52 protein-coding genes and 1 pseudogene (1 of these 53 cut by a window edge) are annotated in these 56,413 nt (G+C 63.5%); 24 read left to right on the top strand and 29 right to left on the bottom strand.

Annotated elements, in window-relative coordinates; all coding sequences use genetic code 11:
* Window positions 1–230 carry the start of a DUF1028 domain-containing protein gene (locus CF68_RS18400; RefSeq protein WP_035821384.1) on the bottom strand. It extends 442 nt beyond the left edge of the window, so the window shows 230 of its 672 coding nt (coding positions 1–230); its start codon is at window positions 228–230; its stop codon lies beyond the left edge, outside the window.
* Between the two features lie 6 nt (window positions 231–236).
* Window positions 237–650, bottom strand: a complete 414-nt coding sequence (locus CF68_RS18395) for a RidA family protein (protein WP_010812548.1) — start codon at window positions 648–650, stop codon at window positions 237–239.
* A 390-nt stretch (window positions 651–1,040) separates the two neighbouring features.
* On the opposite strand from CF68_RS18395, the gene CF68_RS18390 reads away from it, so the two are divergent.
* The 3 genes from CF68_RS18390 (at window position 1,041) to CF68_RS18380 (ending at window position 3,831) form a co-directional block, all read left to right on the top strand.
* On the top strand, window positions 1,041–2,066 hold the full coding sequence (locus tag CF68_RS18390) for a PotD/PotF family extracellular solute-binding protein (RefSeq protein ID WP_035821383.1): 1,026 nt from the start codon (window positions 1,041–1,043) through the stop codon (window positions 2,064–2,066).
* Between the two features lie 93 nt (window positions 2,067–2,159).
* Window positions 2,160–3,008 (top strand): ABC transporter permease, encoded by an 849-nt coding sequence (locus CF68_RS18385; protein WP_035821381.1) that lies wholly within the window; start codon window positions 2,160–2,162, stop codon window positions 3,006–3,008.
* A gap of 1 nt (window position 3,009) precedes the next feature.
* A complete protein-coding gene (locus CF68_RS18380) occupies window positions 3,010–3,831 on the top strand; it encodes an ABC transporter permease (RefSeq protein WP_035821378.1) in 822 nt (273 codons plus the stop codon).
* 104 nt (window positions 3,832–3,935) lie between these two features.
* Here CF68_RS18380 and CF68_RS18375 read toward each other — a convergent pair whose 3' ends face one another.
* A complete protein-coding gene (locus CF68_RS18375) occupies window positions 3,936–5,369 on the bottom strand; it encodes a DUF1254 domain-containing protein (RefSeq protein WP_035821375.1) in 1,434 nt (477 codons plus the stop codon).
* Window positions 5,370–5,429: 60 nt separating this feature from the next.
* Window positions 5,430–5,906: a 2,4'-dihydroxyacetophenone dioxygenase family protein gene (locus CF68_RS18370; protein WP_035821368.1), complete on the bottom strand. Its 477-nt coding sequence runs from the start codon at window positions 5,904–5,906 to the stop codon at window positions 5,430–5,432.
* Here CF68_RS18370 and CF68_RS18365 point away from each other — a divergent pair.
* On the top strand, window positions 5,890–7,119 hold the full coding sequence (locus CF68_RS18365) for an AraC family transcriptional regulator (protein WP_235205810.1): 1,230 nt from the start codon (window positions 5,890–5,892) through the stop codon (window positions 7,117–7,119). The genes CF68_RS18370 and CF68_RS18365 overlap by 17 nt on opposite strands.
* 75 nt (window positions 7,120–7,194) lie before the next feature.
* On the opposite strand, the gene CF68_RS18360 is transcribed toward CF68_RS18365, so the two are convergent.
* The 8 genes from CF68_RS18360 to CF68_RS18325 all read right to left on the bottom strand — a co-directional run bounded on the left by CF68_RS18360 (window position 7,195) and on the right by CF68_RS18325 (window position 15,097).
* Window positions 7,195–8,166, bottom strand: a complete 972-nt coding sequence (locus CF68_RS18360) for a nitronate monooxygenase family protein (protein ID WP_035821364.1) — start codon at window positions 8,164–8,166, stop codon at window positions 7,195–7,197.
* A 75-nt stretch (window positions 8,167–8,241) separates the two neighbouring features.
* Entirely contained in the window at window positions 8,242–9,210 is a 969-nt protein-coding gene (locus tag CF68_RS18355; RefSeq protein WP_035821362.1) for a tripartite tricarboxylate transporter substrate binding protein, read from the bottom strand.
* Between the two features lie 33 nt (window positions 9,211–9,243).
* Window positions 9,244–10,014: a crotonase/enoyl-CoA hydratase family protein gene (locus tag CF68_RS18350; protein WP_051591579.1), complete on the bottom strand. Its 771-nt coding sequence runs from the start codon at window positions 10,012–10,014 to the stop codon at window positions 9,244–9,246.
* 10 nt (window positions 10,015–10,024) lie between these two features.
* A complete protein-coding gene (locus tag CF68_RS18345) occupies window positions 10,025–10,822 on the bottom strand; it encodes an SDR family NAD(P)-dependent oxidoreductase (RefSeq protein ID WP_035821359.1) in 798 nt (265 codons plus the stop codon).
* Window positions 10,819–12,354 carry a class I adenylate-forming enzyme family protein gene (locus tag CF68_RS18340; protein ID WP_035821357.1) on the bottom strand — a complete coding sequence of 512 codons (1,536 nt, stop codon included), beginning with the start codon at window positions 12,352–12,354 and terminating at the stop codon, window positions 10,819–10,821. Before CF68_RS18340 ends, CF68_RS18345 begins: the two co-directional genes overlap by 4 nt.
* A 15-nt stretch (window positions 12,355–12,369) precedes the next feature.
* Window positions 12,370–13,515, bottom strand: coding sequence for an acyl-CoA dehydrogenase family protein (locus CF68_RS18335; protein ID WP_051591578.1), 1,146 nt, complete (start codon window positions 13,513–13,515; stop codon window positions 12,370–12,372).
* A 29-nt stretch (window positions 13,516–13,544) separates the two neighbouring features.
* Window positions 13,545–14,690, bottom strand: coding sequence for a thiolase family protein (locus CF68_RS18330; protein ID WP_035821354.1), 1,146 nt, complete (start codon window positions 14,688–14,690; stop codon window positions 13,545–13,547).
* Window positions 14,687–15,097 carry a Zn-ribbon domain-containing OB-fold protein gene (locus CF68_RS18325; protein ID WP_200872566.1) on the bottom strand — a complete coding sequence of 137 codons (411 nt, stop codon included), beginning with the start codon at window positions 15,095–15,097 and terminating at the stop codon, window positions 14,687–14,689. The genes CF68_RS18330 and CF68_RS18325 overlap by 4 nt, the downstream gene beginning before the upstream one ends.
* A 114-nt stretch (window positions 15,098–15,211) precedes the next feature.
* On the opposite strand from CF68_RS18325, the gene CF68_RS18320 reads away from it, so the two are divergent.
* Both CF68_RS18320 and CF68_RS18315 read left to right on the top strand, forming a co-directional pair.
* Window positions 15,212–16,345, top strand: a complete 1,134-nt coding sequence (locus CF68_RS18320; RefSeq protein WP_035821348.1) for a CaiB/BaiF CoA-transferase family protein — start codon at window positions 15,212–15,214, stop codon at window positions 16,343–16,345.
* 12 nt (window positions 16,346–16,357) lie between these two features.
* Window positions 16,358–17,005 (top strand): TetR/AcrR family transcriptional regulator, encoded by a 648-nt coding sequence (locus CF68_RS18315; RefSeq protein WP_084187299.1) that lies wholly within the window; start codon window positions 16,358–16,360, stop codon window positions 17,003–17,005.
* Window positions 17,006–17,078: 73 nt separating this feature from the next.
* Here CF68_RS18315 and CF68_RS18310 read toward each other — a convergent pair whose 3' ends face one another.
* On the bottom strand, window positions 17,079–17,462 hold the full coding sequence (locus tag CF68_RS18310; RefSeq protein WP_035821343.1) for a hypothetical protein: 384 nt from the start codon (window positions 17,460–17,462) through the stop codon (window positions 17,079–17,081).
* Between the two features lie 135 nt (window positions 17,463–17,597).
* On the opposite strand from CF68_RS18310, the gene CF68_RS37115 reads away from it, so the two are divergent.
* Window positions 17,598–17,723, top strand: a complete 126-nt coding sequence (locus CF68_RS37115) for a hypothetical protein (protein WP_369798890.1) — start codon at window positions 17,598–17,600, stop codon at window positions 17,721–17,723.
* A gap of 285 nt (window positions 17,724–18,008) precedes the next feature.
* On the opposite strand, the gene CF68_RS18305 is transcribed toward CF68_RS37115, so the two are convergent.
* From CF68_RS18305 to CF68_RS18290, 4 genes are read right to left on the bottom strand one after another with little or no spacing between them, the layout of a single operon-like run.
* Window positions 18,009–19,406, bottom strand: coding sequence for an efflux transporter outer membrane subunit (locus CF68_RS18305; RefSeq protein WP_035821341.1), 1,398 nt, complete (start codon window positions 19,404–19,406; stop codon window positions 18,009–18,011).
* A 10-nt stretch (window positions 19,407–19,416) separates the two neighbouring features.
* Window positions 19,417–20,595 (bottom strand): HlyD family secretion protein, encoded by a 1,179-nt coding sequence (locus tag CF68_RS18300; protein WP_035821339.1) that lies wholly within the window; start codon window positions 20,593–20,595, stop codon window positions 19,417–19,419.
* The gene (locus tag CF68_RS18295) at window positions 20,596–21,075 is read right to left on the bottom strand and encodes a DUF3302 domain-containing protein (RefSeq protein ID WP_235205809.1); all 480 of its coding nucleotides are present in this window, start codon (window positions 21,073–21,075) and stop codon (window positions 20,596–20,598) included.
* A gap of 45 nt (window positions 21,076–21,120) precedes the next feature.
* A complete protein-coding gene (locus CF68_RS18290; protein WP_035821333.1) occupies window positions 21,121–21,546 on the bottom strand; it encodes a hypothetical protein in 426 nt (141 codons plus the stop codon).
* A gap of 269 nt (window positions 21,547–21,815) precedes the next feature.
* Between CF68_RS18290 and CF68_RS36315 the strand changes: the two genes are divergently transcribed.
* Window positions 21,816–22,292, top strand: a complete 477-nt coding sequence (locus CF68_RS36315; protein WP_084187297.1) for a hypothetical protein — start codon at window positions 21,816–21,818, stop codon at window positions 22,290–22,292.
* Between the two features lie 59 nt (window positions 22,293–22,351).
* On the opposite strand, the gene CF68_RS18285 is transcribed toward CF68_RS36315, so the two are convergent.
* The 3 genes from CF68_RS18285 to CF68_RS18275 form a co-directional block, all read right to left on the bottom strand.
* Window positions 22,352–22,846, bottom strand: a complete 495-nt coding sequence (locus CF68_RS18285; protein ID WP_035821331.1) for a glycine zipper family protein — start codon at window positions 22,844–22,846, stop codon at window positions 22,352–22,354.
* A gap of 256 nt (window positions 22,847–23,102) precedes the next feature.
* The gene (locus CF68_RS18280; RefSeq protein ID WP_035821328.1) at window positions 23,103–26,096 is read right to left on the bottom strand and encodes a hybrid sensor histidine kinase/response regulator; all 2,994 of its coding nucleotides are present in this window, start codon (window positions 26,094–26,096) and stop codon (window positions 23,103–23,105) included.
* The gene (locus CF68_RS18275) at window positions 26,096–26,746 is read right to left on the bottom strand and encodes a response regulator transcription factor (RefSeq protein ID WP_035821319.1); all 651 of its coding nucleotides are present in this window, start codon (window positions 26,744–26,746) and stop codon (window positions 26,096–26,098) included. Before CF68_RS18275 ends, CF68_RS18280 begins: the two co-directional genes overlap by 1 nt.
* 287 nt (window positions 26,747–27,033) lie before the next feature.
* On the opposite strand from CF68_RS18275, the gene CF68_RS18270 reads away from it, so the two are divergent.
* The gene (locus CF68_RS18270; protein ID WP_035821317.1) at window positions 27,034–27,561 is read left to right on the top strand and encodes a DUF3455 domain-containing protein; all 528 of its coding nucleotides are present in this window, start codon (window positions 27,034–27,036) and stop codon (window positions 27,559–27,561) included.
* Between the two features lie 199 nt (window positions 27,562–27,760).
* On the top strand, window positions 27,761–28,129 hold the full coding sequence (locus CF68_RS37730) for a hypothetical protein (protein ID WP_200872565.1): 369 nt from the start codon (window positions 27,761–27,763) through the stop codon (window positions 28,127–28,129).
* Window positions 28,130–28,223: 94 nt separating this feature from the next.
* Here CF68_RS37730 and CF68_RS18265 read toward each other — a convergent pair whose 3' ends face one another.
* Window positions 28,224–28,994, bottom strand: coding sequence for an IclR family transcriptional regulator (locus CF68_RS18265; protein ID WP_035821315.1), 771 nt, complete (start codon window positions 28,992–28,994; stop codon window positions 28,224–28,226).
* A gap of 97 nt (window positions 28,995–29,091) precedes the next feature.
* Between CF68_RS18265 and CF68_RS18260 the strand changes: the two genes are divergently transcribed.
* The 5 genes from CF68_RS18260 (at window position 29,092) to CF68_RS18240 (ending at window position 33,724) form a co-directional block, all read left to right on the top strand.
* On the top strand, window positions 29,092–30,072 hold the full coding sequence (locus tag CF68_RS18260) for a tripartite tricarboxylate transporter substrate binding protein (protein ID WP_035821313.1): 981 nt from the start codon (window positions 29,092–29,094) through the stop codon (window positions 30,070–30,072).
* A gap of 42 nt (window positions 30,073–30,114) precedes the next feature.
* The gene (locus CF68_RS18255) at window positions 30,115–30,798 is read left to right on the top strand and encodes an RraA family protein (protein ID WP_010812580.1); all 684 of its coding nucleotides are present in this window, start codon (window positions 30,115–30,117) and stop codon (window positions 30,796–30,798) included.
* Window positions 30,795–31,730, top strand: coding sequence for a hydroxyacid dehydrogenase (locus CF68_RS18250; protein ID WP_035821311.1), 936 nt, complete (start codon window positions 30,795–30,797; stop codon window positions 31,728–31,730). Before CF68_RS18255 ends, CF68_RS18250 begins: the two co-directional genes overlap by 4 nt.
* A 92-nt stretch (window positions 31,731–31,822) precedes the next feature.
* Window positions 31,823–32,788, top strand: coding sequence for a tripartite tricarboxylate transporter substrate binding protein (locus CF68_RS18245; RefSeq protein WP_035821308.1), 966 nt, complete (start codon window positions 31,823–31,825; stop codon window positions 32,786–32,788).
* 12 nt (window positions 32,789–32,800) lie between these two features.
* Window positions 32,801–33,724 (top strand): SMP-30/gluconolactonase/LRE family protein, encoded by a 924-nt coding sequence (locus CF68_RS18240; RefSeq protein WP_035821306.1) that lies wholly within the window; start codon window positions 32,801–32,803, stop codon window positions 33,722–33,724.
* Window positions 33,725–33,826: 102 nt separating this feature from the next.
* On the opposite strand, the gene CF68_RS18235 is transcribed toward CF68_RS18240, so the two are convergent.
* Entirely contained in the window at window positions 33,827–35,095 is a 1,269-nt protein-coding gene (locus tag CF68_RS18235; protein ID WP_051591580.1) for a patatin-like phospholipase family protein, read from the bottom strand.
* A 584-nt stretch (window positions 35,096–35,679) separates the two neighbouring features.
* Here CF68_RS18235 and CF68_RS18230 point away from each other — a divergent pair.
* From CF68_RS18230 to CF68_RS18220, 3 genes are all read left to right on the top strand, one after another.
* Window positions 35,680–36,378, top strand: coding sequence for a hydrolase (locus tag CF68_RS18230; protein ID WP_035821304.1), 699 nt, complete (start codon window positions 35,680–35,682; stop codon window positions 36,376–36,378).
* Between the two features lie 482 nt (window positions 36,379–36,860).
* A complete protein-coding gene (locus CF68_RS18225; RefSeq protein ID WP_200872564.1) occupies window positions 36,861–37,232 on the top strand; it encodes a phospholipase D family protein in 372 nt (123 codons plus the stop codon).
* Between the two features lie 382 nt (window positions 37,233–37,614).
* Window positions 37,615–39,279: an ABC-F family ATP-binding cassette domain-containing protein gene (locus tag CF68_RS18220; protein ID WP_035821302.1), complete on the top strand. Its 1,665-nt coding sequence runs from the start codon at window positions 37,615–37,617 to the stop codon at window positions 39,277–39,279.
* A gap of 192 nt (window positions 39,280–39,471) precedes the next feature.
* Here CF68_RS18220 and CF68_RS18215 read toward each other — a convergent pair whose 3' ends face one another.
* Window positions 39,472–40,740 (bottom strand): MFS transporter, encoded by a 1,269-nt coding sequence (locus CF68_RS18215; RefSeq protein WP_035821300.1) that lies wholly within the window; start codon window positions 40,738–40,740, stop codon window positions 39,472–39,474.
* 108 nt (window positions 40,741–40,848) lie between these two features.
* Here CF68_RS18215 and CF68_RS18210 point away from each other — a divergent pair, with 108 nt between their 5' ends.
* Both CF68_RS18210 and phaZ read left to right on the top strand, forming a co-directional pair.
* Complete coding sequence (locus CF68_RS18210) at window positions 40,849–41,739, top strand: LysR substrate-binding domain-containing protein (protein WP_035821409.1); 891 nt, start codon at window positions 40,849–40,851, stop codon at window positions 41,737–41,739.
* Between the two features lie 333 nt (window positions 41,740–42,072).
* Entirely contained in the window at window positions 42,073–43,311 is a 1,239-nt protein-coding gene (gene phaZ, locus CF68_RS18205; protein ID WP_035821298.1) for a polyhydroxyalkanoate depolymerase, read from the top strand.
* 1,159 nt (window positions 43,312–44,470) lie between these two features.
* Here phaZ and CF68_RS18200 read toward each other — a convergent pair.
* Window positions 44,471–45,355, bottom strand: coding sequence for a LysR family transcriptional regulator (locus tag CF68_RS18200; RefSeq protein WP_035821296.1), 885 nt, complete (start codon window positions 45,353–45,355; stop codon window positions 44,471–44,473).
* Between the two features lie 200 nt (window positions 45,356–45,555).
* On the opposite strand from CF68_RS18200, the gene argC reads away from it, so the two are divergent.
* On the top strand, window positions 45,556–46,509 hold the full coding sequence (argC, locus tag CF68_RS18195; protein ID WP_035821293.1) for an N-acetyl-gamma-glutamyl-phosphate reductase: 954 nt from the start codon (window positions 45,556–45,558) through the stop codon (window positions 46,507–46,509).
* 93 nt (window positions 46,510–46,602) lie between these two features.
* Here the strand turns inward: argC and CF68_RS18190 are convergent, their stop codons facing one another.
* Complete coding sequence (locus CF68_RS18190) at window positions 46,603–47,055, bottom strand: PA2169 family four-helix-bundle protein (protein WP_035821291.1); 453 nt, start codon at window positions 47,053–47,055, stop codon at window positions 46,603–46,605.
* 518 nt (window positions 47,056–47,573) lie between these two features.
* A pseudogene (locus CF68_RS38460) lies at window positions 47,574–49,865 on the bottom strand (penicillin acylase family protein).
* Between the two features lie 598 nt (window positions 49,866–50,463).
* Between CF68_RS38460 and CF68_RS38455 the strand changes: the two are divergent.
* Window positions 50,464–50,631: a DUF302 domain-containing protein gene (locus tag CF68_RS38455; RefSeq protein ID WP_235205808.1), complete on the top strand. Its 168-nt coding sequence runs from the start codon at window positions 50,464–50,466 to the stop codon at window positions 50,629–50,631.
* A 146-nt stretch (window positions 50,632–50,777) separates the two neighbouring features.
* On the opposite strand, the gene CF68_RS18175 is transcribed toward CF68_RS38455, so the two are convergent.
* From CF68_RS18175 to CF68_RS18165, 3 genes are all read right to left on the bottom strand, one after another.
* Window positions 50,778–51,914, bottom strand: a complete 1,137-nt coding sequence (locus tag CF68_RS18175) for a zinc-binding dehydrogenase (RefSeq protein WP_035821289.1) — start codon at window positions 51,912–51,914, stop codon at window positions 50,778–50,780.
* Window positions 51,915–52,228: 314 nt separating this feature from the next.
* Entirely contained in the window at window positions 52,229–53,197 is a 969-nt protein-coding gene (locus CF68_RS18170) for a Bug family tripartite tricarboxylate transporter substrate binding protein (RefSeq protein ID WP_084187291.1), read from the bottom strand.
* Between the two features lie 31 nt (window positions 53,198–53,228).
* Window positions 53,229–54,209: an amidohydrolase family protein gene (locus CF68_RS18165; protein WP_010812600.1), complete on the bottom strand. Its 981-nt coding sequence runs from the start codon at window positions 54,207–54,209 to the stop codon at window positions 53,229–53,231.
* 106 nt (window positions 54,210–54,315) lie between these two features.
* Here CF68_RS18165 and CF68_RS18160 point away from each other — a divergent pair, with 106 nt between their 5' ends.
* Together CF68_RS18160 and CF68_RS39175 are read left to right on the top strand one after the other, a co-directional pair.
* Complete coding sequence (locus CF68_RS18160) at window positions 54,316–55,281, top strand: LysR family transcriptional regulator (RefSeq protein WP_035821287.1); 966 nt, start codon at window positions 54,316–54,318, stop codon at window positions 55,279–55,281.
* 295 nt (window positions 55,282–55,576) lie between these two features.
* On the top strand, window positions 55,577–56,101 hold the full coding sequence (locus CF68_RS39175; protein WP_369798889.1) for an HNH endonuclease: 525 nt from the start codon (window positions 55,577–55,579) through the stop codon (window positions 56,099–56,101).
* Window positions 56,102–56,413 lie beyond the last annotated feature (312 nt).

Below are 56,413 nucleotides of genomic sequence, written 5' to 3'. Positions count from 1 at the left end.
ATATGGGGGCGCTTCTGCAGCTCTGCGAGGGCGCGTTCCGGCGTCAGGCCGCTGGCCATCAGGTCCAGGGCGAGGGGCCCCAGATCCGGGTCGGTAATGTTCTGGCTCGCGGCTGCGCCGACCCCTTTGCGGCCGCGGATGCAGCGCGAGGCAACCGCCGGTGACGAGGACGCCACGGCGGCGCCGAACTGGCCGGTGGCGGGGCACCGTGCAATGATGGAAAAGGTCATGGCAGCTCAGTCGGGGATGACAGCGGTGGCGTCGATCTCTACCAGCCACTCGGGGCGGGCCAGAGCCGATACGACGATGCCGGTCGAGACCGGGAAGACACCCTTCAGCCAGCGGCCCACGACGCGATAGACCGCCTCGCGGTAGCGCGGGTCGATGATGTAGATCGTGATCTTGCAGATGTCCTCGAGCTCGCCGCCGGCTTCCTTGAGCAGCATTGCGATGTTGGCCATGGCCTGCTCCGCCTGTCCGGCGACGTCCCCGATGCACACGCTCTCCGAGGTGTCGAGGTTCTGGCCGATCTGCCCTCGCAGAAAAACGGTACGGCCGCGCGCGACAACGGCCTGGCAAAGGTCGTTGTCCAGATTCTGTTCCGGGTAGGTGACTTTGGTGTTGAAGGTGCGGATGCGGGTATGCTTCATGGTCGATTCGGATCGATTCGGCAGGTGGCGGGAGATTGGGGGCGATGCACCCGACTGCATGGTCAGGTGCAGCCGCTGGCGGCGCCATTTGTATTTTCCTGCCGGCCGTTTAGGAATTTCCGAATACCACCGAGCCTCACACGGCCACTAACCTGCTCCAGACGGCGGAACCATCCACAACCCCATCGGGAAATGTGAGGCACCCCTACGAAAAAGCCGACTTGGCCGCCTGGTACGACTTTCACATCATAGGCTCCGTAATTCGAAGTCATTGCGTCAACGTCGTTGCGTCAGCAACGCGTCGCTGCTTGTGATTGCATTTCCCGGTGGCACGTTCAAGCGTATTTCCAGTTCTATCAGATGTTTATCTTTTCGATTGGGGGTTAGTAAATGACGATTCGCAAGCTTTTGGCACTTTGCGCGCTCTCCGCCACGCTTGGCAGTACGGCGGCATGGGCCCAGGAAGCCTTGGTGGTGAGCACCTGGGGCGGCAGTTTCCGCGACCTCATCGATGAAAGCATCGGCAAGGAATTCACGCGGCAAACCGGGGTGCCGGTCAAGTACATCACGGGCGGCACCATCGACCGGCTGAACAAGGCGAAGCTTGCCTCCAAGCCCGAGAGCGACGTTACCTTCACGACTTCCCACGTCGGCTGGCTCTACGCCAACGCCAATCTCTTCGAAAAGCTGGATACGAGCAAGATTCCGAATTACAAGCATCTTGTCGAGCGCGCCAGGATCAGCCCGTATCACATCGGCAGCTGGGCCTATGTCTATACCATCGGTTATCGCGCCGACCTGGTGCCGCCCAGCGTCAAGTTCGAGAGCTGGAACGACCTGTGGAGCCCGGCACTGAAAGGCAAGATCGGCGTGCCTGACTTCGATCCGAGCCATGTGGTCGCGGTTTCGGCCATGCTGTCGGGTGGCGATGCGCAAAGCTGGGAAAAGGGGCAGGACAAGCTCAAGGCGCTCAAGCCAAACTTCAAGGCGTTCTATACCAATGACGCCAATGCGCAGCAGTTGATCGCCACCGGCGAAACGCCCGTGCAGGTCATCCTGTCGATCAACGCCTATCACATGATCAGCCAGGGCGTTCCCGTCAAGTTGGTCACGCCCAAGGAAGGCGCCGTGCTCGGCATCGATACCATGGCCATCACGAAGGGCTCCACCAAGGCCGATCTGGCTTACAAGTTCATGAACATCGCCTTGTCCCCGGAAGTCCAGTCGAAGATCGTGGCCTTGAAGAAGGCCAGCCCCGTCGTCGACGACGCCAAGGTTTCGCCTGAAGACGCCAAGCTGCCCGGCGTGTTCACGACCAAGGAGCAGTGGGACAAGGCCATCCTCGTGGACCACAAGCTGCGCGCCGAGAAGACTGCGGAATGGCGCAAGTGGTTCACTGAAAATGTCATGAACTGAACCCGACAGCAAGAGTATGGAGGGAGGGTCGCCGCGGCCATGCACCGCGCCGATCCTCCCTCGCCGATTGAGCATCTGGAATAAGGTTTAAGAATGCGCCCCGATTCACGAGCCTGGTTGGTCTCCCCGGCAGTACTTGTCGCGCTGTGCATCGCAGTATCGTTGATTGCGGTCCTGCAGTTCAGCTTCCGGGCGTATGTGCCCGGCTCTTTGGATGTCGGCGGATTCACGTTCGCCAACTTCAGCGACCTGACCAAGTCGATTTATCTCGACGCGTTCTCCAACACCTTGTGGCTGAGCGTGGAGACGACCGTGTTTTCGCTGCTTGTTGCATACCCGCTGGCCTATGCCCTGGTGCGCGTCAGGAGCCGGGCGCTCAAGTCCTTCATCCTCGTGGTGTCCATCACGCCCCTGTTTCTGGGGGAAATCGTCCGGACCTACTCCTGGATCGCCGTCCTGGGCAGCAATGGCTTCATCAATGGCACGCTGCGAAAGCTCGGCCTGATCGACTGGCCACTGGAACTCATGTTCACACACCTGGGCGTGCTGGTAGCGCTGGTGCACGTGACGATTCCCGTCGTGGTCCTGATGCTTGCCACGGCAATTTCGCATATCGACCGCGACTACGAAAAATCCGCCCAGAGCCTGGGTGCCGGCCCGGTCATGACCTTCCTCACGGTCACGCTTCCGCTTTCGATGCCGGGTATCCTGGCTGGCATCACAACTGCGTTCGCCTGGACCTTCAGCGCCTTTGCGACGCCTCAGATGATTGGCGGAGGCCGCGTGCCGACGGTTTCGACGCTGGTGTACCAGCTTGGCTTTGCTTCCATGAACTTCCCGCTGGCGGCCAGCCTGAGTGTGATGGGCTTGCTGCTGACGGCCGCAGCGCTCTTTTCCCTGGGGCTGTTCACCAAGCGACTGAAAGCCGTGGGAGGACACTAACATGAGAATCAAAAGCGCTCTGCCTTTGCCGCTGCGTGTCGCGGGCCCGCTGCTCGTCGCCATCCTGCTTGCATTCGTGCTGCTGCCGGTGGTGGTGGTGACGATCGCCGCCTTCAACGAAAAGGCGATCATCACGTTTCCGCCTGAATCCTATTCGCTGACATGGTTTGCACGCGTCTTCAGCTATCCGGATTTTCAGGATGGATTCCGCGCCAGCCTCGTCATCACCGGATGGTCCTCGTTCATTGCGCTGGTGATCGGGACCTGCTTGTCGATTGCCGTCAAACGGCTGGAATTCCCCGGCAAGCAGACGCTGCTGGCCATCCTGCATTCTCCGCTCGTGGTGCCGCACTTCACGCTGGGGCTGGGCCTGCTCATCCTGGTGTCACAGGCCTCCATACACCGCTCATATGGCGTCGTCATCCTGTGTCACGTGATGCTGGTGCTGCCATTCGTACTGAAGAGCGTCTATGTTTCCATGGAAAACTTGGACGCAAGGCTGGAACAGGCGGCAGCAAGCCTCGGTGCGTCGCCGCTGAAGGCGCTTTTCACGATTACGATTCCGCTGCTCGCGCCGGGGCTGTTTGGCGGCTGGCTGTTTGCGGCGATCATGTCGTTCAGTGAATTCACCGCATCGCTTTTCGTCACAACGCAAGACACGCAGACACTGCCCGTATCCATGTACAACTATGTCCGGGAGTTTGCCGATCCGACCCTGGCCGCGCTGTCAGTCGTCTATATTGCCGTGACCGCTAGCGTGCTTGCCTTTGCGAACTATTTCCTGGGCTTGGGGAAAATCCTCAATATCGAGGAAGGGCATTGACCGGCATGCGCTGCTGAAAGCCGTGCTGGCGGTATGGACCCGTCGCGCGGGATCAGATCGTGGCATCCGCCCATCTGACAATCCCGCGGACGGGCATTCGGGTATCAGCCTGCCACGCGCCTGATCACCGGTGGTTTCCAGGTACCGTTGAGGGCTTCAGGCCCCGGCCGGTACATGCGAAGGTTCATCGAAAAGCTGCCCGATGCCGGCGTGGGCAACCAGTTGGATTCCAGGCCGGCGGGACGATCATGCTGGATCACCAGATCCAGCGAGCCGTCGGCGTTGTACTTCAGCGGATCGCGATCACCGATGGCGAAGCGGTTGATGGAATTGGACGCAAAGAACTGGCGCTCGTTATACATCGTCAGAGACCAGAAGGCGCGTGCCGGCGGCAAGTGTTCCTTGTCGAAGTGGATGACGTACTTCGCCGCGCTGTCAAAGGGCTTGCCGTCGGCATCCGTCATCGCCAACGGATAGACCGCGTCCTCGACTGTGTTGGCCCCCAGGCCGGCAAAGGCGATCATCGCCCGCCGGAGGTAGTCGGTCCCGTACGTGCCGATCGGATTGCCAAGCAGTCTCCAGCCGTTGGTCACGGTACCGGAGCGAGGCAGCGCTGCCACGATCAGCTTTCGCCCAGCGGCCGGCGCCGCTCGCAACGCCGCCTGCAACTCCGGCGACAAGCGATTCGGATCAAAATCCTGCCCCGGCACCAGCCCAAGGCGTGCGATGCGGGCAATAATCGGAAAGTCGTTGGCATGCGGCGGATTGGCCTTCAGCAACCGGGCAAACGTCGCAAAGTAAGTGTCCGCGTCCATCTTTGCCACCTGCTCAACGGGGGCCGCCATATCCTGTTGTGAATTGACGGTGCCCTTTGGTGGCACATAGCCGGGCTTACCCCATGCACTGAGCGGCGTGGCCTTGAGGGCGGCCTGGAATTTGTGGACAGATGCGTAGTCGGCAACGCCATTGGTCTGTGTGCGGCCGATCATCCAGCCTATGCCTGTCGGTGAGACGTAGGCCGGGATGCCGGCCGGAAGCTTGCCGTGCCAGTGCGGGCCGACAATAGCGAAGTGCTGCGGTCCATTACCAGTGGTACGCGTGCCGGGCGAGGTGAAGACGTCCGTCCACATGTCGAGCGCCGGCAGCAGATAGTAGCGCTTGCCGGAGTCCGGCACGGAGATGATGAGCGGCTCACGCGTGACGTCGAACCAGAGCGATGAGTACAGCGTGTCCGCATTCGGGCGAACCACCATGTCGAACTTGTCGTCCGGAAACGCGGCCGCATGCACAAACTGATTCATCGGCGCACGAATGCGGCGGGAATCTGGCGCTTCGACGTTGGTGGAAACACGTCGCGTCACCTCCATCAGCACCATTGGATAGGCGTAAAGGTAGGCCTCCGTGGCAATTTCCCGTGCATCGGCCGCGCTTGGCGGCGCCGCGATTGCACCTGCGGTTGCCTGAACCTGAAATGCGGCCGAGCCAAGCAGCGCGCACAGAACGCGCCGCAGCCACGCGGTATGAGTCAATGCCATCATGTCTCCTCCTGAATTTTTTGAACGTTACGATCGCGTCCCTGGCTGTTCCAGGCAGTTCCCTCAGCCTTCGAAGACAGACAAGTCCTTGGGCTTGATGCCGTTGGCCTTGCAGTAATTGAGGTAGCGGTCCATCGACGTCTTCCAGTTCTCGACGGCGATGATGTTGTCCTTGTCGTCCAGGTAAAGCAGCTCACCAGCCACGATGTTGAAGGTGATGATGTCTGGGCCTTCTACGTATGCCGCCTGTGGCGTATGCCGCGTGGAGGCGGTTTCATATACGACGCTGCCGGCATGGGCGATCCAGTCATGCTCCTTGTAGCGCCAGCTCCCCTGAACGGTGTAGACGATCACCGTACCGGTGTGATGATGGCGTGGCATCTCCATGCCGGCAGCCGCCTTCAACAAGGTAATGGTTTCCCCCCGTACCGGATCGATCTTGAAGTACTTGACCATCACGTCGTTGCTGTAGGGCGCGAACGGCATCCAAGGGGTATCGTTGCTGTCTAGGCAACCAGTGTTGATGGATTCGAACAGCATGGGACTGTCTCCGGTGGTGGCCCCCCAGGACGGTGGGGCTCTTGCAGGGGTCCATTCTGGGGAGACGCCTTTTATCTTGACTTGTCATTTTCTGACAACGATCTATCATTTTCAGACACCGCTCTCGCCACTCACTGCGCCACCTTACTGCACCACCTTTCCCTGCCGGTTGATGAAAGCCCCTGCCCTCCCGCTATTGCCGGCCCGCTATCTCATGCTGATGGGCGATTACCTCAGGTCAGTGGGCACCTCACTGGACGAGCTGCTACGTGCCCTGGACATTGATCGTGATCTGCTCGCAGGAGCGGATTCTGGCCTCACCACAAAGCAGATCGATTGCTTGCCCGCAGAAGCCCTGAGGTTGACCGGACATAGTGATTTTGGCTTCGAATGGGGCTGCCGCCTCAAGCTGAACTCGCACGATATCCTGGGGTATGCGATGCTTTCGTGCTCCACCCTGGACCAGCTGATCCGGTTGTGTTCTCGTTATTACCGGCTGGTGACGCCCATGTTCCGCATGAGCTATCAACGCACCGGCAATCGCATGGAGATCATTTTCAGGCCAGCGATGCCAATGGCAAGAGACGCGCTGAACCTGCTTCAGGAGGCAATCGCCGTTTCGACGCACCTGCAATGCAAACCCTTGTTGCAGAACCCCTCGTGCGTCTACGACATCTACATGTCAATGGAAGCGCCACCGCATGCGGCACGCTATCGCGAGCTGGCGCCCGCACGCGTGCATTTTTGCACCTCCGCATTGCCGGAGATCCGCATGGTGGCAGATACGTGGAGCCTCGACGCAGCGCTTCCGATGGCCGATGCGCATGCCGTGCGCATTGCCGAGGAGCGATGCCGGGCACTCCTGCAACGGTACAGTGAGCAAGGAAGCTGGACCGAATGGGTGGCCATGATGCTGAACGAAGCGGAGGACAGCCAGCCTACGCTGGAGGAGCTGGCTGATCTGCTTTCTATCTCGGCACGCACGCTTGACCGCTATCTGAAGAAAGAAGAGAGCAGCTTCCGTAATCTCGCAACTGGAGTGCGAAACAGACGTGCGCGCGAGCTTCTGCTTGATGGAAAGCTCCCGATCTCGCAAATCGCCTACCGACTCGGTTTCACCGACGTTGCCAACTTCAGCAGGGCCTTTCGTCGCGCCAATGGCGTCAGCCCCTCTGATTTTCGCGACAGCTCGCCCAAGGATCTGCCTCGATAATCCGATGTCTGCGGGGCATTGCGGGGGAACTGCAAGCTGAAATGCCGTTCGTACACCGCCAAGCTGAAGCCCTCGTCAATGCTGCATCAGCCGCGCCGTCTCCGCTCGCGCCCGTGCGTATTCCCCAGCCAGCACATCAACCAGCTCATCCACGGGAAGCACCCCCTCCACCCCCGAAACGCTGTGCCCGGCGCTCCAGATGTCGACCCAGCGCCTGGGGCCGTGCGCCTCCCGGCCATGCTCGCTGAACAGTTCGCGGGCGCGCTCGGGAGACACCTTGCCCTGCAGGGCCTGCGGGTCCAGCCCCGCCGCCACGACGGAGGGCCGCAGCATGTTGGTATCCAGTCCCGTGAAGGCCTGGGTCAGCAACACGTCGTCGAGCCGGCTGTCCACCAGCATGGTCTTGTAGCGGTCGGCGCCCAGGCTTTCTGGGGTGGCGATGAAGCGCGTGCCCATCATGCCCAGATCGCAGCCCAGCGTGCGGGCCGCCCACAGCGCGGCACCGTCGGACATGCCGCCCGACAGCACGATGGGGCCGTCGAACATCCGGCGTACGGCACGCACAAAGGCAAAGGGGTTGGCCCAGCCGGTCTGCCCGCCGGCGCCGGCCGTGAGCAGGATCAGACCATCGGCACCCGCCGCCAGCGCCTTTTCGGCATGGCGGATCGATGCCACGTCGGCGAACACCAGGCAGCCGATATCGTGCAGCGGCTGGATAACGGCTTCGGGCGAGCCTACGCTGGCGATGACCATTTCCACCCGGTGGCGGACAAGGACCCGCAGGTCCTCATCCAGCGTGGCCTGGCGCCGCATGATGATGTTGGGGCAGACCGGCGCGACCGGGCCGGGCGCCTCGGCGCACCGGGCCTTGATCTGGGCAAGCCAGGCGTCCAACTGCTCGGCGCCGCGGGCGTTGACCGTGGGAAACGCGCCGATGACGCCGCTGCGGCATGCGGCGGCCACCAGGTCCGGGCCAGACACGCGCAGCATTGGCGCGGCAATCAGCGGCAGGCGCAGGCGCGATGCCAGCGATGAAGGCAAGCTCATGCAATCCTCTCCATCAGATGCTTGGGCATCCGCACATCATGCGGTGCCCCAAGCCATGTCAATCTGTCAGTCCCATTAGTTTGTATAGCCGGTCTTTTCGATCAGGCGGGCAAAGCGCTTGCGCTCCTCCTGCGCATAGAGCCTGGTCTTCTCGGGGTCCAGATCGATCGTCTCGGAGCCGGCGCTGGCTTGCTCCACGTAGGCCAGATACTCCTTGGACTTGAGCGCGGCCGAGAATCCCTTGTACAGGCGCTGCACCATCTCGGGTGGCGTGCCGGCCTTGACCCCGTAGCCGATCCAGACGTAAGCCGTCGAATCGGCATAGCCGAGCTCGCTGAAGGTTGGCACATCCTGGAAGGCTGGCGGTCTGCGCTCGTGCGTCAAGGCCAGCAGGTGGATCTTGCCGGCGCGATAGAATTCGCGCGCGGCGCCGGCGTCGATGATCATTGCGTCGACATTGCCGCCGACCACGTCGTTGAGCGCGGGCGCCGGGGCCTTGTATTGCACGTTGTTGAGCTGGATGCCGAGATCGCGCTGGATCATCAGCGCCAGCAGCTTGTAGTAATGCCCGCTGTAGGTGGCCAGCGATGCCTTGCCCGGGTTGGCTTTGGCGTAGGCGACGAACTCGGCCAGCGACTTGTGCCTGCCCGCCTTCACGACCATGGCGGCACCGCCGCGCGCGGAGGTGATGACGGGCTGCAGCTGGGTTTCGGGATTGAAGCGCAGGCTCTTGTTGACCAGCGGAACAATCACCATGTTGCTGGGCGAGAGCATCAGTACGCGCGTTCCGTCGGCCGGTCCGTTCAGCACGTATTGCGTGGCGATCATGGTGTCGGCGCCTGGCTTGTTCTCGACGATCACCGTGCGCTGCAGTTCGCGGGACAGCACATCGGCAAGGATACGCGTGCTGGTGTCGGCGCCTGTGCCGCCGCCCAGGGGCAAGATGACGTTGATCGGGGTCTTGTCCTGCGCAAGCAGTGGCGAATGCGCTGCCCATGCCGTGGCCGCCGCTGCGGAGCCCAGCAGAAAGCTTCGTCTTTGCATAGTTGTCTCCTCCTTATTCCTGGCTTCCTGGCGCTATTCGCCGGACCAGACCGGCGCGCGCTTGGCCGCGAAGGCCTTGAGCCCTTCCTCCCGGTCCTTTGAGTTGAGCGCGACCTGTGCAATCGGCATCTGGTTTTCCCAGGCTTCCAGTTCCTGCCATTCGAAGGCCTTGGACATGATGCGCTTGGACGCGGCCAGCGCCGTCGGGCCGTTCACCAGCAGCGAGCGGGCGAATGCCATGGCGTTTTCCAGGGTCGCGCCTGGCTCAACCACCCGGTTCAGGATGCCATAGGGCCGCAGGAAATCGGCGTCGTAGATTTTGCCGGTCAGGGCCATCTCGAACGCGATGTTGTAGGGAATCCTCTTGGGCAGGCGGAACAGCCCGCCGCCGACCGCGACCAGGTTGTGCCGGACCTCGGGCAGGCCGAACTTGGCGTTGGCGGCGGCCACCACTATGTCGGAGGTCAGGCACAGCTCGAAGCCGCCGCCCACCGCATAGCCCTCGACGGCGGCAATCAGCGGCTTGCGCAGCGGATGCACGAAGCAGCCGAAGCCCCCGCGGCGCAGTCTGGTGCGCTTGACGCCGCTGGCCGCTTCCTTCAGGTCGGCGCCGGTAGAGAAATTGCCGCCGGCGCCATGGATGACGGCAACGAAGCAGTTCTTGTCCTCGTCAATATCGTCCATGATGTCCTGCAGCGCGATCGCCATCGCGTTGTTGCAGCAATTCTTGACTTCGGGCCGGTTCAGGGTGATGACTGCCACCCCGTCCTTCTTCTCCAGCATTGCAGCTTGCTCGGTGGTCATGGTGCGCTCCTCACAGGTTGAACGAGAACCCGCCGTTGACCGGATAGGTCTGGCCCGTGATCCACGAGCTCGATCCCGATGCCAGGAACAACACCATGTTGGCCACGTCCTCAGGCTGCCCCACGCGGCGGATCACGTAGTTCGAAAGCATCTTCTTTTTCCTGTCGGGATCGGCCTCCAGGCGCGCCGCGATCGCCGGCGTTGCCGTGGCGGAGATGGCGACGCAATTGGCCGTGATGTTGTAGCGCCCCAGCGCTCTGGCCGCGCCGCGCATGAAGCCGGCGGCCCCGGCCTTGGCGCCGGAATAGATTTCCAGGTTGGGCTCTCCCACACGGCCGGCGTCGGAGATGATGGTGATGATCCGGCCGGCGTTCTTTTCGATCATGCCGGGCACTACCGCCGCCGTGCAGTTGATGACGCCGTAGAAATTGACGCGGATGAAGCTGTCCCAGGCTGCCTCGCCGACTTCCCAAAAATGCTTGCGCGCTTCCGGATCGGGGTTGACGCCCGAATTGCCGGCGTTATTGACCAGGATGTCGATGCTGCCGCCGGCCTCGTCCGTGGCCTGCGCGAACACAGCCTTGACCTGCGCCTGGTCGGTCACGTCGCATACGGCGGCCACGGCCTTCGCGCCAAGTGCCCTGATTTCCTCTACCACTACCTGGGCGCGCTCGGCATAGAAGTCGTTGACGATGACGGCCCCGGCGCCGCTCCTGGCGAAGTGCAAGGCCACCTCGCGGCCCACACCCTGGCCGGCACCGGTGACGGCCGCGATCTTTCCGTTGAGGTCGGTCAGGTTCAAAGTCATACGTTGCGCTCCTGGTTGTTCCAATGAGGTTGGCGAAGCTCGCGCTTCAGGATCTTGCCGACGGCATTGCGCGGCAGTTCGGCGACATGCACGAAAAAACGTGGCCGCTTGTACGATGCCAGCTGCGCTTGCCCCAGCGCAGCCAGTTCATCGCCGGCAATGGGCTGGCCGTCCCTGGATTCGTAGTAGGCCACCACCTTCTCGCCGAATTCTTCGTCGGGCAGGCCGATCACCGCGATGTCGAGCAAGCCGGGGTGCTGGTAGAACGCCGCCTCGATTTCCGCTGGATAGATGTTGACCCCGCCCGAGATGATCATGTCCTTGGCGCGGTCGGTGATGTAGAGATAGCCGTCCGCGTCGAGCTTTCCCATGTCGCCCGTGCGGAAGAAGCCGCGCGCATCGAGCGTGTCTTCATCCAGCGGCGGCGCGTTGAGATAGTTCCTGATCACGGCCGGGGTATTGACCCAGATCTCGCCGACGGTGCCGCAAGCGCAGGGCTTGCCGTCCTCGTCGCGGATCTCCACTTCCACGCCGTCATAGGCCAGGCCGCTGGAGCCGGGCTTTCGGAAGTGGTCTTCTGCCTTCATCCCGGCGATCATGCCGGTCTCGGTGGAGCCGTAGCCCTCATGCAGCACCGGCCCGAACTGCTCATGGACCCACTGCTTGATCGCCATGGGTACCGGCGCGGCGCCAATGCCCATGCTCTTGAGGCGCGGCACGTGGCGGCCCGAGGTCTCCTGGTAGCTCTTGAGCCGCTTGTACATGGTAGGCACGCCGGTCCAGTGCGTGACGCCGTGCTTCTCGGCGAGGTCGAACCAATGCGCGGCATCGAAGCGGTTCTGCAGGACCAGCATGGAGCCGTGCGCCATCGCCGCGCGCACCTGCGAAGGGCCTGACCCGTGATGCAGCGGCATGGACACCAGCACCACGTCGGCCTCCTGGTATCGCTTGTACGCCCCGCCCTGGGCTTCGAGGTAGCGGTTCAGGCGCTCATTGCCCGGCTCGGGCCGCAGATGGCGCGCCACGCCCTTGGGCCTGCCCGTGGTACCCGAGGTGTAGATGATCTGCTCGCACAGTTCGTCCATGGTGAGCGGCGCTCCGCCCGGCTGGGTCAGCACGTTCCATTGGCTTGCTGCGCCGGTCGTGGACACCGGAATCATGGCGTCCGGCGGCAGCACGGAGATCTTGTCCATGAACACCTGCGGCTGCTCGTCGTCCAGGATCAGCATCCTGGCGCCGGCATTCTCCAGCACATAGTCGACCTCGTCGGCGACCAGGCGCCAGTTGATGCCCAGCAGCCGGGCCTTGAGCTTGGACAGCGCCAGCATCAAGGCCACCCATTGCGACGTGGTCTGCATGCGCAGCGCCACGATGTCGCCGGCGCCGACGCCGCGCCGGGCGAGCTGGTTGGCGATGTTGTCGGCCAGCGTGTTGAGCTCGCGCCAGGTCAGGGTCTGGTCTGCGGCGACCACGGCGGGCCTGTCGGGCAGGACCTGCGCCCAGTGTTCAGGCAAGTTTGGTGCGGTTGTCATCGGGGTGTCCATCCATCAGCGGAACAGGTGGCGGGCCAGCACGTGGTACTTGTGCACCTCGGTCGGGCCTTCATAGATGCGGGCAGGGCGCTGCGAGCGATACCAGTGCGCAATGGGGTTATCCAGCGACACCCCGGCCGCGCCGAAGATCTGGACACCGCGGTCGAGCACGCGGCCGACCACCTCGGTAGCCTGCATCTTGATCAGGCTGGCCTCGACGCGCGTATCGTGGCCGGCATCGGCCTTCCTGGCGGCGGCGTACATCATCAGGCGGCACTGGTTGATGTCGATCCACGAATCCACGACCATGGCCTGCACCGCCTGCTTCTGCGACAGGGCCGAGCCGAAGGTCACGCGCTGCTTGGCGTAGTCTGTCATCATTTCCAGCGTACGCATGGCGATGCCCAGGGCGCGCGCGCCCACGCCGAAGCGGGCCTGCGACAAGATGATCTGGGCGTTGCGAAAGCCTTCGCCGCTGGCGCCGATCATTGCGTCCTCGGGCACTTCGCAGTTGTCGAAGATCAGCTCGTTGGTGATCATGCCGTCCAGCGTCTGGATGTCGCGCGACACGTTCAGGCCAGGGTTGGACTTGTCCACCGCGAACATGGAGATGCCGCCGTGCTGGCGCTTCTCCTGATCGGTCACGGCCACGACGAAGATCACCTCGGCGGGGCCGACGCTGGAGATGAAGACCTTGGTGCCGTTGATCACCCACTTGTCGCCCCGTTTAACGGCTTTGGTCTGGATCGCATTGCCGGGGTCGGCCCCGCCCGAAGGCTCGGTCTGTGCGAACGCGTACCGCAGCCGGTCGTCCAGGCAAGGATCGAGGTAGCGCTCCTTCTGCACGCCCGTGGCGTTGAAGAGGAACGGCGGCACCTGCCCGCCGAAGCGCAGGGGCACCAGGCATTGGTAGTTCACCTCGATGACCGCCAGTTGCTGCGTTACCCTCAGTCTGGCGCCGCCCAGCGCCTCGGGCAGCGTCAGGCCCCACAGGCCCACTTCCTTGGCGGCCCTTGTACCGGGCAGCAGATCCTGCGGGGTAATTTCGCCGCCCTGCAGCTTCCTGGCCTCCAGTGGCATCTGGTGCTTGTGCACTAGCTTGCGGGTAAGGTCCACAATGGCACGCGTGTCCTCGTCGAATTCGACCATGTAGTCGATCATGTGCATGTCTCCTGTTTTTAATTCGCGGTTCAGATGCCCAGCACGTGCGCGTAGCAGACGGCGCCCACGCCTACCATGTGCGCCAGCCCCGTGCGCGCCCGGGGCTGCTGTCGCTGCCCGGCCTCGCCGCGCAACTGGAGTGTGATTTCAGCGATCTGGCCCACGCCGGTGGGACCGATCGGATGCCCCATGGCAATGAGCCCGCCCGATGGGCTCACTGCGACCCTGCCGCCGATGTGGAACTCGCCCGCCTTCAAGGCCGGTATGGCCTGGCCCGGCTTGCACAGGCCCATGGCCTCGAGGTAAAGCACTTCCTCGATCGCGAAGGCGTCGTGCAGCTCGACCACATCAACTGCCATGGACGCTACGCCGGCCTCCTTCAGCGCCTGCTGGCAGGTGGCCTGCGTGAGCAGTTCGTCGAACGCTGTAGCGTCCTTGTAAACAGCCTGGCTCTGGGCGGCCGACGACAGCACCCGCACCGCGCGGCCGGGATCGATGCCGTGCGCCTTGATCGCGTCTTCGGACATCAGCACCACGGCAGCCGCGCCCTCGCCGACCGGCGTGCATTGCAGCACCGTGAGCTCGCCAGACACCTTGCGCCCTCCCAGCACCTCCTCGAGCGTGCGCGGCTTCTGGCGCTGGGCGTTAGGGTTGAGCGCGCCGTTGTTGTGGTTCTTCACCGCCGCCAGTGCGATGTCGCGCATGTCGGCTCCGGAGCGGTGCACGTACTTGTCTGCCAGCAGCGCAAAGTGTGTGAACGGCGCGATGTACTCGCTGGCCAGTTGCTCGATGCCGGCCTGCGTCTCGCCGCGTACCACTGGCGCGCGCTTGTCCACGCCCAGCACCAGTACGGTATCGGCAAGGCCGCTGGCCACTTCGATGCAGGCATTGCGGAACGCCGTCGAACCGGAGGCCGAGGCGTTTTCGACATGGGCGATAGGCAGGCCCGTCGCCCCAAGGTGGCGCAGGATGGGCCGCCCGCAGGCCATGCCCAGCAGCGCCCGGGCAACGTGGGCGGTGTCCACGCCGGCAATGGACACGCCCGCGTCGGCCAGCGCCTGGCGCGCGGCGGTCAGGCCCAGCGTCACGTACGACGTATCCGACGGATCCTGGTAGCGATGCCAGCCGATGCCTACGACGTAGACCGGCCGCAGGTCCTTCAGTGTTCGCTTCATGCCGTCACCCCGAATCGGAATTCCAGAACCGCGGGGTCCTGCCCGCGCTGACGCAGCACGCCATGGACGCGCCGGCCGTGCCAGTCGCCCGCCTCGTGCCCCACGTCCAGCAGGGCGCGCACCACCGGGCCGGCGTCGAGCCTGACCTCGGCCACCGTGAACGGCACCGCAGGCTCCGGCTGGGCATGGATGTGGACCTGGCTGCTGCCGAGCACCACCCCTTGCGCGGCCAGTTCGATATCGGCCAGTTCAGCGCTGCCGCAGCACTCGCAGCCATAGTGCTGCGGTGGGAACGCCACTTCATTGCACGCTGTGCAGCGGACTCCTTTGAGAAAAGGGGTCTGATGGGCGTCCCAACCACAGAGGCTGGGCTTTTCTATCTGGGAAGTTGTCTCGTCTGTCTTCATGTTTTTTTCCTCAACTTACTTACCATATGGTCGGTAAGTTTGTATGATTTAGCAAATAGGGTTTTCCGCAGGTCCTGCATTTCCCTTCCATCCATCTCAGCAAGGAGCAGCAGCTTGGGCCCACTCGCAGGCGTCAAAGTGGTCGAAATCAGCGGTATCGGACCCGGTCCGTTCTGCGGCATGCTGCTGGCCGACCTGGGGGCGAGCGTCATCGCCGTCGAGCCGCCGGAGCGCCTGGCCGCGCCGGAACGGCCCCACGCCATCACCAGCCGCGGCAAGCAATCGGTGGTGCTGAACCTCAAGGACCCTGCCGCCGTAGAGGCCGTGCTGCGCCTGTGCGAGGGCGCCGACCTGCTGATCGAAGGCATGCGCCCGGGTGTGATGGAGCGCCTGGGCCTGGGGCCGGAGTTGTGCCTGCAGCGGCGGCCTGCTCTGGTGTACGGCCGCATGACAGGCTGGGGCCAGCATGGGCCGTGGGCGCCGCGCGCCGGCCATGACAGCAACTACACCGCCCTCAGCGGCGCCCTGTGGTTTGCCGGGCCGGCCGGTGAACCGCCGATGGCGCCGTCCACCGTACTCGGCGACGTGGCCGGCGGCGCGCTGTATCTGGCGGTAGGGCTGCTGGCCGCGCTGCAGCATGCGCGCAGCACGGGGCAAGGGCAGGTCGTCGATGCCGCCATCGTCGATGGCGCGGCCCACATGCTGAACCTGATGCTGGGCGCCATCCAGCGGCGCGGCGGCGGCTTTGAGCGCAGCACGCAGGCTTTTGACAGTTCGCATTGGGCGGCGCAAAGCTACCAGTGCCAGGATGGCGGCTGGATCAACTTTGCGCCGCTCGAACCCAAGTTCTATGCCGAGTTGCTCGCGCGCCTGGGGCTGGACGGCGACGCGCGCTTTGTCCGCGGCCAGAACGACCCCGGCCTGTGGCCCGAGCTCAGGCAAGCCATGGCCGCACTCATGCACTCGCGTACACGCGCCGAATGGGAGGCTTGCCTGGGTGGCAGTGACGCCTGCTGGGCGCCCGTGCTGGCGCCGCACGAGGCCGCCTGCCACCCACACATGGCAGCGCGGCAGAGCTATGTCGAGCGTGGTGGCGTGCTGCAGGCCGCCCCCGCGCCGCGGTTCTCGGCCACGCCGCCGGAGATACGGGACATCGCGCCCGTCGGCACCCACACGCGCGAAATCCTGAGCACTCTGGCTCTTACGCCCGATAATCTGGAGAATCTGCTCCGTTCACAAAACGCCTGAATTTGCTTAACCATGACTGCCATGACACCCCATACCGCCCGAACCCGTCGCACCCAGGAGGAGCGGCGCGCCACCTCGGAGCTGGCCTTGATCAATGCCGCCATGACGGTCATGCGCGCCAAGGGTGTAGGCGGCATGACGATTGCCGAGGTGGCCGAGACCGCGGGCGTCAGCAAGGGTCTCGTCGTTCACCTGTACGGCAACAAGCAGGCCCTGCAACTGGCCGTGCTGACCGAGTTGCGCACCGATTTCGCCAAGCGTTTCCAGCAGGCGGAAGGGCACACGGTCGGCCTCGAGCGCCTGCGCAGCTTCATACGCGCGCACTTCGGCAGCCTCAGCAAGCCGGACTCCAACACCCAGGTGTTCTCGGCGCTGTTGTCGGAAGCCATCTTTCAGGATCAGGAGTTCGCCGCAGACGTCGCGAGCATGAACGATGCCACGATCGCCTTCGTGCGCGAGTGCCTGGAGGCAGAACAGTCCCGGGGCACCCGCTTCATCGAGTCCGACCTGGACAGCCTGGCCACTTTCATCGTCGCCAGCATGCGTGGCATCGCGCAGGTCTTTTCCATCAACGCTACCGCGAAGACCAAGACTCTGGATACGCAAAAGGTGATGCACCTGTGCGAGACGATGGTTGATCGCATGGTGGTTTCCGCTTGATGTTCACCTGGCGGTTTCAGCGGCCCATCAGCGCAAATCCAACCGTGCGCTACCTGGGACACATTGGAACAGCTTAACCATTCGCATCAACCGTTGCCGCCGGGGTGGCAACGAATTGTGACTTCTGCAGCAGAGGCAGGAAGTCGTGATCGAGGGTTTCCGCGAGGTCGGTCCGGAGCTCGCAAATGGTCATGGCGTAGCTCTTCAAAATGGTGTCAACTGTCCTCCAGTCTCCGTTCGGAACGATCCTTTCCTTCGTGTAATCGAAAGTCTGGATCACCGTTCCTTGCGAAAGGACCTTGAACTGAACCGACACCCTGAAACGGAAGTCAGTCGGGTCTCCGAGCTTCGCAATGCCGAGGATCGGCGCACGAGCCATCAAGGGCGTCAGGAAATGAACCTCGGCCTTCTTGATCTCCACCTCCACGGTCCGGTCGCCTGTTCCGTTGGTGTCCATTCGGAGCACGAAATACCGTTCAATATCGCTTCGAACAACCTCCCCGGTACGCACTTCGGGATTGATGGGGACCACCAATGTGCCCCAGGTCTTGCCTTCGCGTTCGGCGTCGGGTGCGATGTTCGGACGGTCACCTTGGATCTGTGCTTTGGCGGCACCGGGGGCACCACGCTATTCATGACCGAGTCGACCACCGGGACGATCCTGTGCGCCGACATGTCGGTGGGCGGTGCACCGGTGCACGAAGGACGGCTGGCATGAACGGAGTGTCGGGCGTTCTCGCCATGCCGGACGCATGCGATTGCCATATGCATGTCTAAGATCCGCTCGGGTGGTAAACGCCCCCCGGCGCGAAGTACGTCGTTCGAGCCAGCCCGGCCCTGCACCAGTTGATGGAACCCTACGTACTGACACCGCCAATGGCTCACCGCATGCCGAATTCCTACTGCGCCGCGCAAACCATATCACCAAGTACCGCTACTGCTCGCACTAAAGCGCTTGCACAAACCCCGGGCGATGCGACGGAATTCAAGAAGGCAATGTCGTTCAAGCGCTTTCCCTGGCTTTCCTGCTCCAGTCTCCCCCTAGCGCCAGCAATAGCGCAATACGCTGGTTGAGATGATCGCCCCGCACGTTGATCAGATCCATCTCGGCAGCCAGCAGTGTCTGCCGAGCCTTCAGGACGCCGCGCGGGTCGGATGCACCAATACTCACGCGTGCCTCCTCGCGCAGTACCAATACCTGGCTCTCGTTCACCCGATCCTGCAGTTGCCTGGTGCGATCTGCAAGATTCGATTCAGCACGCAACCCCGCATCGACTTCGCCCAGTGCCTGCAGGGCACTATTGCCATAGGCAATCATGGCGGCCTTCTGCTCGGCGCTGTAGTAGTCCGCCCTGGCCTTGAGCTCTCCTCCCGTGAACAGCGGCGCGAAGATCGCGCCATTCAGTCCCTTGATCGGAGTTCCGGACTGGTTGAGCAGCAGCACATCGCTACGGATTCCGGTAATGGCCGCGCTGATTGAAATGCCTGGCAGCCGTGCGGCCTCGGCGGACTGCCTCAGGTCGAAGGCCACGGCGACGCGGTGTGCCGCGGCCGTCAAGTCCGGGCGGCGATCGAGCAGGCTTGCAGGCAGGCCTGCCTGCGGGGCTGCGGGCATCGCCGGCAGTTCCAGCTTCGCCACACTATCGCCGATCTCCCCGGCAGGGTAGCGGCCCAGCAGCAGCTCCAGGGCTTGCGCGGCCTGGCTCCTGGCCAGTTCAGCCTTCCGGAGCGCATCCACCTGCGTGCGCAGCGCATTTTTCGCTTCCACCGGTTCAGTTTCCGGCGCCGCACCGATGGCAACCCGCCGCTCGGTGATCTGCACCAGTTGCTCCTGTATGGCAACGGCTTGCCGCTGCCGGTCCTCCAGCTTTGCGGACCGGATCAGTGTGAACCATGCTTTGGCAGTGGCTGCTGCGACGACGCGCTGCGCCCAGAGATAATCGTCCACGGTAGCGGCATACTGGGATTTTGCCGCGCGCGATTGTGCGCGGATGCGGCCCCAGAGATCGAGCTCCCAGCTCGCACCAATCGAGAGGAACTGGGTTTCCGAATGGCCGGCCCTGCCCTTCACGCCCGCGCTCGGTAACAGGCCGCTGCTTTGGATGATAGCGAGCGCCTGCGCCTGCTCGACGCGCACCGCTGCGAGCCTGAGATCGCCGTTGTGCGCGATCGCCTCCCGCGCCAGTCGCTGCAGCTCGGCATCGTCGAAGCTTGCAAGCCAGTCATCCGCTGGCTCGCCTGCTTCGGCCGTGTTTGCCCAGGTGCGCTGCCCTTCAAGCGCCGGGACGCCCTGGTCTCGAAGGCTGGCGCTATCCGGCGGCGCCTGCAAGGCGCAGCCGAAGAGCATGGCGAGCGGCAGCGCCAGCAGTACCGGAATGGTCTTGTTGAGAGATGACGACACAGGCTTGCCTTTAATGGAGCTTGAATACCAGATAGTTCAGCTTGGAACTGACGCGCAGGAAGACCATCCGAACGATATGGAACATCTTCATATGCGTGGTATAGATGGCACCCGCGCCGACAGCCCCGACCGGAAGCACCTGGCCCTTCGATTCGTCGCGCAAGTCCAGCTTGACCGCGAACCGGTTCGGCACGGCTTCCGTGGCACCAGTGTTCGGGATCATTCCACCCTGCGCGAACTGGCCTTGTGATTGCGCCCAGACGATCGAGTCCACCTTTGCCTTGATGATTTCACCCGGATGCGTCGGCAGGTAGATCTCGGCGACGTCACCCGCCTTGACGTTGTAAAGCTCGTTCTGCTTGTAGAAGGCGACCACCTCCTGCTCGTCCTCAACGAAGCTGAATGCCGGCGAGAACGGAAACGGGACCAGCATCGTGCCCACGCGCACCTGCAGGTTCACGACCTTGCCGTCGGCGGGCGCCCGGTACTCGGTTTGGCCAAGTTCCCACCGGGCGTTCTCGAGCATGACTTCGGTTTCCGCGCGCTTGGCGCGCGCCGTGGCGATGGCGGCAAATTCCCCCTGGCTCCTGGCCGACAGCTTCTGCCTCGCCTCGTCCTCGACAGCTTGCGCACTGACCAGTTCGCCTTCCAGCTCGTGCTGCCGGGCCAGGGCATCTTCCCGGTCGAACTTCGAACCGGCCCCCGCTGCAAGCAGGGCCTCATGTTCCTTGAGGCGCTGGCGGGCGAGCGATAGCTTGGCTTGCACCGTGGCAACCTTGCCGGCCGCACCGCGCACGGATTCGCTGAGCTGGCGCGCCGCTGCCTGCGCTTCAGCCAACCCGGCATCGTCCGCCATCAACCTGCCCTCGAGTTGCTTGACCGAGGCCTGATACGGCGTCGGGTCGATGCGCAGCAGGACATCCCCTTTCTTGTAGCGCCGGTTACCCTCGGCCGGAAGTTCGACAATGCGCCCCCTCACCTGCGGCACCACCTGGAGCACCTTGCCGACCACCCTGACATCATGGGACGAAGGTGCCACCACGTTCAGCGTCAGGACCAGCAGCGTCAGGGCAACCACCGGAATCGTGACCACGATGACCATGGACGTCGTGTTCCATGGCAGCCATTTGAACTTGAAGAAGATCATCCAGACGGCCAGCGCGTAGATAGCAAGCAGCAGTGCATCCATTCAGCTCTGCTCCCCTGCGCCGGACGTAGCGCCGCGTGTCGGCGCCCGCAGGGACGCGACGTTCCCGGGGCGGCCGATGGGGGCATGTCCCGCGCCTTGCGCCGCTTCGTCTTCCGGCAGTTTGTCGGTGCCATAGGCCGCCCGGTAGAACACCGGCTTGGTGTGTGCCCAGAGCCAGGCCATCGGCCACAGCAGTCCGCCGAAGAACAGCGAAAGCAGGCATAGCGCATGGATGGCTTCCCTTTGCGGATGCTGCTTCCGGTGGGCGACCTTTTCCGGCCAGATATGCAGCATCCAGAACAGGTAGATGGCGGCAAGCGGCACGAATATCATCACCACCCAGGAGATGGCATTGGCAGCGCTCTCCAGGGCCTGTCCGCTGAGCAAGGAGGCGAACGCTGGTTCATGCATTGCCAGCAGGCCAAGGCCCGCCAGCAGATATTGACGCAGTTTCATCGGGGAAATAGAGAGATCGGGCACCAGGGCCCGGTGTTTGACTTGCCAGGTACTCGGCTGCGTTGAGAACTACAGTGTGCTGGTCGGCGTAGTACCCGTTGATTCGCTGCGGCTGTTCCGGGCGGTGCTGTCCGGCATGCGCCCGGCTTGCTGGCCGGATTGCGCATCCGTCGGGCAGCTCCGGCACGGGCTGGCTGAAACCGGCCCGGTTGACCGTTCGCTGTTGCCGGCTGGCACATCGTCCGCGTACAGGAGGTTGTACTTGCTCTGGCCGGGATTGCTGGCGGCACGGCAGGCCGCGGATTGCAGGCCGGCGCCGGTACCGGAGCAGGCTTCCGGCCGCGCGGAGGTGTCTCGCTGCCCGTGAGCGGGCAGGATCTGCGCGTACGATGGCGCGGCGCCGGCAATCAGCAGCGCCATGACAAGGCTGGGCACCCCACGACCGCGCGCGCCGGCGCCCGCTATCGAGACAGCCGAAAGGCAGTGCTTGAACATTCCTGTAGTTTCCTTCGAAGTGGATCAGATACCGTCGACGCAAACCGGCGCGGCCAGTCACGTCTGCGTGAATGTGCACACCTTATGCCGGTGGCGCGGGCGGGGCTATCAAAGAAATTAGAAAGTGAGGGCCCGTCGAATCGATGCGCCCCAGGCGTCGCCCGGTATTTCGAATTCCTTTGATAGCCGCCACGGCGAGGCCGGCTTACCCTGTGCGCCGTCGTATGCCCTCCCAGGTGAATATCAGGTTCACCTGAATTGACTATCCAATGAATGCTGTTTCTTCGATTTCTGCCTGTGTCATTGCCATTGCCACAGCAAGCGCCATCTCCGGATGTGCAATCCCTACCTCCGAGACGTGGAGTCCGTTCCAGGAGCCCTGGCCGTGGACAAAGATCGTCACCGTCAATCAGACCGATCATGACGTGCTGGCACTACGCGCCGGCCCTTGCGAGACCGGACCCGCGCCGCGGCACTCGCTGTCGGCGCCGTCTTTCTGCTTCCTTGGCACCAAGCCGGACGCGCCCTTCGCGATAACCTGGAGCGATGCCACAGCCGGCACGGAATCCCATGCCGCGTCCGAACGGGGCGAGCCGCATGCCTCGACGGCACCCCTGCCACACCTGTGGCGGGAAGATCCTCACGCTGGCAAACCCATAGGCAACTTCCTCTGCGTGGTTTTGCGCAATGATGCGCGGGTAGATCTTGCCGTTACCGCCAGCGCAGAAGCCTGCGCCGTACTCTAGGGCCTGTTGCTCCCCGGGGTAGGCCGGCTGACGCCAGCCCAGTCCACCTGCCGCGGTCCTTACTGTACTGAATAGCCGCGGCCCGCCATGCAGGCACGCCAGGCTTGCCAGTACGACGTCATGGCCCAGTCGTTGCTGGCCTGCGCCTGTGCGCTGATGGCTGCAGCCTGCCGGCGGTGCTGGCGATGGGCGGCGCCACCAGCGACGGTGCCGACCGCCGCGCCCGCGGCAGCCCCCCTGCCCGCGTCACCGCCAATCGCACCCACCACTGCCCCGGCAGCCGCCCCGCCCGCTGCGCCCCGTATCCTCTCGCCGCCGGGCAGGATCACCGGCGCTGGCGTGCTCCCTATTCGGGCCGGATCGACGCCGGTCTCCCGCCGGGCCCAGCCATAGCAGGCCCCATCGTCGTTGGCCTGCTGGTAGGCCGACTGTCCTCTCAGCGGATAGGCAATGGGCTTCAGCAACAAGGCTTGAGCCTGCGCCGTATTGGCCGCACCCGAGATCAGAACCAATGCCGTGCACGCGGCAAGAGCAAGACTTCTACGATTGCTCATGAACTCTCCTGAGGAGGTGCCATTCCGGGGCATTGCGCCATCTTTCCCCGGTGGCAGGGATTCGCGCCTCGGTGTGGCGGCAATCAGCGCTAGCCGATGCGCCCGGCCGGGGCACAGAAGAAAAATGCCCGCCGTACAGGCGGGCAAACCAAGGGCCTCGCAAGAGGGAAGTAATCAAGACGGGTGGTGCCCTAAGCAGGCATCCAGCCGTCCCCTCAATGCTGACCGCGCGCAGGAGTGTTCACAATCATAGAAGTTAGAAAGCCAGCGGACGGGAACCGCAGGCGACCCTGGTCTCATCACGCCCGCGCTCGCATACGCTCTTCAGGCCTTGCATGATGAAGGCGGACTGCAGTTCGATCTCATCGTCCCAGCGTTTGGCTTCGGCCACGTGGCCGTGCAGGTCAGCACAGAGTTCCGACAGTCCTGAGCGCCCGACGACCCCGAGAGTCCCCGCGATACGATGCAGCAGCCGCTCCAGGCGGCGGATGTCTCGCGCTGCCCGAATCGCCTCGAATTCGTTCAAGTCAACCATGGTCTGCGCCAGGAACGCTTCGGCGTATTCTTCGGCGACCGACGGCAGTTCAGGGAAATCGTCATCGGTTAGCTGCACTGGCGCCGCTACATCATCTGTGTGTGGCTGGTCGGCCGGGGCGGCAACAGCATCGAGCACCGAAGCCAGCGTCGCCAGCGACACCGGTTTCGTGAGATAGCCGGTAAACCCGCTTGCCAGTCCCCCGGTAACATCCTTCGGTCTCGCGCTTGCGCTTACGGCATAGACGGGTATCTCCGGCCCGCACCGCCTGATTTCACGAAGCAGGTCGAATCCGTTCATTACGGGCATGTCCACATCCGTCAGCACTGCATGCACGCCCTGCTCCGACAACACTGCCAAGGCCTCGTTGCCGTTGCCTGCTTCGATAACGCGCGCACCCAGCAGGTGAAGCTGGTCGCGCAGCAGTTTCCTGTTCAGCACATTGTCTTCCGCGACCAACACGGAAAGGCCCGCGACCGGAGCTGCAGACTGATCGTGCATGGCAACCACGACACGGTCTTCGTCGACATGCTTGGTCTCCGGAGCTTTATTGAGGACCGCCTGTGCAGCGGCATGGATACCGGCCAGGCTGTAGGCAGACACCTCCCGGCTGCCATCCGGCCGTATGGTCGGGACCAGCGGGCCCAGTTGCCTGAGCCATACGATAGTGGCGGGGTTCCGCCACCACGCTATGACCTGGGCCGGATCCAGGGACTCGGTCACAAGCAGGCAGTCGAATCTGTCCGCGTCAATGGGCTCGTCGATGCTGGACCGAAAAGATGGCTGGCATGATCCCCAGTCGAAATGGTTCAGCATTCCTTCGAGGCACTCTGGCTCACGGGACAGGACCAGCGCGCGGTGCGGCGCTAAGCGCCATTGCGCCGGGGTCTGATGCCCACCCGGCGGGCTGAGCGGCAGGCGAACCGTGACGCGCGTGCCAACGCCTAGTACGCTGTCCAGCGTGATACGTCCGTTCATCCGCTCCACCAAGCGCATGCAGATTGACAGTCCAAGCCCGGTCCCGCCGGCCTGCGCCAGACGATTGTTGCCGACCTGGGAGAATGGCTGGAAGAGCCGTTCCTTGTAGGCCTCCGGTATGCCAACGCCGGTATCGGTGATGACGATCTCAAGCTTTGCATCCACCCATTGCGCGCGCAGGACAATCTTCCCCGCCTCGGTGAATTTGAACGCGTTGCCAAGCAGGTTGTTGATGATCTGGGTCAGGCGCACCGGGTCAAGATTGAGCCGCGCCGGAATCTCCTTGCCATATACCGCGAAGAAGCTCAGCCCACGCCGGGCCGCAAGCGGCGCGTGCGAGATTGCAATGCGACCCAGCAGTTCCGTGACGACGACGGGCTCCTCCGCCAGACGCATCGCTCCCACATCGAGCTTCGAAAAATCGAGCACGTCATTGACGATCTGCAGCAACCCCTCGGCCGACACCTGCATGGCGCTTACCCGCGCCCGCTGCTCCGGCTCCAGCTTACCGAGGGCCACGAGCTCCATGTTCCCCAGCAGCGAGGAAAGCGGCGTCCGTATCTCGTGGCTCATTGACGCAAAGAACGCCACCTTGGCCTTGGCCGCAGCCTCGCTGGCGAGTCTCGCTTCGTGCAATAGCTGCTGTGCGCGTGCCGCTTCGGCATATGTGCCGGTCAGGAAGCGATAGTTCCAGTATCGATACATCGCAAACAGCAAGGCGAGAAGCGCGGCCGTCATCAGGCCGGCAACAAGCAGTTCCTCCCGCATTTCCCGGAACTGCTGCCCTAGCGGCAGTGCGAAGACCAGGTGGCCGAAATCCGCAACCAGCGGCGGGCGTCGCAGGGCCCATCCATAGTCCTGGACCCAGTGAAACAGCCCCTCCGGAAGTCCCTCCAGCCTGGCGTCCAGGCGCCGTGCGTTGGCCCCTGCACCTGAAGCAACCAGTGGCGTGTCCAGGCGATCGACGACAATTGGCTCCGGGATCGACAAGTTCGGCCAGGCTGGCCGAAGCAAGTCTTGCAGCGGGATCCGCGTCAACACGATGGCGTAGAGTGCGTCGCCTTTCGCGACCAGCGATGCGCCAACCATCTCCGGACTCCCTCCGGCCGCATTCGCCGGGATGCCCAGCCATACGACACGCTTCTCCCGCGCTGCCTGCAAGAGATCCATGTCGCGGCTCTGGAACCGTTCAAGAATCATCGTAGTGATGCTTGATGACGACAGCGGCGGAAGGGTCGCACCCACGCCGGATCCCGATGCGTCAGGCGCTTGATACCGATACGTCGCCCCGTTCGCAATCGAGATCATCTCGATCGAAGGCTTCTGGCTTGCGGCAGTCAGCGTCCGTACAGCCTGGTCGCAACTCTGCTCCAATACCGGATCGGGAGGCGCAGACGGAGACACCTGCGTGCATAGACTGCCGGCATGCGCGCGGTGCGCCTCGGGGACTTTGCCATTGCTGCGCAACTCAAGGATCAAGTTCGTCGCCGTCAGGGTGCTGCGGCGTTCGAGCACCGCATCGACGACACCTTGCTCGTACAGGCGCGCGACCTGCTCCTGGGCACGCAGGGATCCATTCAGGCGGGCAAGCATGGCTGCCGAAGCGATCGCGATGGCGACCAGCCCCAGCAGCAGGACCACCATCGAGAACACACGGCGCTCCCGCTGCAGGTTCCGCTTGACCGAGTGTTCGGAGTGTAGTGGCGATTGCTGCGAGCGCTCGCGTTCGTCCTGCATCAGGCAAGACCGTTGTCGCGTGCGTACGTGACAAGATCCGCATTACTGGTGATATTCAGCTTGCGCATTGCCGAGCGCTTCTGCGTCGCAATGGTAGCGAGCGATCGATGGAGATATCCCGCGATTTCCGTGAGCTTGCTGCCAGTCGCGAACATCCGCACAACTTCGATCTCCCGCGGGGACAGCGGGCTTGCCGTGCCGTTGACCAACGCCCCCGCACTTGACATCCTGGCCGCTATGCCCGGTGACAGGCGCTGGCCAGTGCCTGTTATTGCATCGACACAGATTTGCCTCAGGATGCCGGGCTCCTCGTTCTTCCCGACGATGGCCTCAACGCCCATCTCCTTGATGCGCGTGAGCAGTCCACCATTGGTCAACATCGTGAAAACCACGATCGGTGTATGTGGACGCGACTGCCTGAGCCGGTGGATCAGTCGAAGACCGTCATCATTGACCTGGGAACGCTCCATCGTGAAATCGGTGACGATAAGGTCAGGTTGTTGCGCTTGCAGTGCCGCAAAGAGCTCTTTTCCTGACGAGCATATTGCGGAAATCCGGACATTCGGAATCTCGCTCAGGGTAGCCTTGACTGCGAGCTGAATTACCGGGTGATCGTCGGCGATCACGACGGAGATGATGGGTGGTGGCATGCGCGTAAACTCAGACCGGCAGCACGCTTGGGTGGATCGGGGCGGCGTGACCAGCCGGCGGAACTGGCTAGGGCGCTGGATCCTACCAAAGGGCTCTCGCCCTCATTTGACAAAGCGGGACATATATTTGGCTGATCGTCCCAGGCCGGATGCTTGCATGTGGGCGCCGGGACTCGTTTGCCGATGGACTCCACCCGCGGGCCGGCACCGTCCGGACCCGCGCGGACGCAACTGGCAACGTGGCTCGGGAAGTACTATCCTCCCATGGGCTCAGGTAAGGAGGCCAAATGTCGCAAGGTTCTCGGCATTTTCGCAAAGCGAATCTCACTGTACTCTGCATGGCAGGCGTGCTCGTTTCATGTACCACACCGAGGATATCGGCGCCGCCCGAACTCCAACCCACCGACGCGCGTGGAACGATCGCGGTGCTGCACGCATCCGGTGTACAGATTTATCAGTGCAAGCGTGCCAACGACGGTCGGTTGTTATGGAGCTTTTCGGCCCCGGAAGCAACCCTGAAGGATGGCACCGGACAACTCGTCGTCAAGCACTACGCTGGGCCGACCTGGGAAGCGCCTGACGGCAGCAAGGTGACCGGCAAGGTATTGCGACAGACGCCCAATGCTCAGGAGCCGGACAGCATTCCACTCTTGCTGTTGCAGGCAACGACCACCGGCGGAGCTGGCCTGCTTGCGAGGACGCGTTACGTGCAACGGCTGAATACGTCAGGCGGACAAGCCCTCCCTCAGGCCTGCACACAGGAGGGACAGGAGAATCGCATGCCGTATCGGGCGGACTACGTCTTCCTGGAATAGCCAAGGTGACGCTGGCAGATACCGTGCCGGTTAAGTACTCCCCGCTGGCGGTGGCCTGCTGGTTGTAAGGTTTGGTGGCGCCGCGAGTCCCGAAGTATTCGCCGATGTTGCCAAATGGACCCGTGTGCAAGCTGTTTCCTGAAACGGCTAGAATGCCCCAACCTGCGGCACGACGGAGTCGAGGATCCGAATGCGGAAGATGCCGAAGTTCAATCTTTACACCTCCGAGCTATTGCCGGAAGGGTTTCGCTACGCTCCGGAGCTTAGTGAAATGGCTGCGACGGGGGATTATTACCCCGTCGGACAATGGTGGTTTATCGACGCAAGCTCCAAAGCTGGAAGGCTAGCCTACTCGGTCCGAAATCATGACGGTAGGAACCTTATCCCTTTTGCAAAAGTCGATGATGGCCGTGGCGACGTTGCATGCTTTGATGGCAACGACCACTCAGGAGATCCTGTCGTCTTGATGCTGATCCTCGACCATTCGAAAGCGAAGCTACTCATATCGCAGCTTCCAAGACTGGCTGACGGCGGAATCCCAATAGCTGTCATTTGGCTTCCCATCTAAAAAGACCGAGAAGGGTCGAAAAGCGACGACCGGCTCGCGACTGACAGAGGTCATCTACGACTTCTATCGGCTCTCCATGCCCCACATCTGCATATCAAGGGTGCCAGGTCGACGGCCTTTCAATTGGCATCGCAGGCCGTTGGCTTCCTGCCATGGCATACGAAAGTTTGTTTGCGGCATCGACGACTGTCTGCGCCAGCTCCAGCAAACGCTCTTCGCTTAGCCGCGAGGTCGGTCCCGAAATGCACATGGAGCCTAGCAGCCGCCAATGCAATCCGAACACCGGTGCCGACACGCTCGAGACTTCGGCCTCGCGCTCGCCGAGCGACAGATGAAATCCACGGCGGCGGATCATTTCATAAAGCTCGCCCGGCTCACCTGAGAACGCCAGGATGACGCGGCCTGGCGAACCGCTGTCCAGCGGCAGGGCCGCCCCGATCCTGACGTGATGCCGGATGGCCTGCGGTCCTTCGACCCGGACGAGGCAGGTTCGCTGCTGTCCCTCCCGGACGTAGAACGAAGCGCTTTCGCCGGTCTTGATCGTCAGCTCCCGCAGCACCGGCTCCACCACTTCCTGAACGTTGAAGGTGGCCTGGTAGCACGCGCCCAGCCACCCTGCTGCGCGGCCGAGCCGCCAACTGCCGTCTTCCTTCTGCACCAGGTAGTTGTCCGCCGCCAGCGTGCGCGCCAGCCGCAGCACGGTGGTCTTGTGGATGCCGGTCCGCCGGCTCAATTCGGCAAGTGAGAGCTGCGGGTCGTTCACCCCGAACGCCTCAAGAACGCGCAGGGCGCGAGTGACCGCTATTACGGCGCCCGTGCTTTCGTCGCCTGTAGACGCGACCTTTGGATCACTCTTCGGATTCATGGCACGAAACGAGGTGCACTCTGTGAAACGGCATTGTATGCCGTGAAACGGTCGACCACAATCCAATCACAACGAAATCAGATTTTGGAGACAAGTCATGAAGGCAATTTCCCGTCGCGGCATGTTGGTACTTGCCGCGGGCCTGGTGGTGGCATCTGCCGCAACGCATGCCGCGCCGCAGTACCCCACCAAGCCCATCCGAGTCATCGTCCCTTTTCCCGCCGGCGGGGGCACTGACATCATCGCGCGAGAAGTGACCAATACGGTGGCCAAGTCGACCGGCTGGGTGTTTGTGGTGGAGAACAAGCCAGGGTCCGGTGGCAACCTCGGGGTGGACGCGGCAGCCAAGGCGCCGGCCGACGGCTACACCATCGTCATGGGGCAGACCAGCAACCTTGCCATCAACCCCTCGCTGTACGAACGGTTGCCGTATGACCCATTGAAGGATCTGGCGCCCATCAGCCTGGTCGCCTCCGCACCGCTCGTCCTGGTGACGCACGTCAACTCGCCCTACAAGACGATGAAGGACGCGATTCAGGCTGCCCAGGCAAAGCCCGGAGCGATCAATTTCGCATCGCCGGGCAACGGCACGGTGGCGCACCTTGGCGGCGAGCTGCTTCAGAGTACCGCGAAGGTGAAGTTCACCCATGTCCCGTACAAGGGCGCAGCGCAGGCGGTCAACGACCTGATGGGCGGCCAGGTCGATCTCTACATGGCATCCGTGCCAACGTTGCTCGGGCATATCAAGAACAACAGGCTGCGGCCGCTCGCGGTGACGTCCCCGAAGCGTTTGCCAGACCTGCCTCAGGTGCCGACAGTCGCCGAGCTGGGCTATCCCGGCTTTGATACCGCGACCTGGTTCGGCTTCGTCGCGCCTGCCGCGACACCGAAGGACATCGTGGTGCGCCTCAATACCGAGTTCAACAAGGCGCTCAAATCCCCGGAGCTCGCCAAGAAGCTGAATGAACAAGGTGCATCGGTGCTGGCTGGCACGCCTGAGGCGTTCAGTGCGCTGATCAAGCAGGACATCGGACGCTGGGCATCGGTCATCAAGACCTCCGGCACGAAGCTGGATTGACGCCCTTATCTACCTATCCATTTCATATTGCTGGAGTCCATCATGACATTGCCCAACATCATCAAATCGTTTGAGCGCGTGCCCGCCGAGATCGTGGCGCGGGCTGCCAGGTTCCAACCGGCGATCCTCTCCGATGTCGGCGGACGCCGCGGTGCGTTGCATGGCCGGATCAGGGCCTTGCGCCCGACCATGAAAGTCGCCGGGCCCGCCTTCACTGTCGAGGTTCGCCCCGGTGATAATCTGATGATCCATGCGGCACTGGCGCTGGCGCAGCCTGGCGATGTTCTGGTCGTCGACGGCAAAGGGGACCAGACCTCTGCGCTGATGGGAACGATCATGATGCATGCCGCCCGCCAGCGCGGCCTTGCTGGTGTCGTCATCGACGGCGCGGTCCGCGACAGCCTCGAGCTGGACGAAATGCAGTTCCCGGTCTTTTCGGTGGGCACGAACCCTAACGGCCCCACCAAGGAAGTTGGCGGGCGCATTGGACACCCCATTTCCGTTGGTGGCGTCACGGTGAACCCTGGCGACTACATCTGCGGCGATGCCGATGGCCTGGTCGTGGTGGAGCGCGAGAAGATCGAAGCCTTGCTCGATGCCGCGGCGAAGAAGGAAGAGGCGGAAGCCAAGCGCATTGCCCAGATCAGGGAAGGCAATACCACCGCGCCCTGGCTGCTGGCATCGCTGGTGACGGCGGGCGTCCTGAAGCAGGGAGAAGCACTGTGACGAACAAGCAAGTCATTATCGTCACGGGTGCCGACCTCGCGCCGGAAGCCCTCGCGCTGCTGGGTGACTATGAGATCGTATTCGCGGGGAAAACGCCCCAGACCGCCGATATTGCAGCCCTGGCAAAGGAGCACAACCCGGTCGCCATTATCGTGCGCTACGGCAGCTTAACCGCTGAAGTCATGGACGCAGCACCAGCCTTGAAAGTGATTTCGAAACACGGCACTGGAACTGACACCATCGATAAAGCCGCTGCGCAGGCGCGCGGCATCAAGGTGGCCGCCGCGGCCGGGGCCAATGCCGCCGCCGTGGCTGAACATGCCTGGGCGCTGATCCTTGCGTGCGCCAAAGCTGTTCCACATCTCAACGATCGCATGCGCCAGGGTCATTGGGACAAAGCAACTTACAAGGCCGTCGAACTGAACGGTTGCACGCTCGGTATTGTGGGGCTCGGAGAGATCGGCCGCCGCGCCGCCGTGATTGGTGTGGCGATGGGCATGCATGTCACCGCTTTCGATCCTTATGCGACGACAGTCCCGGAAGGCGTAACGCTTGTCGACCTGCCTCGGCTGTTCAGGGAATCGGACGTGGTGTCGCTGCACTGCCCGTTGACGGAAGAGAACCGTGGCATGTTGAACCGTGAAACACTGGCGACGTTCAAGGACGGCGCGATCCTCGTCAATACGGCGCGAGGCGGACTCATCGACGAGCCTGCACTGGCCGAAGCCCTGCAGAGCGGCAAACTGTATGCCGCTGGCCTGGACAGCTTTGCCGTGGAACCGATGCCCGTGCCGCATCCGTTCCGCGACCTTCCCAACCTCATCCTGTCGCCGCACATCGGCGGCGTCAGCAACGCGGCGTACGTGAACATGGGCGTTGGGGCGGCGAAGAACGTCCTGGCTGTGCTGCAAGGCGTGGCTACGCCGGCCTGACCGACGCACGGCTGCATCATCAACTAGAACAGAAGTGTCGCGGGAGGAGCCGACGGACAGTCAGGTCTCCCCCGCAGCACAAGGAGACAAAGGTGTTTTATCGAACCATTGGCTGCCTGGTGGCAGCAACGACGCTGCTTGTCAGCCTGTCCGCCGTGGCGGCGTACCCGGACAAACCGGTCCGCATCATCGTGCCGAATCCTCCCGGCGGCGCCGTCGACGTCGTGACGCGCAAGGTTGCACAGAAGCTAACCGTGCAGACGGGGCAGAGCTTCGTCGTGGAGAACAAGCCGGGCGCATCCGGCACGATCGGCACGTCCCAGGTCGTGAACGCACCCGCTGATGGCTACACGCTTCTGGCGAACGACAACTCCTATACCACCCTCCCCTATGTCTTCAAGAAGCTGAACTGGGACCATCAGACAGCTCTGGTCCCTATCGCGCCGTTCGCATTTTCGCCGGTGGTGCTTGGCGTCAAGGCCGATTCGCGCTTCAAGGACCTGGCTTCCCTCGTCAGCTATGCCAAGGCGCATCCCGGAGAGGTGACGTTTGGCACCGGCGGCCCCGGTAGTTCGCCGCATTTTTCTGCCGAGGCGTTCCAACAGGCCGCAGGTATCAAGCTGATGCATGTGCCGTACAAGGGGGCTGGTGAGGCCATGGTCGGGCTGCTGTCCGGTAGCGTGGATCTGCTGGTCGTGTCGACCCCGACCGCGCTGGCGCCGGTCAAGGGTAATCAGATGCGTCTGCTGGGCATCAGTGGCAAGACCAGGGTGGATGTGTTCCCGAGCGTCCCTACGTTCGCTGAAGCTGGTGTACCCAGCTTCAGCCTGTTCAACTGGTCAGGCCTTGCCGCGCCAAAGGGCACGCCGAACGATGTCATTGCGCGCCTGCAAACGGAAATCCAGAAGGCGCTCCAGGGGCCCGACATGAAGGCGTTCCTTGCGCAGATGGGGTCGCAGCCGGGCAACCTGGACAGCCCCGCGTTCGCGCAGCTGATCCAGCGCGAAACCGCGCAATGGGCAACGGTTGCGCAAAAGGCGCATATTGAGAAGCAATAACCAGGAGCGGCAATGTTCCTACTTCAGCAACCGGCCGTACGCGATGCACAGGTGCTCACCCGGCTTCCGGAGTCGTTCCGTCGGCACGACCCCGACAACGCGTGGGCGCATGCCAATCGCGGCGGGACGACGATCGACTCATTCCTGGAGGGGCCGGTCTGGGCCGATGGCCATCTCTGGGTAACGGATATCCCCTACGGCCGCATTTTCCGTGTTTCGATGCAGGGCGACTGGGAGCTTGTTGCCGAGTATGACGGTGAACCGAATGGCATGAAGCGCCTGGCCAGCGGTGACTTCCTGATCACCGACTATCGCAACGGCCTGGTGTGTCTGGATGCAAAGTCGGGAACCGTAACCCCGTTTCTTGAGCGCAGGAATTCGGAACGCTTCCGAGGCGTCAACGACCTGACCTTCGATTCGCAGGGCAATCTCTACTTCACCGACCAGGGCCAGACTGGCTTGCACGATCCGACGGGACGCGTCTATCGGCTGACCCCAGACGGCAAGCTGGACGTCCTGCTGGACAACGCACCGAGCCCGAACGGTGTCGTCCCCTCGCCTGACGAGAAGGTGCTGTTCGTCGCGATGACCCGCGGCAACAGCGTATGGCGCGTGCCGTTGCAGGCCGACGGTTCGGTCAGCAAGGTCGGGCAGTTCTTTACCTCTTACGGCCCGAGCGGTCCCGACGGTCTGGCAATGAGATCGGATGGCCATCTGCTGGTGGCGAATCCTGGTCTTGGTTATGTCTGGGTGCTTAACCATCGCGCCGAGCCTGTGGAGGTGATTCGTAGCCCCGGTGGCACATCGCTGACCAATCTGTGCTTTGGCGGCACCGAGGGCACCACGCTACTTATGACCGAGTCGACCACCGGGACGATCCTGTGCGCCGACATGTCGGTGGGCGGTGCACCGGTGCACGGAGGACGGCTGGCGTGAACGGAGTATCGGGCGTTCTCGCCATGCCGGACACATGCCTGCGCCAGAGCGCCGCGGCCGAGCAGCAAGAACGCGGCCTCACCCACGCCGCGTGCCGCGGGACTATCGCGCCTCGATCGATTCGCGCTCGAACTCGCGGATCACCGGGTTGCCAAGGATGGCATCCCTTCCCGCCTCGATCAGGTGATCGACGTCCCTCTCGGGCAGACGAAGTCTGGTCGGCAGATCGTTCAGGCTTGCAGCACGCTCCTTGTCGAGGGCATCAAACGAGATCCGCGTGACGAAGAATTCGACTTCATTGCACCGCCAGCCTGGGCGGCGTGCAGCGATCTCCTGCTGCCGGGAATGCGGCATCCCGCACCGATACGCCACGAGGTCGTCGCGCCACCGCTGCATCATGGGAACGAAGGCGTCATAGGTCATTCGAACGTTGGTCGCCATTCCCGCGTCGATGGCCGCGTTTGCGACTTCGATTCCGGATGGACCATGCTGGCTTTGGTTCCAATCGCCGCGCGGGCCCTGACCGGCGTCAACAACGACGAAGAGTAGCCGCCGCACATTGATCGCGTCGTTCTCGCTCATGGGGCCGTAAGCCGTGCCCAGCAGCAGGCGCGATTGCAAAATGGTGGCCAAGCCGTAGTTGTCGGTCACCCCGCCGTCGACCAGCTTGATGTACTTTCCCTTCGAAATGTCCCGGTGACCGCGCACGGCGCTTGCCAACGCGCCAAGCAGCAGCGATTGCCCAGGCCTCTGGGCGTGGTCAAGGTTCGGCAGCGGTGCACTACAAGCCTCGGGATATTTTTGAAGGACGATCGGTGTGAAGAAGAGCGGGACCGCCATGGATGCGGCGACGGCCTCGGCAACGGGAAAGCTCGCGAGATCACTGCATAGCGCATCGAATGCCAGCTGGCTGAACGGGAACGCGACCCGGTAGTAGATGTTCGTGGCGTTGATCCAAACGAGTGGCTTGCCGCGGCGGAACATGTCGGCGAACGTCGCGCCCTTGAACACGTCTTCGTCGAGCCATGTCCGGAGATCTTCCCGATCGTTGAGGCCCCCCGCGAACAGGCGCGCAAGGTTGACCGGATTCAGGAGACTGAAGCGAAGTCCCGCCTCTCCGTCCTTCAAGAGCACTGATCGAAAGGTCGCCAGGCTGGCCTTGCCGTGCAGACCGTAGTATGCAGCGGTGATGGAGCCACCGGACACGCTGCTGATGAATGAGAGGTCGTCGAGCAGGGATGCGCCCCCAGGACCTCTCATGGCGTCGAGCCCCTGCAGCGCGCCGAAGGCGAAGGCTGCGGCCCGCGTGCCACCGCCAGAGAACGACATGGCGACGGTTGTATGGCCGGCGACGTCGGTGGGTTCGCGCATGGCCGCGGATGCGCTGCCAGCCGCGGCCTGAGGCAGATTGCGCGGAGCATTGTGAAGCGACCCGCAGGCACTGAGTCCCGCAAGCAGAAGCAGCATCAGAGTGCGGCAGGCCCTGCCGCAGGCGTGCCGCTGCTCCCCCATTCGCCAAGGCAGGCTGCTCTTGCGGCGAAGAGCATGGTCATGTCGAAACTTCCACATTGGACTAGGTCAGGAACGTGCTTGGCGTGGTGGCGGCCCGCAGGAAGGGAAGGTCCAGTTTCGTTGCCGCCAGGATCCGGTGTGTCCGGGTCCGTCGGAATATTACGGCATTGCCATGGGGGCCGCACGACCCGCGGATGGCGCCTGAGCAGCTTCGGCAGAAAGTTGGAGGGAGGATGAAGATCCAGGAATCAAACCGCCCACCGGCGCCAGGGCCTCAACAATCATCAAATTTTTTGAATAATAATAACAACCCTGATTGGCTGCTCGCGCACTTTCCTTCGCTATAGTTCTTCACATGTACGGCACGACAACGCAACAGAGCGAACAAGGCGCCGCCATAAAGAACTCAAAATCATTGAATAAATTTCATCGGAGAGAGCACCATGTCGAACGCCAAGCTGGAAGTCCTGACCCCGCGCAACAGCCAACTGATCATCATCGACCACCAGCCGCAGATGGCCTTCGGCGTCCAGTCGATGGACCGTCAGACCATGAAGAACAACGTCGTGGGCCTGGCCAAGGCGGCGAAGATCTTCGACGTGCCGACCACCATCACCACCGTCGAAAGCGAATCGTTCTCCGGCTATACCTACCCGGAACTGCTCGACGTCTTCCCCGGCAAGCAAACGCTCGAACGCACCTCGATGAACTCCTGGGACGACCAGAAGGTGCGCGACGCGCTGGCCGCCAATGGCCGCAAGAAGATCATCGTGGCCGGCCTGTGGACCGAGGTCTGCAACACTACCTTCGCGTTGTGCGCGATGCTTGAGGGCGACTACGAGATCTATATGGTGGCCGACGCATCGGGCGGCACGACCAAGGAAGCCCATGACTACGCCATGCAGCGCATGGTCCAGGCCGGCGTGGTGCCCGTGACCTGGCAACAGGTCATGCTGGAATGGCAACGCGACTGGAAGAACCGCGAGACGTACAACGAGGTGATGGCCGTGGCCAAGGAACACTCGGGCGCCTATGGCATGGGGGTCGACTATGCCTATACGATGGTCCACAAGGCCGCGCAACGCACGGCAACCACGCACGAATCGCTGGCTCCCGTGCACGCGCCGGTCGTCGAGCGCTGATGCATGTCCGCCACCAGTCATCCCTCGGAGCGCACAAGATGATTCCACGTCGAAGCGTAGCCAACGGCGCCCTCCTGCTGGGATGCTGGCTGGCCGTCAGCACGTCCAGCGTAACGGCGGCAGCGATCGTCGCCAACGCGCTGATCGCATGATCGCCCCCTCCGCCGAGCCCGGGACACGGAGCATGCCATGCTCCGTTGCCACATCAAGGAAGCGTTCGGACCGACCCTGCGTGTACTCGGGCTCCAAATTTCCAGCAACTCTGGTGGACTAGACGCTGGCACGTAAGGCAGCATCGAGCTTGTACAGACCAAGTTCCGAAATCCCATGACAAGAATTCGAAGCATCGCATTGGCTGCGTTACTGAGCATTTCACCCCTTTCCCATGCCGATCCCAGCATTCAGGTCGGGTTCTCCCCCCGGAAGGCTCGGCGCGAAAACTTGTCCTGGAGACTATCGGCAGCGCCAGGCACACCATACAAATGCTCGCCTACTCGCTCCAGGCTCCCGACATCACGCAGGCACTGGTCGATGCCAAGAATCGCGGCGTAGCAGTGCGCGTGGTGATAGACAAGAAACGCAACTTGGGCCGTGCGAGCAAGGCAGCCATGGACTTCGTGACCCGCAACGGTGTGGAACTGCGGACCAACGACCATTTCCACATCCATCACGACAAGACGATTATCGTCGACGGCAACACGGTCGAAACGGGCTCCTTCAATTTCGCGCCGTCCGCCGAGACCGCCAACTCCGAGAATGTGGTCGTCATTCGAGACATGCCGGAAGTTTCACGCCAGTACATCGAGCATTGGCAATCACGCTGGGATCTCGGGAAGGCATATCCCACACCCTGACTGGCGCCAGCTTGCGGGATCGCCGCGACAATCGGGCTCTTCTCGGCCAGAAGCAGTCAATCACGTAGCCCCCCTCGCGCCCCGATATCAGTCGGTCCAGCGGGCTGCATACCGCCAAGCCGCCCATCCGCATCACGGCAGCTTTGTGACAAAGTGAATTTCCGCTATGGGTCGGTCAGAGACAGCCGCGCCGGCCAGGAGCCGTCAATCACCGCCATGTTCGCTGGCCCCGCGGCCGGAACGCCCTGACCGCCAGGGGCTGCCTCGCTTTGTGGCGGTGGGCGCCGCAAAGCGCAAGCGGCTCTTCAAGCGCGCGGCCAGAAAGAGACAGCCCTGCACGTCCGGTCGGCTATCATGCGAATCCTCTCCGAAGTAGCTCCCTATGATTTCCGTCCGTAATGTCACGCTGCGTCGCGGCGTCAATGTCGTACTCGACCGCGCGTCCGTCACCTTCAACCCCGGCGAAAAGATTGGTCTTGTCGGCCGCAATGGCGCCGGCAAGTCATCCTTCTTCGGCCTTCTCAACGGCACCCTGCACGAAGACAGCGGCGAGTTCTCGATTCCCGCTGCATGGAAGATGGGCCAGGTCGCGCAGGAGATGCCGGAGACCGAGCAGAGCGCGACCGACTTCGTAGTCGAGGGGGATACCGTGCTGTTGGCCGCGCAGGCCGAAGTAGCCGCCGCCGAGGTCAGCGACGACGGCATGCGCATGGCGCACGCCTACATGGCCCTGCACGACGCCGGTGCACACGATGCCCCAGCACGTGCCCAGGCGCTGATCCTCGGCCTTGGCTTCAGTGCTGCGCAGCTTAGCCAGCCGGTCAACAGTTTCTCAGGCGGCTGGCGCATGCGACTGCAACTGGCGCGCGCGCTCATGTGCCCGTCCGACCTGCTGCTGCTCGACGAGCCGACCAATCACCTCGACCTCGACGCGCTGGTCTGGCTGGAAGCCTGGCTCAAGCGCTATCAAGGAACCCTGGTAGTGATCAGCCACGACCGCGAATTCCTCGACGCGGTGACGCAGGTGACGGTGCACGTCGACAACGCCAAGCTCGTGCGTTATGGCGGCAACTACAGCAAGTTCGAAGACATGCGCGCTGAGCAGCTCGTATTGCAGCAGGCCGCGATGGCCAAGCAGGCGGACAAGATCGCCCACCTGCAGAAGTTCATCGACCGGTTCAAGGCCAAGGCCTCGAAGGCGAAGCAGGCGCAGAGCCGGGTCAAGGCGCTCGAACGCATGGAGAAGATCGCACCGGTACTTGCCGACGCGGAGTTCAACTTCGAGTTCAAGGAGCCGCTCAACGTCCCGAACCCGCTGTTGTCGATGCTGGACACGAGCTTCGGCTACCCGGCGCCGACCGGCGCACTGCCGGGCACGCCGCCCACGGTCATCGTGCGGGGCATCAACCGTTCCGTGCTGGCCGGGCAGCGCATCGGCATTCTCGGTGCCAACGGCCAAGGCAAGTCCACGCTGGTGAAGACGGTGGCGCACGCGCTGGCGCCGATTGCCGGCGAAATCAGCGAAGGCAAAGGGCTGAATATCGGCTACTTCGCACAGCAGGAACTCGACGTGCTGCGCCCGCTCGACACGCCGATGGAACACATGATCCGCCTTGCCAAGGACACGCCGGCGCATATGCGCGCCCCCGGCCAGAGTGGAACCGAACAATCCCTTCGCACCTTCCTCGGCACCTTCAACTTCAGTGGCGACATGGTCCATCAGGCGGTTAGCACGATGAGCGGCGGCGAGAAGGCGCGGTTCGTGTTGTGCATGATCGTGTGGCAGCGTCCCAACCTGCTGCTGCTCGACGAGCCTACCAACCACCTCGACCTGGCCACCCGCGAAGCGCTAGGCATGGCGCTCAACGAATTCGAAGGCACAGTGATGCTGGTCAGTCACGACCGGGCCCTGCTGCGCGCCGTATGCGATGAGTTCTGGCTGGTCACCAAGGGCGGCGTCGAGCCCTTCGACGGCGATCTGGACGATTACCAGCAGTTCCTGCGCGACGAAGCCCGTCGCCTGCGCGAGCAGCCTGCCGCAGAGTAGAAGGTCATCGCCTGAAATGGTGGGACCCAGGCGTGAGCTTTACAGGATTCAGCGCGAAGGTCGCCATTGAGCACCTCGTTACTGATACGGCGAGTTCCGAAATCCCGTCGCAGTGGTTCTCCTTTTCAGAACCCTGCACATGCCTATTAATGGGAAGCTGCTCGCCGTCGAAGCAGTGACTGGAAAAGTCGGTCAGTTGCCGGGACCATCGCCAGCCCGGGGAAAAAGCGGCCACGCCATCGCCGCGCAGGCCCCCGCCAGGAGCCAGACGCCGGCCCAGCCGCCGCGATCGAGCAGTAGCGGAATCGCCGCAGGGGCAGCGAAGTACGCGGCGAAGACCAGCGTATTGGCCAGTCCGAGGGCCGTACCCGCCCGCTCCGCGCCCGCCTGCGTCGCCAGTTCGGTGTAGGCAACCCCATGCCAGGCCGAAACCGCGATGCCAGCCAGCACGACCGCGACCATGGTCAGCGTCGCCGGAACACCCTGCCCGACCGCCGCGCAGAGGGCCAGCGGCACGAACATCAGCGCGGCGATCAGCGTGCATTGGCGCAGCCATGCACGGCGGTTGCCACGCCGATCGGTACGGCGGCCGCTCCAGATCCGCATCGCCATCGCGCCGAGCTGCACAGCGCAAAGGGTGGCGGCGATGCCCGACACACCCACATGGGCCGCATCGTGCAGGAACACCGAGGCGAAGCTCAAGACCGCGACCTGGGGCGCGCACAGGATACCGATGGCCACCGCAATGCGCCAGACCCGCAGGCTGCGCAACGGGCTGGCATTGTCGTGCGCATGGCGCCGTGCCGACGCGGGGGCATCGAGATGCGCGGGTTCGTGCAGCCATCGCCAGGTCAGCCAGGCAGAGGCAAGGCAGAACGCGGCCAGGACTGCGTACACCCAGCGAAAGCCCATGGCAAAGGCCAGCCACGGCAACACGAGCGCCCCTAGCCCGCCGCCGAGGGGCACCGCGGTCTGGCGGATACTCATCGCCAGGCCGCGCTCGCCGTCGGCGAACCATCGCATCACCGCCCGCCCGCTGGCCCCGTTGACGCTGCCGCCCGCCAGTCCCAGCAGCGCCATGCAGGCCATCGCCACCGGCAACGGCGGCACGCGATCCGGCCTTGGGGCCAGAAACAGTGCCATCACCGCCAGTATGAGAGCGGTGGCGCCGAGCCCGTACAGCAGGACGCGACGGTCGCCCCACCGGTCGGCCGCTGCGCCCCACGGCAGTTCGGACAACGCGGCGCCGATGCCCAACGCACCAAGCAGCAGGCCAAGCCCCCCGTTGTCGATCTGATAGGCGCTGCGCAGCCACACCGCGGTGGCGGGCAACCCGTTGGCGGCAGCGATGAAGCTGGCGTTCGCGGCAACGCCGACGCCCAACACTTTCCAGCGATGCGAAGCAGCGGAAGCCGCGAGGGAATTGCCACCAGGGCGGGCAAAACAGACGGACTCGGCCACGACGGCCCTCCGATAAGGCTGTTGACAGGGCGTCAGTATTGCAACCAATATTCGTCTTGAAAATCAGAAAGTTTGGGACCAATTGTTTCGTTTTTCCGCACGATTGCCATGACGTCGAATCTTGATATTGCCGCGCTGCGCAGCTTGATCGCCGGCATCGACCTGGGCAGCTTCGCGCGCGCTGCGGAGCAGGTCGGGCGCTCCACTTCGGCCGTCAGTGCGCAGATTCACAAGCTCGAGGACATGGCAGGCACGCCGCTGTTTCGCAAGGCCGGCCGGACCCTGGAACTTACCGAGACGGGGAGTCTGCTGCTTGGCTACGCGCGCAGAATCGTTGCCCTGAACGACGAAGCTGCCGCGGCCGTGAAAGGGGTGGACCTGTCCGGCGGCGTGCGATTGGGACTGCAGGAAGAGTTCGGCGAGGCAATGCTGCCGGAGGTGTTGGGACGGTTTGCGCGAGCGCATCCGAAGGTCCGGGTCGAAGCCATGGTGGCGCGCAATCACGATTTGTTCGCCCGCATCCAGGCGCGGACGCTGGATCTCGCGCTGGTCTGGGGCGGCGCGGATGGCGCTCGGACGGCAAGAGAGCCCGGCGCCGATATCGCCGTGGTCGGCGAACCGCCGATGTGCTGGGTCGGACCGGCTGCGCTGCCGTGGCACATCGAGCCCGGCCAGCCGATACCGCTGGCGGCGTTCGACCGGCCCTGCCATTTCCACGATGCCGCCACGGCGGCATTGGACCGCGCCGGAATCCCCTGGCGCGTCTCGTTCACCAGCCCCAACCTTGGTGGCGGCCTGTGGGCCGCCGCGGCAGCCGGGCTTGGGGTGGTGGTCCGCACGCCCTACGGCTTGCCGGCATCGCTGCGGCAACTTGGGGCTGCCGAAGGATTGCCGCCGCTCGGCAAGATGCCCCTGATGCTGCTGCGCGCGCCGGGACCCGCGTCCGAGGTATCGCAGCGCCTGGCTGACATCATGCTTGAGGCGTTGCGTCCGGTGTGATGGCGGCGGTGGGATGGCTGGTCACGCCCTACCGGATCGGCGGTGAACCATCGAATTCCGGCCGTTCACGTAACAGGATGCGGAAGACCGGTATGGGGTCGCAAGCAAGCGGGCCCCGCCAGCGGCGCGGCGCTTGATGTTTGGCGTTGCAGCAAGGCCTGTCCGACATATAGTGAAATCCTGGCCCGTGTTTATGACTGCACGTTCCCCCCGCGGTGACACCTGTTGCCATGGAGAGGCACATCGACCCCGGCAGCATGCCCATCGCCGTGAGCAACACAGCGCGGATGTCATTGCCAGCCGAATCGTGTGCGCGTTCCTACGGGAGTCTTCATGCTGTACCAGCTCGTCGAGTATCAGCGCGCGCTGCTCGCGCCATTCACCGCATGGGCGGCGAGCGCAGCAAATGCGTTCATCGATCCGGCCAGCCCCTTCGCATATCTCCCGGGCGCATCGGGCTTTGCTGCTGGCTATGAGATGCTCTACCGGCTCGGCAGGACCTGCGAGAAGCCGTCGTTTGGCATCATCACCGCCATCCGGCGCGACGGCCACGTCATCGCGGTGGCTGAGCAGGTCATCGTGGAAGGGCCGTTTTGCCGGCTGCTGCGCTTCGCACCCGACATGGGCGCGCTTGACCCTTGCACCGCACCGACGCCGCCGGTGCTGGTCTGTGCGCCGCTGGCGGGCCATCATGCCGTCATGCTGCGTGAAGTCGTGCAGGCCTTGCTGCCCGAGCATGTCGTGTATGTGACGGATTGGAACGATGCGCGTCGCGTGCCGGTGGCCGAAGGACCGTTCCACCTCGATGACCAGGTGGCCCACCTGCAGGCCTTTATCCGTCGGATCGGGGCGGAACCGCTACATGTGCTGGCCATCTGTCAGGCCACCGTGCCAGCGCTGGCTGCGGTTTCCCTGTTGGCGAGCGCGGGTGAGCCGACGCCCAGGAGCCTCATCCTGGTGGGCGGCCCGGTCGATGCACGCCGCAGCCCGACTGCACTCGGACGTCTGGCCGCGCGCCACTCTCTCGCGTGGTTTCAGCGTAACCTGATCTATGCGGTACCGCAGCCCTACCCGGGTGCCGGACGCAAGGTGTGCCCAAGCTTTCTGCAACTTGCCGGCTTGGCGGCGGCACAGTCAGAACGTCTGGGGGAGACTTATTGGGACTATTGCCTGGATCTCGTTCGCTGCGACCCCGTGCGTGCCAAGGAGCACCGGCGTGCCTGCGATGCCTACCACGCGGTGCTCGACATGGCGGCCGAGTTTTACCTGGACACCATCCAGCTCGTGTTCCAGGAATTTCAGTTGGCGCGCGGCAGCTGGCAGGTGCGGGGCGAGGCAGTGCGGCCACAGGACATCCGTACCACCGCACTGCTGACCATCGAGGGCGAACAGGATGAGATTTCCGGCCGGGGCCAGACGCAGGCCGCGCACGATCTGTGCCGAGGCATCGCCGCATGCGACAAGCGGCACCTCACGGCCCGCCAGTGCGGCCACTATGATCTGTTCTGCGGGCCTCGCTGGTGCACCGACGTCTACCCCCGCATCCGCGACCTGACCGGGCACGATACTTAGCATCGCCTGCCCGCGGGCAGGCGCAAGCGATCACCCAGTCAAGGGTTGTGCAATCCCTATTGGGGAACAAGAACTCGCGGTGGCCAGCTCAGGGCTGGCTCTCGGGCGCCGACGCAGGATGGCCACGCGTTGCCGCGGCGGAAGCGCCTTGGCCGCCGGCACGCCCCTTACTGCGGTCAACCTTGCCGTGCGCGTCGCTCTTGTCTTTCTTGGCACTCTCGCCGGAAGCTCCGCTGGCGGCCTGCACAGTTGGCTCCGCGCGCCTGCCAGTGTCAGTCCCCGGTGTTGGAGGCGAACCGTAGCGACCGCCCTGCGCCCACGCCGCAACGGCCGTTAGCGAAAGGGCGGCGAGGAAAGCTAGCTTTTTCATTGCTGTCTCCTTTCCTGTGGGATCGCCTTTCACGGTAGACGCTCGCGCTGTAAACACAAGCCTGCGAACCCAATAGCGCTCAAGTAGCTGCAAACTCTGCTCCGCGCCGGCGTGCGATGAGGGTGCACGCCAGTTCAAGAATGACGCTAACCCTCCGGCGCCGACGAAACATCGTGCGTGATCTGCCCCGCGCCCAGCTTGTTCACGCGTCATCGCGCAGTCGGTAGTGGTACCGGTGATCGCTGATGCCGACACAGACTATGGCAACGAACTGAACGTCACGCGTCGGCGCGTACTTCGATCGTGAAGAAGTGATCGAGTGCCTGTACGGGACCGGCCGGCCCATCGACCGAGCCGCCGGGCGCGAAGCCGACCAGCCGCTGCAGGTCCCTACTTGCCGCCGACGCCGACCTTGCCGCGCCCGACCTTTCGATGCGGCACACTGGGGCGTAGCCTCTTCCTGGAGCCAGCCGTCAGCGTGACGTGCTCCGCAGGGTAGCGGGGGGTCCTGTGCGGCGCGGCCTGATGGGCGGAATGGCCCGGATCGATGCGCTTGATAGCTGACATGACTGACACCTCCTCAGAGGATTCTAGTCCGAAACGGCACGGCGCTTATGCCGCCCGTCGCTAGCAGCCCCATGGGCGCTGATCTTGGGGCGCTCACCAGTGAGGGCCCATGACCGCAACATGCAGACAGGCGCGGCAAATGTCTCCATCAATGCAATCGAGGACGCGATCAACGCGTGGCGGCGCCGCGCACAGCCGCCGGCCGACGTGTGGCCAACGGCACTACCCCGCCCGCAGCGCCCACAGGGCCTCCAGTACGTATTCCGTGGCGCGTTCTACCCGCTCCCCGCTGTGCGCCAACCCCAGTCGCCGCCACAACGCCGGCCGCAGCGGCCGCATCACTACGCGCGCATCCGGCGCCGGCGTGGTGACCTCGTGTGGCAGCAGGGCCGCACCATAGCCGGCCGCCACCAGGCTCTTGATGGCGTCGTTGTAGTTGAGCTGAATACGCGGCGCCGGCCTGTGGCCACCGCTGGCAAACCACTCGGCGGTCAGGCGCGACAGGCGCGTGGTGCCGTCATTGAGGATCAGCGGGCGCGTTGCCAGCCAGGCCGGCGTGATGCGCGCCGGGCAGGGCCAGCTCGCTGGCAGGAAAGCCCGTACCGGATCGCGCCGCCAAGGGCGGATGGTCAGCCCCGCCACGCGCGCCTGTGGCAGTGCCACCAGACCGATCTCCAGCGTGCCGGCGGCCAGCCGCGCCAGCGTCTCCTCAGAGGTAAGCACGGCCACCTGCACATCGATGTCCGGATGCCGCTCCGCCAGCATGGCCAGCGCCTGCGGCAGCAGGTGGGCGATGGCCCCGGTCGAGGCGCCGAGGCGCACGCGGCCGGTCAACCCCTGCACCTGACGCTGCACGTCGTCCAGCGCAAGGTCGGCATCGGCCAGCAGGCGGCGGGCGCGATCGACCAGGGTCTCGCCAATGGACGACGGACGCACCTCACCGCGCCTGCGCGTCAGCAGTTGCGCACCGACACGGGCTTCCAGCTCGGCAATGTGCAGGCTGACGGTGGGCGGAGCCAGGTGCAACGCGCGCGCGGCTTCGGCGAAGGAACCCAGATCGGCGATGGCGACGAGGGTACGCAGGCGGTCCAGGCTGATCTCGCGCATGGGGCGGCACTCCGGTTAAGGGCGTATCTGCTGACGAGGATATCGTTCAGGAAACGTGAATTTCATCGTCATGAAATTCAACTTCTTCGATTCTATCCGGTGGCGCAAGATGGCGTTTCCTGTACCGGCCGCACCAACGCAGCGCTGATGCTGAACCGGCCGGGGCCGCCACTTTCACGCCACTGCCAAGGATCCATCCCATGCGCTACCCTCTTGTTTTCATCGACGGCGACCAGGGCACCACCGGCCTGCAGATCCACGAACGCCTGCGCGGACGCGACGATCTGCGCCTGCTGACACTGCCCGCCGGCCAGCGCAAGGATGCGCGCGCCCGCGCCGACGCCATCAACGGCTGCGACATCGCCATCCTGTGCCTGCCGGACTCCGCCGCACGCGAGGCGGTGACGTCCATCGTCAACCCTGCGGTGCGTGTGATCGACGCCAGTTCGGCACACCGCACGCAGCCCGGCTGGACCTATGGCTTTCCGGAGATGGCCGCCGGCCAGGCGCAGCGCATCGCGGGCGCGCTGCGCGTCAGCAATCCGGGCTGCTATCCCACCGGGGCGATCGGCCTGCTGCGCCCCTTGGTGGAGGCCGGCCTGCTGCCGCACGACTACCCCATCGCCATCCACGCGGTGTCGGGCTATTCGGGTGGCGGCCGCACCGCCGTCGATACCTACGAGGGACCGCAGGCCACCCGGGCCCTGCCCTTCCAGGTCTATGGCCTGGACCTGGCGCACAAGCACACGCCTGAAATCCAGCAGCACGCGGGCCTGGCACGGCGCCCCGCCTTCGTGCCGGCCTACGGCGCCTTCCGGCAAGGTATCGTACTGACGGTGGCGCTGGAGTTGGACCTGCTGGTATCCGGCACGGACGTCGGCAGGCTGCACGCCTGCCTGCTCGACCACTACGCCGACGCCCGCCATGTCGAGGTGATGCCGCTAGCCGAATCGGCCGCCGCCACTCACCTCGACCCGCAGGCACTGAACGGCACCAACGACCTGCGCCTGGGCGTGTTCGCCAACCGCGAGCACGGGCAGGTGCTGTTGGCAGCGGTGTTCGACAACCTCGGCAAGGGTGCTTCGGGGGCGGCAGTGCAGAACCTCGACCTCATGCTGGCCGGGGTGACGGCGGAGGTTCGCCGGGCCGCCTGAGGCTACCCAGCGTCGAAATAAGAAGCGGGCCGGCAACTTCCCCGCTTCCGGCCCGCCTGGTGCGATCGGGTCAATCAGGCGTGATTCGGCGCGTCAGTGAATCTGCATGCCACGCATGGCGTGGATGCGTTCGTGATACTTCTGCATGACCTCGTACTGGCGCAGGAGCACCGAGCGGATTTGCTCTGGCATGTCTTTCGTCAGCGCCGAGCGGTACTCGCGCCTGGCGGCCTCTTCCTCGCGCTCGCACCACTGCAGCACCGCGTCATCGTTGTGCGGCGCGATGATGTGCATCACCTCCATCCAGCCGCGATGCATGGTGCCGGCCATGGAGCCACGGTCACGCGGCACCGCGCCCAGGGAGCTGACCAGGGCCTGCAATTCGGTCACCGAATTGCGGCAGGTTTCGGCGGTGCCGGTCAGGATGCTGCGCATCTCGGCGTCGTACACTTCACGGGCGCCGGTCATGCAAGTGAGTTCGCCGTCCTTGCCGACTTCGATCAGGTGGTTCAGGGTGAAGACGAGTTGTCCTTGAGCGTTGGCCATTGAAAATCTCCTTGCCAGAATCGAGGCAAATGTGAACCTACGAGGACATCCACGCCGGGCGGGTAGAGCTGGGCTGGCTCACGTGGGATTGGCCACGATCAAGGTCTCGATTCCCGCCATTTGCGTGCACCACTGTCGAGCGCGAGTCTCGCACTGTCGCAATCTCAGTATAGAAGCGAAGCAGGGTCGGCCAGTGTTGGCTGCAACGGGTCGATCTGGGACCGCCCAGTTTCGCGGCGGACATCCGTCCGAGACCGGCCAGAAGCAGACCTTGAAGCTAGGGTTCCGATACCAGAAAGCCGACATGCCTGTTCAGTATCCAGCAAGTGCGCGCAATCGCGTCCTTTAGTGGCGGTGATCCCGGGTTCCCCCCTCCCTCGATGAGAGAAGGCATGGCGCTCGCAGAGGCAATCGTAGCGCTGTATCGTACGGTGCCCTTCTCGGTAAAACAGGACCGGGCGATCTTTTGGCCAACCCGGCCCTGCAGTGGCCGGATTAACCGGCCGGACTGGCGAGGATCACTCGGTGATAGTTAATTTCTTCAGATGGGGATCCGAGTTGATCTCGGCGTCGCTGAACGGGAACTTCACCCACTTACCCTGCGAGAACACCTGCTTGGTCTGATCCGCGTAGTTCGGCGATGCAGGGTCGATGGACAGCGAGTAAGTAAGGACGCCGCGCGCAACGGGACCGTTGTCGTCGAAAGTCACGGCCTGGACATAACTGCCGCCAGACACAATATCCGTGTAGCCATCAGCCGTGATGGTTGGTGTGACCTTGTTCATGACCCCTTCGCACTCGTCACCGCCATACAGAGGCAGACGCTCTCCATTGCGTTTCACGAACTGAACGTCTCCCAGCTTGGCATTGAGCGGCTGGTTGCGCGACTGGACAAGCTGGACACCGTCGGCCAAAGCTCTCAATAGGCTCGTCGCAACCGCCGGATCGGCGATATTCGGGTTGCGCGGCGTATTGATCGGATCGGCAGCATCGAACGGCACACTCCACAGGTTCGGCGTGCTTTGGGCCTTGCGCCAGAACTCGCGGAAAACGTGGACACCCACGCTGTCCTTGGTCATGCGCCCATTCCAGGCGCCCAGCACTGAGCAGGCCTCACGCATGTCCACTTCCGCGCCATTCGTTGCTGTGACCGTAGTGGCTGTCGAACAAAGCTGCTTGACCGAATCTAGCACCAACTCGGCACTCATCGCCCGGCTCGAGTAGAACATCGCTTCCAGGTTGTCCGGGGAGAAGCGCTTGCCGGGAAGTCCATCGGTGCCCGCCAGGCGATCTTCTAGCTGGCGGAAGACCATGCGGGTGCGCAGGGTCTGTGCCTTTGCACCGTCGCCAATGACCGGCGAAATCTCGTTGCGAAAGCTGGGATTGGAGAGCCAGGAGCTGTCGTTGCTATTGCTGAAGTAGCGCGTGCCAATGTTGACCGGCATGTCCTGCACAGGCATGAGTCCGGGGGTGACGGAGCGGCTGTCCGCTGTCCAGTCGCATGTTCCGTCCGAGCCGTCCAGCACGAACAAGCGGCTGGGCAGCAATGTCTTCGCCAGGCTCGACTTGGCGCACCGATTGATCTTTGCCGCATCCAGGTTCGGCACCGGCGAAGAGTCCGTGTACATCGCCTGGCCTGCCCGGTCGACCACGATGGTATTGGCCCCAAGGCTGGCTTGATGCGTCACCAGCGCATTGCGTACATCGGCAACGGAGCGAGCCTTCGCGAAGTCGAGGTATTGATCCAACAAGCGTCCGTTCTCAAGGCTGGTGTCGCGGATTGCGTAGCCTTTAGTAGCTGTCCACGTCAATCCCAGGCGGGGGCTGACGAGCATCGGACCGTATTGGGTGAAATACAGCGTACGAGTGTAGTTCTTGCTGGAGCCGTCTGCCTCAAGGGCGTCCACCGTTATATTGCGCTTGATAAGTGGCTTGGCCACGCCATCAACAATGTAGTTGTCGCCGCTAAGCTACAACTCGAAGAAGGCGACGCGCCGACCGGTGGAGACCGTGTGGGTCCAGGCGACATCCTTATTGAAACCCATCATGGGCGATGGAAAGAATCCTATGCTCGTGCCCATTACATCAATCTTGCCGTTGACCCGAAGGTGGAACTGGTTGAGACGGTTCACACCAGCCCAAGGCCAATGCGGATTGCCCAGCAACAATCCTTTCCCGTTTTCAGTGACTTCACTGCCCATGGCGACGCCGTTGCTGCCCACCGGTAGCTCGTCGAGGGAATGCCCGATTTCGCGCGCGGCTTGGGCCACGAGTCGCAAATTTGCCGCGCTGGCCTTGCGCTTGCGACTGGTCATCGCCAGTGGCGCGGCTGCCGGCGGCTGGGCATTTGCGACTTCGGAAATGAATGCGCCAAGCCCCCCAGTTCCCGCGCCTGTAGTCAGGTCGATATAGGCACGCTGCATATCCCTGAGCGTGATCGGCCTCAGCCAAGGCTTGCCACGGCACGCCTCGGGAATATCCGCCGGCTTGGCGTCGCGCAGCCAACGGTTGTAGCCGCGAATAAAACCGTTGACAACGGCCAAGGAATCCGCCGAGACGTTCTTTTGTGCCCGGTCCATCGCCGCATCATCAAAGACGGAGCGATAGTAGAAGTCGCTGTTCAGATTCGACACCTGGGTGCCGGTTACATTGGTAGCAGCGCCAAGATATCGTGAACGTTCGCCTGCGACAGTCATGATTTTCTCGGCGAACAAGCATACGCTTTCCTTCGCATACAGATAAGCGTAGGCGTAGCCGGCGCTTTGGTAGTCGTCGGCGATGATACGCGGCACGCCATACGAAGTCACCATAACATCCGCTCGAATTCCTGGCTTGGGCGCGCCAGCCTGATCATCGCCGCTGCCGTTTCCTCCGCAACCTGCAAGCGCTGTGGCACCTAGAATGAAACAGGCAAGCAGGCTTCTGTGCAGGCGCGTTCGTGGATTTTTTTACGATTCATTTCTGTCTTCCTCTTAATTTTTATTGGGCCTTCACGACTCCTTGATGGCAGGCGGGCTCGTGACCAAAAGTTCGATAGCTGCCTTATAAAGTTATGAATTCTCCCTTGCGTTTGTCCCCTATCGAAATGGATGGAAAGAGGAAAATGTTGGAGATGCCATATCCGAATGACTCTTCGACTATGACCGACAAGGCCGCCTTATAGCGAAGCTTGTCGACGGGCGCGGTCTTTGACGCATTCGGCTTCGCCGCGAATCCGCATCTGGCCTCCGAAGTCAACGGCCCGAACGACGTGCCGCTAATCCAGACTGGAAAAACGGGGGAAAATACCTAATTCGACACTTTTAGCGTCCGCTTTTGAGAATCGTGAGGGGCCGCATTGGGTCGATCAGAGAACGGCCGCGGCATCACTGGCAGCAGCCGGCCGTGACCGGCCAATTGGACAAGGGCATGGCGATCTTCGCGCGGATCGACCATGCTGAGGCTGCACGCAACGCCGGGCTGGCAATGCCGGCGACGCAGGTGCTGATCTATGACAACGCCAAGCGGGGAACGCCATTGATGCTCGCGGCACCCAGCGTTGCGCTGGATGCCGCTGCGCGTGCTGGTGCGCGATGACTGCCAGGGCAGCACCTGGGTGAGCTTCCACACCGCCGCGGAACTGGAAAGCGCTCACCCATTGCCGGCCGGCAGCGCCGCGCCGCTGGCTGTGGCGCGGCGGCTGATTCTTGACACGGTGGGCGCGCAAGGCGCCCCACGGTGATTTATCCGGCCAGGCCCTTGTTCGGGTTGATCAGGTACTTCTCCCCCGTCGCGCGCTTGTTGTAGACGGCGATCACGTCCAGGTCCAGCACCTCGGCCAGCGAGATCTCTTTCGAGTAGTGGCTGGCAAAGGTGGTCTTCAGCTCCGCCACCACGCGTTGCTTCAGCGCGTTGGCCCGCTCGCGCCCGATCTTCTGCAGGAACGGGAACAGCAGCCAGCCGCCCATGCCCCACGCCATGCCGAAGTTGCGGTTGAACTCGGTCGGGCTTGTGTCCAGGCCGCCGTAGAGATAGACCTGCTTGTGGGTGGTCGAGCCATAGCGGCTGTATTCGCGGGCCGTCTTGTTCAAGGCCGCTTCCATGCAGGTGAGGATCTGGCCGCCGAGCTTGCCGCCGCCCGTGGCGTCGAACGCGATCGTTGCGCCAGTGGCGACGAGAGCCTCGGTGAGGTCCTGCATGAACGTGGGCGACGCGGCGTTGCAGACGTGGACCGCACCTTGTGCCTTGAGCAGGTCCGCCTGCTCTTGTTTGCGCACGATGTTCACCAGCTTGATGCCATCCTTGAGACAGATCTGATTGAGCATCTGGCCCAGGTTGGAGGCCGCGGCGGTGTGCACCAGGGCGCTATGTCCTTCAAGCCGCATGGTCTCGACCATGCCCAGTGCGGTGAGCGGGTTGACGAATGACGACGCGCCGTCAGCAGGCGTCGCGCCTTCGGGCAGGACCAAGCACTGGTCCGCGGAAATGCAGCGGTACTGCGAGTACATCGCGCCGCCGATGGCAGCCACGGTCTTGCCCATCAAGGCTTGCGCCGCAGGGGACGAGCCTGCATCGACGACAACGCCCGCGCCCTCATTGCCAACCGGCATGGACGCATCCAGGCGGCCCGCCATGCTGCGCATCGCGCCTTCCGGAACGCGCGCGGTGACGATGGGGCGCTCGGCCGTGCCGCTGGCCTTGGCCGTGCTCATGTCGGCCGCACCGAACAGCAGGCCGAGATCGGACGGGTTGAGGGGAGAGGCTTCAATGCGGATGAGCACTTCATCCGGACCAGGGCGCGGCATGTCGATGCTGTCTAGCGACAGCTCGAGTTCACCGCTGCTCTTGATTTGCGAACGAAGTTGAAGTGCGGTGTGCATTCGATGTCTCCTTGGCCTGTCGGTTTGCGGTGAGCGCGGCAGCAGCGGGGGGCTGTTTTCGCCAGCAGTCAGCAATGTAGCAAGTTCCTGCGAATCCCGTACTGCGCCGGAAATTCAGGTCATGCGTCGGGCGACAGGCCATCATGCATCGCACTGATAGCGGTGGATATATCAATCACCTGGCGGTCAGCCCTGTTGCGCTTTACGTTCCAGTCGCCGGCTCGACTCGGACTGAAGGAAACGATTGACCCGCCTGTGCGGGACCGGCCGGCCCACGAGCACGGCCAGCCCCTGCATGCTGCACGGCGGCAACCTCACTCGGCCTTGTAGCCCGATGCCTTGATGGGCCGTTCCCAGCGCCTGAGCTCGGCGACCTGGGTCTCGCCGAGTTGCTGCGGGCCGGCGTAGTTTGCATTCAGGCCGATCTCTCGGATGCGCGCCTGGAGATCGGGCGCCTTGAGCACTTCGGCTATCGCGTCGGACAGGCGCTTGACCTTGTCGGCCGGCAGGCCTGCGGGGGCGAACAGGCCGACGAAGGCCTCAGCTGTGGCGTCGATGCCGGACTCCTTGAGCGTTGGCACGTCGGGCAGCGCCGGCGATCGCGCGTTACCCGTGACCGCGAGGATGCGCAGGCGGCCCGCGCGGTGATGCTCGATGGTCTCCGATATCGTGTCCACCATGATGGGGATCTGTCCGCCCAGCAGATCGGACACCGCCGGCGCGCCGCCCTTGTAGGCCACGTGCGTGAGCGGTACGCCTGAGGCCTGCGACAGCAGCACGCCCGCAAAGTGCGGCACGGTGCCTGCGCCCGAAGTGCCGTAGTTGGCGCGGGCCGGGTTGGCCTTGAGCCAGTTCAGCACCGCGCGGATGTCGCCGGCCGGCGCCGCCGGACCCGCCGTCACCGCGAAGTCGAAGGTCACCGCGCGCGCGATGGGCGTGAAGTCCTTCACCGGGTCGTAGTTGAGGTTGTAGAGCCATGGCGAGATCACCAACGCGCCGCTGGGCGAAATGACCAGCGTGTTGCCGTCGGCCGGCGCACGCTTTGCTTCCCCAAGCACCAGGCGACCGCCAGCTCCGGGCTTGTTCTCGACGATCACCTGCTGGCCGAGCGGCAGGCGCAGGCGCTCGGCCAGCAGCCGCGCCACGACATCGACCGAGCCGCCGGGCGCGAAGCCGACCAGCAGCTTGAGGGGGGGCTTGTCCTGAGCAAGGGCGCCCATGGGCAGCGCGGCGGCCAGCGCCAAGGTTGCAGCCACCCGATTGAAAACGCGTCGCTTCATCATGCTGAGAGTCTCCTTGGTCAGCCGAAGTCGATCAGAAACCGAATACTCGCATGGCATTGCCCGAACGCACGGCGTCGCGCTGCGCGGCGGACAGCCGCTCCGTATTGGCGAAGGACCCGCGCGTGTCGTGAACCTGGTGCGGCCAGTCGGTGCCGAACATCACGCGGTCGGCGCCGACGACCGAGATCAGGAACTCCAGCGAAGCCGGACTGTACGAGATGCAGTCGTAGTGGATGTGGCGCAGGTAGTCGATGGGCGTGCGCTGCATCTTGCGCCGCTGGGGGATCTCGACCTCGTGGCCCTTCCCGAAACGGCCGGCCAGGTAGGGCAACGCACCACCCGCATGCGAGGCGATGATCTTGAGGTTGGGGTATTGGTCGAAGAAGCCCTCGAAGATCATGCGCGTGATGGCGAGCGTGGTGTCGAACATGAAGCCCACGGACCAGCTCAGGTCGAACTTGGTCATGTCCATCAGGTCGGCGCCCGGCGGGTCGGTGGGGTGCACCAGCACCGGCAGCGCGCGGCGGTCGATTTCGGCCCAGATGGGCGCGAAGGCCGGGTCGGTCAGGCTGCGGCCGGCGATGTTGGCCAGCACCATGACGCCGCTCGCACCGTTGTCGCAGGTGCGCTTGAGCTCGTCGAGCGCTCGCTGCGGGTATTCCCACGGCAGCGACGTGAACCAACGCAGCCGGCTCGGGTGATCGGCCTGCGCCTGCGCCAGCGAATCGTTGGATTCGCGCGCCGCTTCGCAGCTGGTTTCCTCGTCGCCCCAGAACACATTGGGGCAAGTCAGCGACATGACTGAGATGTCGATGCCGGCCGCGTCCATGTGCTGGATGCGCAGATCGTAGTCGAAGTGTCCTTTCTGTGGGATGACCACGGGCGTGTCGCCACGGAATACCTCGTGCTGGCCGTCGGGGCGCTGCTGGATGTTGTAGAGCCCGCCCTTGCGCTTGAGCAGCTCCAGCCAGGGTTTTGTGAAGATGTGGGTGTGAACATCGATGACAGGCATCTAGGGGGCTCCTGTGGTGTGTGAGTGACGGATGTCTAGACACTACTGTAGTGATCTGGCATAAACGTATTGGCAGATATCTTGATACCAGGATAAGTAAATACTTATGCCCGACCGACTCACCGCCCTGGCCCTTGAAACGCTGGGCCGCATGCGCTCGCGCCTGAAGGCGCGCCAGCTCAACCTGCTGGTCGCGCTGAGCGAGTACGGTTCGCTTTCCCGCGTGGCGCAGGAATGGGGGGTGACCCAGCCCTACTTGACGCAGATGCTGGCCGAGGTCGAATCCATGATGGGCACGGCTCTGTTCACGCGGCAACGCGGTGGCGTCACGCCCACGCCGGTGGGGCGCATCGCGATCTCGCGCGCATCGCGCCTGCTGGTCGACCTGCAGGACTGGGCCAACGACATGGCCGCAGCCCGCCTGGGCTTCACCGAGCGGCTCAGCATCGGCGTGATCCACTACCTGTCCGGCCAGTTGCTGTGCGACACGCTCTCGCACACGCGCGAGCAGGTCGGGCCGTTCGTGTTCTCGGTGGAGGAAGCCAGTAGCGACCGCCTGCTGGCGCTGCTTCGCGAGCACAGGCTCGAAGGCGTGGTGGCTCGCGCGCGCGGCGCGGCACAGGTGCGTGACCTGCGCTGCGACATCCTGTTCCGCCAGCGCCCCGCGCTGGTGTGCCACCTCAAGACTGCCAGGCATCTGGGCAAGCGCGCGCTGGACTGGCACGAGCTCGCCACCATGGACTGGGTCCTGCCGCCCGCGGGCACGGCGCTGGGCGCCTCGGTGCTGGACCTGTTCCTGCACGTGGGCGAAGAGCCACCGGTGCCGGCCATCGAAACCCATTCGCTCAAGATCGTCGGCCGCATGATCGAGCGCAACCCGTCGATGGTGGCCATAGTGCCTGCCGACGTGGCGCATGATCTCTCAACCCGCGCGCACGTGGCCAGCGTGCCCTGCGACCTGGAGTGGCCGCTGCCGCCGGTGGCGCTTTACCGGCGCCAGGGTGCGGGTGACTCACCCACCATGGCGACCTTTGTGCGCTCGCTGAAGACCCTGTGCAAGGAACGGTTCTGATGACCGCCGCCGCACTGCGCACCATCCGATTAGAGCGAATGACTGGGAAGGGTTGCCAAACGGGCCCATGCCCAGGCACCCGCCGAATGACGGAGATGGGCCGGGAAGAAACAACCGGCGCCCTTCGCACAGTTGAATCCGCAGCCGTGGCCGGGTCATCCCCCCACTCTCAGCCGCCTCGCAGGTCAGCGATGTACCGGGAGACGGCAATTTCAATACGCCAGCCATCACTGAAAGGCTTGCGGAAAAGTTTGGCAACGCGCTAGACTTGGCTTGTCAGACCTGCAACAGGTTGATGTGGTGCCAGTACGATCGATTCGGCTGGTTCCCGTGTATGCCCCGAGGGCGAGCGGGTTTCGATTTTTCCGAAATCTTCCTGTTCAGGAGCCCGCTCATGTCTTCGTCTATAGCGCGAATCCGCGCTCGTGCCTTCCATCTCCAATCCGGCCGCTGCTTCTATTGCTCTTGCCCGATGTGGGAGAGGTCCTCAGAATCATTCATGCAATTGCACGGACTGTCGCGCGGCCAAGCCATGCCGCTCAAATGCACAGCAGAGCATCTTAAAGCGCGTTCCGACGGCGGCGCGAACTCCGCGCGCAACATTGTGGCCGCTTGCGAAGCTTGCAATAGACGACGCCACCAGAGGAAAGCCGCTCGAAGTCCTGCAGAGCATCTGGAACACGTTCAGCGCGCCATGCGACGCGGCAAATGGCATGGTCCATGGCTGTGGGAAAATCCGTCTCTCGTCGCCGTTTTCGGTAATCGACCTGACCGTGATCACTATGCTGTAGAACTTAGAGCTACGGTCCCGGGCGGCTAGGTTCCGAGCGTTCCTTCCAGTCCCCGGAGGCACCTCGATTGCCAAGGCTTCTGCTGCGATGCCCGGCTACGGCCTGTTGTCCTGCGCATCATTTGTCGCCAACCGGCAAAAAGCAGACATCTAGGAATGGCGACTACAGAGGTCTCACTGATCGCCAAAACACGCCATCTTCGAACATGCCTAGAAGGAGAGAGTCTCCACCATCGAATCCGCATACAGCGCCATTGAACGACGAGAGTAGTTGAGAGGGAGCTTGGGTTAATGCCTCGATCGTGATCATGGCGCCGTACGCCAGCGCAATAGGATATTCGG

Origin of the sequence: Cupriavidus sp. SK-4, from assembly GCF_000611125.1 — a bacterium.
Classification (GTDB): Bacteria; Pseudomonadota; Gammaproteobacteria; order Burkholderiales; family Burkholderiaceae; genus Cupriavidus; species Cupriavidus necator.
Note: the sequence above shows the minus strand (reverse complement) of the source record. Positions and strands in the feature narration are given on the sequence as shown.

Coding starts and splice junctions, on each gene's coding strand:
- CF68_RS18395 (WP_010812548.1), bottom strand. CDS start 650: ATGAAGCATACCCGCATCCGCACCTTCAACACCAAAGTCACCTACCCG.
- CF68_RS18390 (WP_035821383.1), top strand. CDS start 1,041: ATGACGATTCGCAAGCTTTTGGCACTTTGCGCGCTCTCCGCCACGCTT.
- CF68_RS18385 (WP_035821381.1), top strand. CDS start 2,160: ATGCGCCCCGATTCACGAGCCTGGTTGGTCTCCCCGGCAGTACTTGTC.
- CF68_RS18380 (WP_035821378.1), top strand. CDS start 3,010: ATGAGAATCAAAAGCGCTCTGCCTTTGCCGCTGCGTGTCGCGGGCCCG.
- CF68_RS18375 (WP_035821375.1), bottom strand. CDS start 5,369: ATGATGGCATTGACTCATACCGCGTGGCTGCGGCGCGTTCTGTGCGCG.
- CF68_RS18365 (WP_235205810.1), top strand. CDS start 5,890: ATGGATTCGAACAGCATGGGACTGTCTCCGGTGGTGGCCCCCCAGGAC.
- CF68_RS18370 (WP_035821368.1), bottom strand. CDS start 5,906: ATGCTGTTCGAATCCATCAACACTGGTTGCCTAGACAGCAACGATACC.
- CF68_RS18360 (WP_035821364.1), bottom strand. CDS start 8,166: ATGAGCTTGCCTTCATCGCTGGCATCGCGCCTGCGCCTGCCGCTGATT.
- CF68_RS18355 (WP_035821362.1), bottom strand. CDS start 9,210: ATGCAAAGACGAAGCTTTCTGCTGGGCTCCGCAGCGGCGGCCACGGCA.
- CF68_RS18350 (WP_051591579.1), bottom strand. CDS start 10,014: ATGACCACCGAGCAAGCTGCAATGCTGGAGAAGAAGGACGGGGTGGCA.
- CF68_RS18345 (WP_035821359.1), bottom strand. CDS start 10,822: ATGACTTTGAACCTGACCGACCTCAACGGAAAGATCGCGGCCGTCACC.
- CF68_RS18340 (WP_035821357.1), bottom strand. CDS start 12,354: ATGACAACCGCACCAAACTTGCCTGAACACTGGGCGCAGGTCCTGCCC.
- CF68_RS18335 (WP_051591578.1), bottom strand. CDS start 13,515: ATGATCGACTACATGGTCGAATTCGACGAGGACACGCGTGCCATTGTG.
- CF68_RS18330 (WP_035821354.1), bottom strand. CDS start 14,690: ATGAAGCGAACACTGAAGGACCTGCGGCCGGTCTACGTCGTAGGCATC.
- CF68_RS18325 (WP_200872566.1), bottom strand. CDS start 15,097: ATGAAGACAGACGAGACAACTTCCCAGATAGAAAAGCCCAGCCTCTGT.
- CF68_RS18315 (WP_084187299.1), top strand. CDS start 16,358: ATGACTGCCATGACACCCCATACCGCCCGAACCCGTCGCACCCAGGAG.
- CF68_RS18310 (WP_035821343.1), bottom strand. CDS start 17,462: ATGGACACCAACGGAACAGGCGACCGGACCGTGGAGGTGGAGATCAAG.
- CF68_RS18300 (WP_035821339.1), bottom strand. CDS start 20,595: ATGGATGCACTGCTGCTTGCTATCTACGCGCTGGCCGTCTGGATGATC.
- CF68_RS18290 (WP_035821333.1), bottom strand. CDS start 21,546: ATGTTCAAGCACTGCCTTTCGGCTGTCTCGATAGCGGGCGCCGGCGCG.
- CF68_RS36315 (WP_084187297.1), top strand. CDS start 21,816: ATGAATGCTGTTTCTTCGATTTCTGCCTGTGTCATTGCCATTGCCACA.
- CF68_RS18285 (WP_035821331.1), bottom strand. CDS start 22,846: ATGAGCAATCGTAGAAGTCTTGCTCTTGCCGCGTGCACGGCATTGGTT.
- CF68_RS18280 (WP_035821328.1), bottom strand. CDS start 26,096: ATGCAGGACGAACGCGAGCGCTCGCAGCAATCGCCACTACACTCCGAA.
- CF68_RS18275 (WP_035821319.1), bottom strand. CDS start 26,746: ATGCCACCACCCATCATCTCCGTCGTGATCGCCGACGATCACCCGGTA.
- CF68_RS18270 (WP_035821317.1), top strand. CDS start 27,034: ATGTCGCAAGGTTCTCGGCATTTTCGCAAAGCGAATCTCACTGTACTC.
- CF68_RS37730 (WP_200872565.1), top strand. CDS start 27,761: ATGCCGAAGTTCAATCTTTACACCTCCGAGCTATTGCCGGAAGGGTTT.
- CF68_RS18265 (WP_035821315.1), bottom strand. CDS start 28,994: ATGAATCCGAAGAGTGATCCAAAGGTCGCGTCTACAGGCGACGAAAGC.
- CF68_RS18260 (WP_035821313.1), top strand. CDS start 29,092: ATGAAGGCAATTTCCCGTCGCGGCATGTTGGTACTTGCCGCGGGCCTG.
- CF68_RS18255 (WP_010812580.1), top strand. CDS start 30,115: ATGACATTGCCCAACATCATCAAATCGTTTGAGCGCGTGCCCGCCGAG.
- CF68_RS18240 (WP_035821306.1), top strand. CDS start 32,801: ATGTTCCTACTTCAGCAACCGGCCGTACGCGATGCACAGGTGCTCACC.
- CF68_RS18235 (WP_051591580.1), bottom strand. CDS start 35,095: ATGCGCGAACCCACCGACGTCGCCGGCCATACAACCGTCGCCATGTCG.
- CF68_RS18230 (WP_035821304.1), top strand. CDS start 35,680: ATGTCGAACGCCAAGCTGGAAGTCCTGACCCCGCGCAACAGCCAACTG.
- CF68_RS18225 (WP_200872564.1), top strand. CDS start 36,861: ATGCTCGCCTACTCGCTCCAGGCTCCCGACATCACGCAGGCACTGGTC.
- CF68_RS18220 (WP_035821302.1), top strand. CDS start 37,615: ATGATTTCCGTCCGTAATGTCACGCTGCGTCGCGGCGTCAATGTCGTA.
- CF68_RS18210 (WP_035821409.1), top strand. CDS start 40,849: ATGACGTCGAATCTTGATATTGCCGCGCTGCGCAGCTTGATCGCCGGC.
- phaZ (WP_035821298.1), top strand. CDS start 42,073: ATGCTGTACCAGCTCGTCGAGTATCAGCGCGCGCTGCTCGCGCCATTC.
- CF68_RS18200 (WP_035821296.1), bottom strand. CDS start 45,355: ATGCGCGAGATCAGCCTGGACCGCCTGCGTACCCTCGTCGCCATCGCC.
- argC (WP_035821293.1), top strand. CDS start 45,556: ATGCGCTACCCTCTTGTTTTCATCGACGGCGACCAGGGCACCACCGGC.
- CF68_RS18190 (WP_035821291.1), bottom strand. CDS start 47,055: ATGGCCAACGCTCAAGGACAACTCGTCTTCACCCTGAACCACCTGATC.
- CF68_RS38455 (WP_235205808.1), top strand. CDS start 50,464: ATGGCGATCTTCGCGCGGATCGACCATGCTGAGGCTGCACGCAACGCC.
- CF68_RS18175 (WP_035821289.1), bottom strand. CDS start 51,914: ATGCACACCGCACTTCAACTTCGTTCGCAAATCAAGAGCAGCGGTGAA.
- CF68_RS18170 (WP_084187291.1), bottom strand. CDS start 53,197: ATGATGAAGCGACGCGTTTTCAATCGGGTGGCTGCAACCTTGGCGCTG.
- CF68_RS18165 (WP_010812600.1), bottom strand. CDS start 54,209: ATGCCTGTCATCGATGTTCACACCCACATCTTCACAAAACCCTGGCTG.
- CF68_RS18160 (WP_035821287.1), top strand. CDS start 54,316: ATGCCCGACCGACTCACCGCCCTGGCCCTTGAAACGCTGGGCCGCATG.
- CF68_RS39175 (WP_369798889.1), top strand. CDS start 55,577: ATGTGGTGCCAGTACGATCGATTCGGCTGGTTCCCGTGTATGCCCCGA.